Consider the following 50923-nt stretch of genomic DNA (forward strand, 5'->3'; position numbering starts at 1 on the left):
GACGGTGCGTAGCCAGAAAGACGAGCTTGCCCTCAAACAGCGGCAGCATCGTTTCCTTCAGCTCATATTCCGTCTCAATATCCAGATGCGCGGTCGGTTCATCCAGCAGCATGATCGGACGGCTGCTCAGCAGAGCCCGCGCCAGCGCGACCCGCTGCTCCTGACCGCCGCTTAAGGAGCGTCCTCCTCCGCCGATCATTTCATTCAATCCGTCAGGCAGCGAGTCGGCAAGCGGCGACAATCCGGCGGCAGCGACCGCCCCAGTGACGGCTTCCAGCGAAGCCTCCGGGTAGTAGAACCGGACATTATCCGCCAATGTTCCGCTGAAAATGTACGGACGCTGCGGAATATACGACGTCTGGCACCGCCACGCGTCGTCGGTCAGCGAGCTCACCTTGCAGCCGTTAACCGTTATACTGCCCCCTCCCGGATGCAAAAACCCGGCAAGCACATCGATCAGTGTCGACTTACCGGCGCCGCTCTCGCCGATGATGCCGATTGTGCCGGTGCCGGTGAACTGCAAACTAATCTCCTCCAGCGAGGAAGGGCCGTCTTCTTCATGCCGTATGCCGATACCTTGGAGAGACAGCGTACTGCTGCCGGTCCAGGCAAATACGGAATCCGGCAATGCCGAAAGGTCAGGACCGGAGGCTCCTGCTTTCCCGCCGCCAGACGGATTCGGACCCGGTTTACCCACCGCCGACGAGGCATACGCCGTACCCGCTTCCCCGGAGCGGTCTTCCGACCGCCCCTCATCTCCTGCCACAGATTCCGAAGAAGATGGCGCCGAATGCTCCAACGCCACCGCCTTGACCGTCTCCCGGTCGATGATGCTCTTCATCGCTTCGCCAGCCTCCTTGCCGTCGAGCGTGGCGTGGAAGTCGGCGCCGACGAGCCGAACCGGCAGGAAATACTCCGGTGCGAGAATCAGGATCATCAGCCCCGTTACAAGTGTCATTTCGCCGTTCACCAGCCGCAGACCGAGACTGACGGCCACGGAAGCAACGGACAGCATGGTGAAGAAATCAAGCGCGAACGAGGACAGAAACGCGACCCGCAGCGTCCGCATCGTTGCCGAGCGGTAGCGGTCGCTTACATCGGCGATGGCCTGGCTGTGGTCCTTGCTGCGGCCAAGAAACTTCAGCGTCTCAAGCCCCCGCAGCGAGTCCACAAAATGATTGGACAGCGTGCGATATGATTCCAGTTGCCGGTCCATTTGCTTCCGCGCCGTCATGCCGATCAGAATCATGAACACAATAAGGATCGGCATCGTCACGGTTAGAATGATGCCGCTCATGCGGTCCTGCATATACACATAAACAAGCAGCAGCGCAGGCGTTACCGCCATTCCGACCATCCGCGGAATGATCAGCTCCAAATAGGTGCGGAACTTGGTGACACCCTCCAGAACAAGCGTCACCAGGGTTCCCGTTCCCTGATCCCCAGCCATTCTCGGCCCCAGCCGGAACAGCCTGTCCATCATCTCACGCCGCATGGCGCTGCCCGTCTTCTCGGCGAACCGATACGAGATGCTGCTCATCAGCAGTCCGCAGGCATGCCGCACCAGAAACGCAAGAAGGAACAATAGCGCAGTGCCCCATTGTTCCTTCAGCGGATTGCCCGCGAACAGCGCGGAGATAATTTCTGCCAGCGACGTGGCCAGCAGCAGGATGGACAAGCTTTGCACCAGGGTAAGGAAGCCCACCGCCAGAAAGACCGGCCTCACTCCTTTATACCCAAGCAAATTTCTATCCATTAATATTCAAGAGTCTCCCTATCGCTAAGCCGTTTATGGAAGATAAAATAGCTCCAGATCTGATAGCCCAGCACGAACGGCAGCATGGTCAGCGCCACGATCGTCATCACTTTAAGCGAATAATGACCGGATGCGGCGTTCGTAATAGTTAAGTTGTAAGCTTCGCCAAGCGAGCTGACCATAACCCGGGGGAACAGGCCGACGAATACGGAGATTACCGAGAGGCCCAATACCGCGCCGGTCATGCCGAACGCCCAGCCGTCACGCTTCTTCTTACTGAAATAACCCGCCAGCAAGAAGGCGACCAGCCCCAGCACCACAATAGCCCACAGCAGCGCACCGCGCACGTCGAAGATATCCGTCTGGAAGTAAGTCATGATGACAAAAGCCAGCAGCACTACGCCCGTCGGCAGCAGCAGAGCACGCGCCCGTTTGCGCGCCCGTTCCTGAAGCTCGCCGAAGGTGCGAAGCGCCGTGAATAGGAGGCCGTGGATGTTGCACATCAGAACGACCGCAACACCGGCCAGCACGGTATAGACATTGACGATATCGCCGAAGAAAGCCGCATGCATCTGCATGTCGCCGTCAATCGGCAGGCCTTTGATAAAGCTCGCAAACACTATGGCGAGCAGGAAAGGCGGAAGGAAGCTGCCGATCAGGATGGATAGATCCCAAGTCGTTCTCCAGCCGGCGGACTCAGCTTTGCCTCTGTATTCAAAGGCCACCCCCCGAAGAATCAGACCGAACAGAGCGAATACAAACGGTACATAAAATCCGCTGAACAGCGTCGCGTACCATTCGGGGAAAGCGGCGAACATCGCACCCGCCCCGGTAATCAGCCATACTTCGTTCGCATCCCAGAAAGGGCCGATGGAGTTAATCATCACCCGGCGCTGCTTTTCATCCTTCGGGAGCATTTGAGACTGCATTCCCACACCGAAGTCGAAGCCTTCCAGGAAGAAGAATCCGACGAAGAGAACCGCAATCAGAACAAACCAAAGTTCATTAAGTGAGAGCATGGTGTCCCTCCTTTTTGTTATAAGGGTCCGTCGAATGCGAGTCTTCGTCGATGGCGTACGGGCCTTTTTTGATTACTTTGACGAACAGATAGATCAGCACAATCAACAGAACCCCATAGATAGCGTTAAAGGTAATGAGCGAGAACAAGACTTGTCCTGCCGTAATATTGGGCGAGACGCTCTGCTCGGTGGTCATCAGTCCGAAAACGGTCCAAGGCTGACGCCCGAATTCCGTCATGACCCAGCCCGCCGTATTGGCGATCGGAGGCAGCAGCAGTCCGGATAAGCAGATGCGCAGGAACCCGGTGTTCGGCTGATCCAGCTTCTTGCGCCACATCAGATATACAGCCCATAATGAAATGAAAATCATAGCTGTACCTGCCGCAATCATGATCCGGAAGCTCCAAAAGGTCGTACGTACAGGCGGTATGTAATTGCCCGGACCGTATTTTTGTTCATACTCGGCCTGCAGCTCTTTCATCCCCTTGACCTCACCGGAGAACTTGCTGTAGGAGAGGAAGCTAAGCGCATATGGAATCTTAAGTTCATGAGTGCTTACCATTTTCTCAGGATCTATATTGGCGATTACATTCCACGGCGCAGGGTCGCCGCTCTTGCCCCACAGGCCTTCGGAAGCGGCCATCTTCATTGGCTGGGTCTTAACCAGGTATTGCGCCTGCCAGTGGCCGGCGAAGGCAACGCCAATCGAACTGATAATGCCGACGATCGCCGCGATTTTGAAAGACTTTTGAAAGAACGAGACGTCCTGCTTTCTCAGCAGCTTAATTGCGCTGACACCGATAATCAGAAAGGCTCCGGTGGCAAAGGCGCCTAGTACGGTATGCGGAAATTCAACCAGAACTTGACCGTTGGTGATCAGCGACAGAAAATCGTTCATCTCCGCGCGGCCGTTATTGATGGTGTACCCTACAGGATGCTGCATAAAGGAATTCGCCGCCAGAATCCAGAAAGCCGACAACGTGGTGCCAATCGCAACAAACCAGATAGACAGCAAATGGATCTTCTTGGAGACCTTGTCCCAACCGAAAATCCAAATCCCGATAAACGTCGATTCCAGGAAAAACGCGAGTAAGGCTTCAACCGCAAGCGGAGCCCCGAATACGTCACCGACAAAGCGCGAGTAGTCCGACCAGTTCATTCCGAACTGGAATTCCTGCAAAATCCCGGTCACAACCCCGATTGCAAAGTTAACCAGGAAGAGCTTCCCCCAAAATTTAGCCATTCGCTTGTACTCTTCGTTGCCGCTGCGTACGTACATCGTCTCCATAATCGCGATGATGAACGACAATCCGATCGTCACCGGCACAAAGAAAAAGTGAAAAATCGTTGTCGACGCAAACTGCATGCGCGACAGCATAAGTGTGTCCATGTTTTCCCTTCCTTCCCCCCGTTTAGTTGTTTATATTTTGTCAAAATTTTAAGATGTGAATTGTGATTTATGTCACACTATAATCCGCTTTTCCAGCATAAAAATCAATAAATTTGTGACATTGATCACAAATTTTTCGACAAAAACAAAAAAAATAAGACGGTTTTCCGTCTTAAACCTTTTCGGCTTACAAATCTATACTATACTTTCACCTTTAACTTGCACCCTGAGAAATGGAAATGCCCTTTTTCAGCGATTTGGGATCGCCGTTGGAATTGTACAATTGTGGAAGCATTCTCATTCCCTGCTCCATTGGCGCGTGGCATAGAGGGCAGGTAGGCGCAACATCAAACGAAAAATTATCTCTCATCCAGCCGTTGCAATCATCGTTCGTGCAGGACCATACGGCCGTATTCTCTTCCGGTATTTCTTCCAGTGGTTTCTTCCGGTAGTTCAATGCCGTTCCCTCCATTTCTCTACGTGCAAAGGTTGGTATAAGGTTTAAAAAAAGACCGTCCCGACTCTTCTCAAGCGGGACGGTGTTTGGTTAATTTACAGTTTTACAACGTTCTCGGCTTGCGGTCCGCGGTTGCCTTGAACAACGTTGAATTCAACGCGTTGGCCTTCGTCCAACGTTTTGAAGCCGTCGCCGGTGATTGCGCTGAAGTGTACGAATACGTCGCTTCCGCCTTCAACTTCGATAAAGCCAAAGCCTTTCTCTGCGTTGAACCATTTAACTGTACCTGTTTGCATGGTGTATGCCTCCAAAAAATAAAATTAACATGTTTCCTTTTATCTTTGAACAAAGAAAAAATTCACACATTGAGAAAGGCTGTTCTTACCAACTTGACAACCCTTCTCAATGTGAAAATTCAAGTTTCAAATTAAATTATGACTAATATCATAGTAACACATCGCGGTAGCAAAGGCAAGCTAACGACCGGTAAATTCTCCATTTTTTGCCGTAAAAGGCTGGCGCTCCAATCGTGCACAGCCAGCCTTTTCTTCGGCGCTTTAGTATTATATCCTGCAAGTTCCGGAATTATTCCCCCGGTTTTTCTTCAAGCATAACCGTAATTTCTTTCTCTATCCCGTTCCGGTAAAAGGTGATGGCGAGCGGGTCGCCGATCCGGGTCTCATTGTACAAATACTTGCGCAGGCTCAGCGTGGAATCAATCGTTTGGCCATTGAATTTCGTAATGACATCATTCAGCTTGAGCCCGGCTTCCTTGGCCGGCCCGACGACATCAAGAACGACGACGCCTTCCTTGACGCTGCTCGGCAATTTGAGCGCCTTGCGTTGGTCTTCGGCAAGCGGAACATACGGGTTGTTCAGATCCATCGAGTATACCCCCAGGTAGGAGCGGGCGATTTTCCCTTTCAGGACCAGTTCCTCCGCAATCTTGATGACATGGTTAGCCGGAATGGCAAACCCGAGGCCTTCCACGCCGGTATCGGAAATCTTCATCGTATTGATGCCGATCACCCGGCCGTTCAGGTCGACGAGCGCTCCTCCGCTGTTGCCTTCGTTGATGGCTGCATCGGTCTGGATAACCTCCTGCTCCCAGTCATAAACGCCGTCCTGGTTAAGGGATACCGGAATCGTGCGGTTCGCATAGCTGACAATGCCCGAGGTAAGCGTATCGCCAAGGCCGAGCGGATTGCCGATCGCAATCACCGTCTCCCCAAGCTGAAGCTTCGAGGAATCTCCCAGTTTGGCGACAGTGTTGATCCCCCCGGCATCAATGGAGAGGACGGCAAGATCGCTGACTTTATCCGCGCCGACAAGCTCGGCCTTGCGGGTCTCTCCATCCACGGTGACAATCTCAAGCTTGCCCGCGCCGGAGATGACATGGTTATTGGTTATAATAAACGCCTTGTCGTCCGTTTTCTTATAAATTACGCCCGATCCGAGCGCCGACTCATCCAGCGTATCTTTCGTATTCTCTTCTTTATGATTGATTATGCTGACAACCGCCGGACGGACGGTAGCCGCTGCCTTGATAATCCGGTCGTAAGGATCCCCGCTGCTTGGCGTGACATTCTGAATGAAAGCGGGCTGGCCTCCTTTTTCATGGGACAACTGCCCCGTAACAAGACTGAACAGCAGAACCGCGACTACCGCGCTGAACAGGGAGCAGATCGCGGAGACTTGCATCGTTGACAGCCTCAGCCGTCTGCTGCGGGCCGACCAGCGGCGGGGCATAGACCGCTGCTTTGAGACTTTTCGTTCTCTCCGTCTGGATACTTTGGTGGAATAGAAATCATCATCAAACAGTCCCAACTTATCATCCTCTCCCCTCTTTAACTCGCGCCTGAAGCGTGGGGCAGCCTGCCCTGCAGCCGTCTCGTTTTCATTTTATAGACTGCGTCTTGCGCAAAAAGGTTTCAGCTATGCGCTCATTCAATATAAAAAGGCCATCTTGCTGCATTAAAGAAGCGCCCAATCTCTTAAGTGCGGAATACTTTAACGCCTGTCAGACTATAATACTAGTAATACTGACGATAGGCAGCGTGCAAACGGACTGCTTTGTCCCTCTATTGTATCATAGCGCCGAGAGGCAGCGCCGTGTTCGTCAAAATAAAAAAACGACAAATAGTGGCAGGAGGCAAAACTATGGATTCTTTTTCTTCAACCATGGATTTGGTGCAGTTCATCGGCAAGCTGGGCGATTTGAAGGACGATCACTATCATATGACGCTGGCTCTTAGCGCAGCCGTAGAACTACTGATTGAAAAAGGATTGATCACGCGCCAGGAGCTGGAGCGCAAAATGTCGGAGCTTGACCAACTTATGATTCGCTCACCGTATCCCATGGCGTAGGCTGGTCGTAATACGTGTCGCAGAGCCGAAACTCGCTGTCTTTGTAGAAGCAGCCTCTGTCTTCCATCGCCCCTCGCACCGACATTCTCGCAAGCTCGATCATATTATGATCGCGGCTTAAATGGGCCAGGTAGGTCCGCTTGGTGCGTCCTGTCAAAATCTCGCTCAGAGCCGCGCCCGCCGCGTCGTTGGACAAGTGGCCCATGTCGCCGAGTATCCGCCGTTTCGTATTCCACGGGTAGCGTCCCATCCGCAGCATCTCAATATCATGGTTGGCCTCCAGCACGAGTACGTCGGCGTCCGAGATCGCCGCTTTGACCTTATCGCTGACATAGCCGAGGTCCGTCGCCACGCTGAGCTTCTCTTTGCCTTCATAAAAGTTATAGCCGACCGGCTCGGCGGCGTCGTGGGAAATGGCAAACGATTCGACCCGCATGTCTCCAAAATCCTTAAATTGCCCGGTCTCCAAAACGAGACGGTTATGCTCTTCGATGTTCCCGATCCCTTTCTCAATTGCGCTCCATGTGCTGCTGTTGGCGTAGATCGGCAGGCCATACTTGCGCGCAACCGCGCCGAGGCCCTTGACATGATCGGAATGCTCATGCGTGACGAGTATCCCGTCAATTTCCTCTCCTCTTAACTCGCGCATGGTCAGCAGTTCCTCGATCCGCCGCGCGCTTAAGCCCGCATCGATCATCAGTGTCGTCCCGCCCCCCCGCACAATTGTGGCATTGCCGGTTGAACCGCTGGACAGCACCGTAAACGAAATCCCCATAGCTCTCCTGCTCCTTTTTTCGTAATCCATTCATTCACTCTGATGTCTTGGGACTGATAATATCGGCGCTGATGCCGTTGACGTAATAGGATTTGCCGTCCTCAAGCATGAAGCGCCACATTGGCGCCGCCACCTGGCTCTCGGAATTGAACAATTCCCCGTAATAGCCGAGTTCAATTTCCTTCACCGCCGCGCCCTTCGGGAAAAACTTCTCGATCAGACTGCCCAGCGCCTTCGAAGCCGGAAGCACCTTCTGAGCTTCGCCCTTTCCGCCTTCCCCGATATCGATTTGCGGCCGGCGGTAGGCGACGATTTTCTGATTGTCGTAGACCAGCTCCAGTCTTACGCTGAACAGCGGCCATTTGCCGTCGACCAGCGGATGCAGCACGAACCTGCCGACCTCGCTCTCCAAAGGATCAAACCGGTAGCTGCCGATATCGGGAATTTGAGGCTTCAACTGTCCGCTCAGTTCAGCGAAGGAGAAAATCAGCTTGCTATCTACCGGCCGGTCCAATTTGACCGTTCTTCCTTCACCGATCGAATAACGGTACGTTAAGTCGGGAAGCTGGGGCACAGCCGCCGGAATGGGGCACAGAATACGAATATCCTTCTGCTCCATAATCTGCTGGGTCGTATCGGAGAGAGAGGTAAAGTCAAGATTGGCGCTGACCTGCTCCCGCAGGTCGATCCACAGCTGGTAGCACAGCAGCAGATTCAGCAGCAGAAACGAATAGATCAGCACATTTTTCGCTCTTCCCCAGTCCATGCCTTTCCTCCCCTTCTCCTTGATAATTAATTCAGCGTAAGCGAGCTGCCGTCTCTGTAAACGGCCTTCCAGACGGGAACCAGCTCCAGCTTGTTTCCCTTGACCACCGGCATATAGACAGGGTACAAGTCGCGGAGCGGCGAAGATTTGCCAACCTCGGCCAGCCGCTTTCGCAGGGTATCCCCGCCGGACAGCTCCACAATCTTTTTCGAACCCATATCATCCTTGCTGTACATTAAGGACCGTTCATAGGCCGTTACCGTTCCCTGCTGCAGCTGCAAATGGATGAGTCCGTAATGCAGCTGCGGCTGATCCAGAACAGGGTAAGAGCCGTAGGGATAAGAACCGTAATACTGCTGGAAGGAAACGAGCCGGTCCTGATCGCTTTCTGCAGCCGCCTCCAGCCTGTAAGTTCCGTTCCATCCTCCATGCTGATTGACGAAGTCGACAGCCTCCAGCACATCCTTGGCATCGGTGCTCTCGCCTGCCGGAAGTGCCGTAGGGTCGCTGTAGCTCATCCAGTTCCGTTCCTGATCTACCTGCAGGCTGCGCTTGCTGTCCGTATAAATTTCGGAGCCGTCCTTTTCCCGGATATAACGGGTGCTGCCGGCATCGAAGAACAGACTGCTCTGCATCTGCTCTACCGTATACAGCCCGGAAGGCATCTCGGACGCCACCAGGGACAAGCTGCTCTCCGGAACGTAATACTCGCCGGTTAACGTTGAGTAAGGCGTCCACGACTTTCCGAAATCGACATGCTGCTGAACGTCCTGCACGGTAAGATCGGCTTTGGCCGCTTCATAGACGATATCTCCCCTTGTGCTGAAGAAAACGGCATGGGCTTTCGAATCATTCTTTGCGCTGTATATCCAGATCCGGTCGATGCTTTCCCCCGCGAACAGGGAATCCGGAGACAGCTGCATCACCCGCTGCAGCAGCGCTACGGGAATGCCCGAACCGAACGACAGCTCGATTCCGGGGTTCTCGCTGCGAATCTTGGTCCAGTCGAAATCCTGGACGGAACGGCGCTGAAAGCTCTCGAAGCTCCGCCCCTTCAGCCGGTTCAGAATCAGGTTATAGAAAGTCGAGCTTGGGTAAAACAGCGTGTGCTTGTTGTTTCCCAGATGAATAATCATTTTGTAAGGAAATAGCAAATTTTCGACTTTTTCTTCTGGCCCCATGTTGTCGGTCTTTACATATAGATTCTCGGAAAAGACCGCCGAATCGCTCCCCGGCAGACGGTAGATCAAATAGTAACTCTCCACCAGGCTACTCAGGACGAGCAGCGCCAGAATCCATGACTTGATTCTTTCCTTCACGCCTGGTCCCTCCTTTGCTTCTCCAGAGGCAGCGTAAAGGTGACCTTAGAGCCTTTGTTCAGTTCGGATTGCAGGGATATGGCGCCCCCGTGCGCTTTTACAATTTCCCGGGCAATGGAGAGTCCGAGGCCGGTTCCGCCCATATTCCGCGAACGCGCTTTATCCACCCGGTAAAAGCGCTCGAAAATGCGCTCAATATCCTTCTTGGGAATTCCGATTCCGGAGTCGCGGACGGAAATCTCCAGTATCCCTTCGGCATTGCATCCCGCCTCCAGTCCGATGCTCCCGCCCTCAGGCGTATATTTCAGGGCATTGGACACCAGATTGCCCAGCACCTGGTCGATCTGATCCCTGTCGAGCCAGGCCGTAGAGACGCCCCGGCGGATGACGGTGCTGATGGAAATCCGCTTCTGCCGGATTTGGAAGGAGAAGCGGTCGGCCACATCCTCCAGCATCTCGGAAATATCGGTCTCCTGATAGCGCAGCTGCGCTTCCCTGGAATCAAGGCGGGACAGATGCAGCAGATCGGTGACAAGACGGATCATCCGCTCCGTCTCGCTGCGGATTACGCCGACAAAACGTCCGGCCAGCTGCGGATCTTCCAGCGCGCCGTCATCGAGCGCTTCCGCATAGCTCTTAATGGTCGTGAGCGGCGTGCGCAGCTCATGCGATACGTTCGCCACAAATTCGCGGCGGGACGCTTCCAGGTTCTCCTGCTCGGTGACATCCTGCAGCACCGCGATCGTTCCGGCGATTCCGCCCTCGCGGCGGTGAATCGGCGTGAACGTCACCCGCACGATGTTGGGCTCCTCCCCTTCGAAAGATTTAAGCCTCAGCAGCGTGGACTGCGCGGTACCGCCGGACAAAGCGAGCGTCTGATCGCCTTCGAGGCCAAGCAGCCCGTCCAGCTCAAGGCCCCGGGGGAGCGGTTCATCCGCACCCAGCATCAAAGATGCCCGGCGGTTCATAAGAATGACGCGGCCGGTTTCATCCGTCGCCACCACTCCGTCGCTCATATTGGTCAGAATGGAGGCGAGCTTCTCCTTCTCTTCCTCGTTCTGGGCAAGCGCGTCCCTCAGCCTGCCGGTCATATAGTTGAACGCCTTGCTCAGCTGCCCAATTTCATCATTGCCGAATATCGGCATTTTCCGGTCGAAGCTTCCTTCGGCGACTTCCTTGGCATGCCGGGTCATCTCTTTGATCGGCTGTGTGATGGTATGGGCGAGGATAACGCCGAGTACGGCCGTCAATGTGAGCGCCAGCAGGAGGCCGGAGATAAACACGCTATTGATCCGGCTCATCGTCGCGTAAAGATCCTTCATGTCGGCGGCGATGTAAATGGCGCCAACCACCTTGCCGCCCGACCATACCGGCTTGGCCACGACCTTTTTCCGCACATTGTCATCGCCGATAATGTACTCCTCGTTGTCGCTGATGCCCTGCAGCGCGCGGCTGACCACCGTCTGCGTATTGCGCTGCCCGACATAGTCGCTCTGAGACGGCACCGAGGTCGTGATGATTTTGCCGCTCGCATCAAGCACTTGGATTTCCGCGCCGCTGATATACAGATTGTTGACCATGCCGCGCAGGCCGTCCACCGAAGACTGCTCATCCGCTCCGCCGGCTCCGCTGCTGAATTTGTCGGCCGTCAGAATCGACAGCATTTCCGCCCGGGCCTTCAAATCCTTCGTGAAGTTGTCGGTCAGCGAATTCTTCATCGAGCTTACAAAATACACGCCGATCAGCTGCATTGCAATCAGAATCAGCAGTACGTAAATAATAATCAGCTTCGCCTGAATTGTCCGGAAAAAGGACATGACCTTCATCACAATCCTCCGTTTTTGGGACTGTGCATCAAATATCCGAGCCCGCGCCGCGTAAAGATATACTCCGGCTTGCTCGGGTTCTCCTCGATCTTCTCTCTCAGCCGCCGGATCGTCACATCGACCGTCCGCACGTCTCCGAAATATTCAAATCCCCAGACCGCCTGGAGCAAATGCTCCCTTGTCATGACCTTACCGGCGTTGCGGACCATATAATAGAGCAGTTCGTATTCGCGGTGCGTCAGATCCAGAGGTTCCCCGCCCTTATAGACGGTGTACATGTCGGTATCTATAAACAGATCGAAATGGTGGACGCCCTGCTTGCCTTCGTCCGGCCCGCTCTGCGTCTCCGCGGGAGTCGGCTTATGCTGTCGGCGCATTTGCGCCTTTACCCGGGCAAGCAGCTCGCGCGTGCTGAATGGCTTGGTTACATAATCGTCCGCCCCAAGCTCAAGACCGAGCACCTTGTCGATTTCCCCGTCCTTGGCGGTCAGCATGATGATTGGAATATCCAGATGGGCGGACCGCACCTCACGGCAGACATCCATGCCGTCCTTGCCGGGCAGCATGAGATCCAGCAGCATGAGATCGGGCCGTTTGGACAAGGCCAGATCCACGGCGCTTATACCGTCAAAAGCGCAAATGACCTCATAACCTTCTTTTTCCAGATTAAACTTTAATATATCGGCAATAGGCTGCTCGTCGTCGACTACCAAAATCGTTCCCATTCCCATAATCCACCGTTTCACCCTTCTATCTTACTGATAAGTTTCCTATTCATTTTACCATACCTGCCCGCACGTCACATCCTACGAAGTACGGAGGCCGGCCTTTTAGGAGCGCAAACCGGCGCTTGCTCCTTATAATAACGAAGCCGTCCGGGAAACTCCCGGGCGGCCTGTATTTCAAGATAAACTATTGGAGATATTTCAACGGGTTCATGGCCGTGCCGCTCTTGCGGATTTCAAAATGCAAATGCGTACCCGTGGAGCGGCCGGTATTACCCATGATGCCGATCCTGGAGCCCTGCTCCAGCTTCTGGCCGACCGATACGGAAATTTTGCTCAAGTGGCCGTAATACGTTTCATATCCGTTGCCATGGTTGATAATGACGACATTGCCGTAGCCGTGTTGTACTCCGGCAAAGCTTACCGTCCCGGCATCGGCGGCCTTGATCGTCCGGTTGCCGGATACGAGATCCACCCCTTTATGGCTCCGGCCCCAGCGTTCGCCGAAGGTGCTGGAAATGACCGCGCCGATAACCGGCCAGGCGAATGACCCGGAGGCTTCGTGCGCTACCTTGGTGCCACGGTATACGACTTCAGGCAGCGAAGCCTTGAGAACCGTCTGGCCGAGCCATTCCTCTTTGACGACCTCGCCGTTCTCCTTCGTAAGCCGGTATTGCATTTCCTTGAGCCCGGTCTGGCCGGGACGAACCACCTTCGTCTTGCCTTTAGGCAGCAGCTCGCTCGTGCGCACAATCACTTCGGGTTCGGTCACGATCTGCTCCTCCGCCTTCTCTGTCGTTACAACAGTAATCGGCGGCTGTGGAACCGTCAGTTTAAGCTCATCCCCGATTTGCAGCGTCAGTTCTTTCACTTCCGGGTTGTTCCGGAAGATTTCCTTCTGCGCAATTTCATAACGGCCGGCAATGCTCGAAACCGTGTCTCCTTCTTGAACCGTATAAACCAGCGGCGCGTCCACGCCTACGGTAAGCGCCTTGACCGCCTCCTGCACGTCCATCACCTTGTTCGGGTCGGCCTTTACCGGCATGACGGATAACTGTTCGCGTATATCCGCAGACTCTACCTTATCTCCGGGAGAAGCCGAAGCCGATGACGCGGCCGTTTTTTTCAGCTGCGGCGCACCGGAGGCTTCCTTCTTCCCCGATATGTAGTAGGCTTTGACTCCCTGAAGCACGGCGCTGGCCGTTTCCTGGTCTTTAACGATACCGACGACTTTGCCGTCCACGACCAGTTGAACGCCAACCGCATAGGCTTTAAGCAAGCCGTCCAGTTTGTCTAACGTTCCCTCGTTGTCGATGACCGGCTTATAGTTGCGGGCTGCCTGCGTTGTGATGCCATCCGTCTGCAGGACCATAACCTCGTCCGGATATTTCTTCTGGTACTCTTCCTGCTTCTCCTCAAACAAAGCCTTGAGCCGATCCTTATCGGAAAGCGTCCCGATTTCCTTGCCGTGCAGCAGAACGCGGTAGTAGGCCTCCGTATTCGCTTCCACATAGTGCTTGTGCGCCCCAATGAACGAGACGGTCAGCAGCGCAATGCCAGCGGTTGCCGCAAGCCAGGTCAGGCGCAGACGCCGCCGTGAATCTTTCGTTACCGGAACGTTAACCATGCCCTCCCCGGCATCGTCTTTCCCTCCGGCCACGGTTTTGGGAGCTTCTCCTTTTTGCCCCTTCAGCCCGCGTATAAATTTCAAACCTTTCATGAAACTCTCCCTTCAGCCTGATCCCTTTACTGCCATGCAGCCGGAACTATGGTATGACCGCTTAATCTATATTTGCCGAAAATGTATCCTGAGTGGTAAAGAAAAATACGATTTCGATGATGTGGAAAAAGTTACAAAAAATTAACCAATTTCGGTCCTTGTTAACTTTACCATAGCCTGCGGAAAAATTTCAACTTCACCAAGTAGAAACCGTCTTCCCTGTTTTCATGCAAAAAGGCCGTCCACCAGCGCCCTTCAGGCGTTTCGGAACAGCGTTTTTCCTGAAATATGCAAAGGTTGCAATCTGCGTGACGGACAAGGAGTATACTTCTCTATTGTCCGCCCGTGCCGGAAGTCAGGATCTTCATCAGCTTATTATATTCCTCCTGGGTTACGTACTTGGAAATAATCGACTGGATCTCTGTCACCTCCTGTTCCGTTAGCCCGCCCTCCATGGCGGCGGAAATCTTCTGCATCTCATCCTGAGGAACCTTGTTCATTAGAATGTTAAAAATATTAACTTTTTCCTCAGACGGCAAATTGTCCTTCAAATCCTTCATCGCTTCCGGAGTCATGACCAATTGCTGGTCCTGCGTGCCGTTCTGCTCCTCCGCAGTCGCCTCGCCCATGACGGGAAGCGCGTTGTCCGGCGCCTTCTCTTCCACGGAGCTTCCGCCGCCGCTGTCCGCTGTCGCTGCCGGAACCGTCTCATTTGTGCCGCCCGTCCCGGAAGGCTTGTTCGCATCTGGATTTCCAGCCGCCGCCGTGCCGTCATCTTGTGCCACCGGTTCCTTAGAGGGCGCCCTGCCGCTTGTACCCATAAGGCTGCTCAGCATTCCGCCGAACCCCGGAGCCGGCATATCCACCTTGAGGCCGAGCCCGGACATTACCGACTGAACATACGCATTTACAATAACGCCCGTCGTCAGTATGGACAGACTGCTGGCCAGTACTACGATCAGACATACGCCCATCGCACGTTTAACCCATTTCATTCCCATCTCTCCCTTGCATGAGTGCATTCCGCCCTGCCGCTTGCATCCAAATCCAAACGTTTGTCTGCTATTTTTCCAGTATTGACCGTTATCCGCTTCGGGAAACGTTAGGTACGCTCATTCATGCGGAAGTTAAGGAGTTGCACTGAGGCAAATGGGCGATCATGTGCGAAATCGGCACACGCAAAAGAACCGCAGGAAGCCCTTGAAGGCTCTCTGCGGTTCTTAAATCAGCATTTCGCAAAATGTTCTAAATGCGTATAATCGCGGGGTCTTGCCGCTTATTATTCGTAAATCGGCAGGACTTGGTTCGTCTGGTCGCGGTTGCGTCCGACCGAGAAGATCGCAATCGGAATACCGGTCAGCTCGGACACGCGCTCAACATACTTGCGTGTGTTCTCCGGCAGGTCGTCCAGCGTCTTGGCCGAGGTGATATCCTCGCTCCAGCCTGGAAGCTCTTCATAGACCGCTTCGCATTCGGCCAGCATTTTCAGGCTCGCAGGATAATGGGTAATTACCTCTCCGCGGTATTTATAGCCGGTGCAAATCTTAACCGTCTTCAGGCCGCTAAGCACGTCTAGCGAGTTCAGGGACAGTCCGGTCAGGCCGCTGACACGGCGGGCATGGCGGACTACGACGCTGTCGAACCAGCCGACACGGCGCGGACGTCCGGTAACGGTGCCGTATTCATGGCCGGTCTCGCGGATTAAATCGCCGATTTCGTCGTTCAGTTCGGTCGGGAAAGGACCGTCGCCGACGCGTGTCGTATACGATTTCGCCACTCCGATGACCTGTTTGATCTTGGAAGGTCCTACGCCTGAGCCAATGCAGACGCCGCCTGCGGACGGGTTGGACGACGTTACGAACGGATACGTTCCTTGGTCGATGTCGAGCATCACGCCTTGGGCGCCTTCAAACAGCACCTTGCTATCGGCGTCGATGGCGTCGTTCAGTACGACTGACGTATCGGTTACATAGCTTCGCAGAACTTCTGCATACTCCAGATACTGCTGCAGTGTCTCTTCCACATCAAGCGGCTCACCGCCATATACCTGAGTGATGACCTGGTTCTTCTCATTCATCAGGTGCCGCAGCTTCAGTTCGAACTCCTCGGCATCCATCAAATCAGCAATCCGGATACCATTTCTGGCCGCTTTGTCCATATAAGCGGGACCGATGCCTTTGCGGGTCGTGCCGATTTTGTTCGGGCCCTTGCGGTCTTCCTCAAGTCCATCGAGCACCATATGATAGGGCATAATGACATGGGCGCGGTCGCTGATGACCAGGTTATCCGTGTCGAACCCGTTTTCGTGAATATAATTGATTTCTTCAATTAGGGCGGCTGGATTGATTACCATGCCGTTGCCGATGACACAGGTCTTGTCTTTATAGAAGACGCCCGACGGGATCAGGCTGAGCTTGAATTTCTTGCCGTCAATCAGAATCGTGTGGCCGGCATTGTTGCCCCCTTGATAGCGGGCGACCACATCCGCGCTCTCTGCCAGAAAGTCCGTGATTTTGCCTTTGCCTTCGTCTCCCCATTGTGTTCCCACAACGACTACCGTTGACATGTTCATTCCTCCGTAGGTGCTGCCATAAGCACCATTATTTTTCTTTTAGGGCTCTGTACTTTACCGCTATGTACGCAGCCCTGACGGACGCTTTAGACGGTTTAATCCGCTAAAGCACAATTATCAGTGTAACAGCGGTTTTTTTTAAAGTCAAACAAAAACGAACGATTGCACCAAGAAATGTACAATCGTTCGGAAATTGTCATGATTATCCTTAACCTGCAAATGGTTCGGAGTGAGCACGCTCGTAGTTGACGAACTTGTTGAAATTTTTCAAAAATACAAGCTCCACCGTGCCGACTGGACCGTTACGCTGTTTGGCGATAATAATCTCGATAATGTTCTTCTTCTCGGTTTCCTGATTATAGTAATCATCCCGGTACAAGAACGCGACGATATCGGCGTCCTGCTCGATCGAACCCGATTCCCGGAGGTCCGACATCATCGGCCGCTTGTCCTGACGCTGCTCGACGCCCCGGCTGAGCTGGGACAGAGCGATTACCGGCACGTCAAGCTCCCGCGCGATTTGCTTCAATGTCCGGGAAATATCCGAGACCTCCTGCTGACGGTTCTCACCGCCCTTGCCGCGGCCCTGGATGAGCTGGAGGTAGTCGATCACGATCATGCCCAGCCCTTTTTCTTTCTTCAGCCTCCGGCATTTGGCGCGAATATCAGCCACGGTTATGCCCGGCGTGTCGTCGATATAGATTTCCGATTCCGAAAGCGACGCAATCCCCATCGTCAGCTTAGACCAGTCATCATCGCTCTTGAAATCGCCGGTACGCATAATGTTCGCATCCAGATTCGCTTCGGCGCAGATCATCCGCTGCACAAGCTGGGCGGCCGACATTTCCAGACTGAAGATGGCTACCGTCTCCTTCGCGCGCACCGCCACGTTCTGGGCGATGTTCAGTGCAAAGGCCGTCTTGCCCACGGAAGGGCGGGCGGCCACAATAATAAGGTCATTGCGCTGAAAACCGTTCGTCATATGATCGAGATCGGCAAAGCCGGAAGGAATACCGGACGTGCCCCCCTTGTTTTGGTGGAGCATCTCCACCCGGTCGAACACTTCCATCAGCACGTCGCGGATGGCGATGAACCCGCTGCCGCTTCTCCGGTTGGAGATTTCGAGAATGCGGCGTTCGGCGTCGCTCAGCATATCCGCAACATCCTCGCCGCCGGTGTAGCCTTCGCTTACGATTTGCGTCGCGGTCCGAATAAGCCTGCGCAGCATGGCCTTCTCTTCGATAATCTGCGCATAATAATCGACATTGGCCGCCGTAGGCACCGCATGCGCAAGCTTGGCCAAATAGCTGACCCCGCCGATGTCTTCAAGCTCTCCCTTGTCCTGAAGCTTGGCCGTCAGGGTAACCAAATCAATCGGCTGGTTCTCTTCTCCGAGCTGTATCATCGCCTCAAAGATCATTTGATGCGGCTTGTCGTAAAAGTCTTCGGTATTCACCCGCTCCATGGCCGAAATCAGCGCTTCGTCCTGCAGCAGGATTGCGCCGATTACCGCCTGTTCCGCTTCCAGATTCTGCGGGGGAACCCGATCGAAAAAGAGATCTCCGCCCATACTACTCCTCCGTTACCTGAACCTTCAGCACGGCCTTGACTTCCGTATGCAATTTAACCTGAACCTGCAGCGTGCCCAGATGGCGGATCGGCTCATCCATCTCGATTTTACGCTTGTCGATGGTTATGCCGCTTTGCTTTAACAGTGCTTCGGCGATCTGCTTGCTCGTAATCGCGCCGAACAACCGGCCGCCCTCTCCCGCTTTCGCTTTCATCGTAAGCGTAAGCTCGCTCAACTTCTCTCCAAGCTGCTGCGCTTCTTCTTTCTCCTGCTCCTTGCGGCGCTGCTCGGCAGCAGCCTGATTCTCAATTGTTTTCATATTTCCTTCGGTAGCTGGACGGGCCATGCCCCGCGGCAGCAGGAAGTTGGTAGCGTAGCCTTCCGACACCTCTTTGATTTGACCCTTCTTGCCTTGACCTTTAACGTCTTTAATGAATATGACCTTCATTCGAACAGACCCTCTTTCGCTTCAATTTCCGCCAGCACCTCGAGCAGTCTGGCCTCTGCTTCCTTGCTTGTTCCTTCCAGCTGTACGGCCGCGTTGGTCAAATGTCCTCCGCCGCCCAGCTTCTCCATAACGACCTGCACGTTCATCCTTCCGAGCGAGCGGGCACTGACGCCGATCAGTCCGTCCGGGCGCTCGCTGATCACAAAGGAGGCGAGCACATTCGTCATTCCCAGCAGCGTGTCCGCCGTCTGGGCGATCAGGAGCTGCGGAATTTTCATGCCCGGCGCCGTCACCACCAGGGCGATATGGTCATACACCATCCGGGCATGCTTGATAATTTCCGCTTTCGAGATGTACTCCTGCAAATCTTCTTTCAGCATCCGCTGAATCAGAATCGTATCGGCGCCGAGCCGCCGCAAGAAGCCCGCCGCCTCAAATGTACGCGATCCCGTATGGAGGGCAAAATGCTTCGTGTCCACCGTAATGCCCGCAAGCAGCATCGTCGCCTCCAGCGTGCTGAGCTTGACCTTCTCATGAATATACTGCAGCAGCTCCGTCACCAGCTCACAGGTGGAGGACGCATACGGCTCCAGATAGACGAGCACCGCTTCGTTGATAAATTCCTCGCCCCGCCGGTGATGGTCTACGACGACAATCCGGCTGGCATATTGAACAAGCCGCGGCTCCATCGTCATCGAAGCCTTGTGCGTGTCGACTACGATCAGCAGCGTATGCTCGGTCATCACCTGAAGCGCCTGTTCGGTCGTGATGAAAGAGCTGTACAGCTCTTCATCTCTACGAAGCTGCTCAAGCATGCGCGTAATGGACGGATTTGGCCCTTCGAGCACGATATCGGCTTCCACGTTATACATCTGCGCTGCACGGAGCAGTCCGATGGAGGCTCCCACGGCGTCGATATCGGGATTGCGGTGTCCCATAATGATGACCCGGTCGCTCTCCTGAATCAGATCGCGGAGGGCATGCGCGATCACGCGCGCACGCACGCGGGTGCGCTTCTCCGCCGCGTTGCTCTTTCCGCCGTAGAACGAAAGCCGCTGGCCCGCCTTGACCGCAGCCTGATCGCCGCCTCTTCCGAGCGCCATATCAAGACTCGACTGGGCCAGCGCCCCGAGCTCGCTCGCCGACTCCGCCCCGAAAGCCAGACCGATGCTCAGCGTCATCGGCACCTTCAAATCCGCCGTCATCTCCCGCACTTCGTCCAAAATGACGAAGCGGCTCTCTTCCAGCGCCTGCAGGCTGCGGTAATTCAGCAGCATCATATAGCGCTCCGAAGAAAGGCGGCGCAGATAAACCTCAAACTGCTTGCCCCATTCGGTAATTTCGCTCGTTACCTTGGCAATCAGCGACGTCCGCTGCTGATCGTCCATTCCCTGCGCAGCTTCATCAAGGTTATCCATCAGCAGAATGCCTAGTGCCAGCTTTTCTTCCTCGTACCGCTGCCGCAGATCGATCAGCTCGGTTATTTCATATAAGTACAGCAGCCGCTCGCTGGGAATAACAACTGCCTGGTAGTAGCGCTCGTCAACGCTGATTTCCATGCGAACTTCCTTCTGAATTCCTTCCTTGCCCGCTTCCCGTTTGACCGGAGGCCCACCGGCAGCGGTCGGCACGAGGTCCGGCAACAGTTCCGGCAGCGGCGCGCCCAACAGCGATTTACGCGAAAAAATCTCCCCCGCATAGCGGTTATTCCACTCCACCGAACGATCCTCGCCGTAAAGAATAATGCCCAGCGGCAGCGTTCCGATGGCCTCCCCCTCTACCCGCTTAATGCGGAATGAGAGACCATTGATGTATTCCACAAGATTCCGCCGAAACGAAAGTTCGGCTTTCAGCATGGTGAAGCACAGCGTCCCGGCCAGAAACAGGCTGACAACACCCAGCACCCAGTTATATATACTGACGACAATAATTAGGACCAGCAGCAGCAAGAACGCCCAGACGGTGTGATAGCCGTGCCAGCGTCTTTGCAAAAATTTTGGCATGAGCTCTCACCCTATCGTTTCGATTTGGTGACCATTTCGCGCAGCGGCGCCACCAGGTCGATAATCCCGATAATCCACAGCGGCGGCAGCATAATGGCCAATACCGCAAGTATAACCGGAATGATCCTGTTCCAATTCCGCTCATGAGCGATAAAGAAGAAGAACCCGATCGTCTGGATTATAAAGCATATCCGCAGCAGCGGCACTAAATTGGCCGTAATCATTAATAGGAGGCTGTTATCCGACTTGAAAAAGAACAGCTGAATCAAGGCGGCGATCAAATAGTACCAAATAAACGATTTCGGCATTCTCCAATCTCGGGCAGGTTTAAGCTTCGGCACGGCGTATCCCATGCTGTTCAGAATCGGCCGGACGATGGAGTGTGTAATCACTGTAATCAGGAAAGAAGACACAATCAGCGCCATAGGAATCACCTGAATGAATGCGCGGCTGTTGTTGCCGACATCCTCAGAGCTTCCCCCCAGCAGATTCCCCATACCGAATTCCTGCATCGGGGACAGGGCCATCGTACGCATCTCGTTCAATACATCATATACATAATTGTACAGATCGAACTGGAAGAGCGTTTTGCCCAAAAGGAGAAGCAGCAGAAACTCCCCGAGAAGAGTAATGGTGCCGGCAACAATCACCGAAGAAGCGGGAGCCTTTTTCTTGTACCATCGTCCCATTACCAGCGCGGGAACAAGCAAGTAGGCGGCTATCAATATATATAGCGGACTAATCAGCCCCAGTATCAGCCATACAGGCACAATCGATAGTATAAACTGCCTTGTATTCAGCGTGGTGAACAGCAGGACGGCCGGAATAATCATAAACAGTGTCGTGATAATTAGAAAAGGAGTTGACAGGGATAGCAGCAGGAGAAGATAAACAACACTCCAGGCCGCGGATGTCCAGCGATATTTCAACAATGTTCACCTCTTACGCATATGTTCTTCTAATGCAGATATATCCTGATACCAATCTTCCAGCTGATGGCCTTCCTGACGGTGCTTTCTCAGCTTCTCCAGCAGCGCCTCATCCAGATCGCGGTATGATATGCCAAGCCTGCGCCCCAGAATATAAGAACTCATAATCAAGCTGGCCAGGCTGTCGCTAACCCTCCCGGTACTCCCTTCCCACAGCGCTTTAAACAATCGGGAAACCTGATCGATGACTTCGGTCTTCAGCCACTCGATGACCTTGGCACGCTTGGCTACATCTAAATCCTTCGGCATGTTGGACACGTCTATCTACCTCCGGGAAAAAGCTTTATTCTCCATTATAGCATAAATGACTTTCCGCAACACGGCACCCTCCAGCCCGGACCCGATCACAGGAAGAAGGGCATCTAAGAAGAAACGGCTGCGCCAATCTTATCGAGGGCTTTTACAGGTGCGTTAAACTCTTATCCCTTAAAAAAAGCCCGCATCCCCTTTGTCGGAAATACAGGCTGCATCCCTGCCGAACTCCTTACCGGAAATTGTTCCCGCTTACAAGGATTCCAGCGATTTCCGGGATACGAACTTTTCACAGTACTCGATAATTTGGCTGCGGCGGACGATGCCGATGAACCGGTTCATATCGTCCACAACCGGCACAAAATTTTGTACTTTGACCAGATTAATCAAATCTTCCATATCTGCATCGATGGATACCGGCTTATTGTTCATTCGCAGCGGAACATCCTTCAGCAAAAATTTCGAAGCATTTTCGAATGTGACCTTTCCCTCCGATTCTTTCATGTACCAGAGCAGGTCCCCTTCCGTCACGGTACCGGCGTATTCGCCGTGCTTGTTCAGGATCGGAACGGCCGTGTACCGGTGGTACTCCATTCGCTCAAGCGTCTGACGCAAGGTCGAATCCAGCGTGACGCAAGTCACCTCCTGCTTCGGAAGCAGGAAAAACGCAATATTCATCTTCTAGGTCCTCCTCAAAAGTCCCCAAGGAATAACGGCTCTCCCCCTGTTTTCTACCCAACGGGGTCCGCTTTATTTAGTACGTACAGATCTTAACCGCAGTTCCAACAATAGTATACCATAGGAACAACAAGCAGCAGCCGGTAACTTTTGACCAGGGCTGCTGCATGCGGTGGTTTCCTATATCATTCGTTTTACGAGATGCTTTATTGGGCGGAGGACGTCGCCTTGGCTTCCAGCGCGTCGCCCGCTTTTCCCGGCTCGATCAACTGATCTACCGGCGTTCCGGCATTCATCCAGTTGTCAATCATCGCCTTCGCTTCCTTCAGATCCTCTTCATTCACAACATCATAATAGACGCCGTCAATACGGGCACCCTCGCCCATAACGGTGAAGCTCGAAATATCCGCTTCCTTGCCTCCCATGAACTTCTTGGCCAGACCGGTAACCATGGAAGGCGGCATATCGGTCTTGAAATTCTCGCCCATTATGTTGAGCAGTTCCGTCACGTTGCCGATTTGGTTGAGCGACAGCATTTTGTTCGCGAGCACATCCAGAAAGACCTGCTGGCGCTTGGTACGGTTAAAGTCGCTGTCTTCGCGGTAGCGCACATAGTTCAGGGATTCTTCGCCGTTATAAAGAGACTTCCCGCCCACAATCGTAAATTTCTCATGGTCTTTGCCCTTGTTCTCGATCGTCTTTTTAATCGGAAGAGGCAGTCCGCCCAAGGCGTCGACGGTATCCTTCAGCCCCTGAAAGTTAATGGTCGCATAGTATTGAATTTGATGCCCCAGCAGCGCCTCAAGCGTGTCCTTGGCCATTTGCTGGCCGCCGAAAGCGTAAGCATGGGTAATCTTGTCCTTCTTATTGCCGTCATGGCCGATAATCTCCGTATACGTATCGCGGGGAATGGAAATGAGCAGCAACTTGTAATCCTCAGGACGGACAACCGCATAGATCATCGTGTCGGAACGGGCCGTTTCCGTCTTGCGTTGGTCGGTGCCCAGAAGCATGACGGAGAAAGGATCGCTCTTATAAGCTATGGGCTCAGGCTTGACGGTGTTGTCTTCACTCGTAAGCGGCTGGTAGGACTTCTGCTGAAGCGTACTCTCAACCTTGTCCGACAAGAACAGATCAAAAGCCAGAACCGTCAGCGGCTTGCGAAGCAAAACCCCTCCGGCAACAATGACCAGAAGTATGATTAGAGCAATATATCTTTTTTTCCACTTTTTTTTCATATCGAATTCCTTCTTTTATTATAGAGTAGGCGATAGTCGCTGTTCTTTCTATTTGGAATGACCGGAGCGGTCATGAATTGGTTCTGCAGGCAGACAGGATCTTCGCCGGCGCTAATGCTGACGTTCCTCCTTTCGGGCAGATTCTATTGAAATAAACAATATTACTATTGTAATCACTATGAAGTGAAAAAGAAACAACAAAAATCGACACTTTTGGTTAAAAAAGCATTCCACCGCTCTCCTAAAGCGGCAGAATGCTTCCTTAACCGAAGGCGCCGTCGAGACGTCCCAGCAAGTATCCGAAACGCCGGGCCGGCGACAGGTCCATAAAATAGTCGAACAGCTCAGCCGTCTCCTTAAACCGCTCCTCCCAGGTGCCCGCGCCCATTACGACTGCAATGACACGGCGTCATTTCAATTTTCACAAAAAATTCCCGAAAAATTATAAATGTCTCTCTTGGACTCGAGATGCTTCTTTGATCCCCTCGCCGATAAAGTTGATCGAAAGAATAACCCCGGTAATCAGCAGACCGGCAGGAAGCCATATCCACCACCGCTCCCTGATGACTTCCGGAGAGAGCGCATCAGTCATCATATTCCCCCAGCTTGGCTGCCCGGCCGGGACACCAAAGCCCAGAAAGCTCAGACTCGCTTCAACACCGATCATGGCTGCGGCCGTCCACATCAGATTGACGATAAACAGACCGAGCAGACCCGGCAGCAGATGGTGCGACAATATCCGCAGCGTCCCGGCTCCCAGTGAGCGCGCGGCCAGCATATATTCATTTTCTTTCTCGGCCAGCGTCTTGGCCCTTATGATCCGCGCGAATCCGCCCCAGCCCAGCAGCCCCACCGTCCAAATTAGCGAGGAAACACCGCCGTCCGGATCGATGCTCTTCACGACAATGACGAAGATCAAAAAAGGAAAAGACAGCACGACATCGGCAGCCCGCATCAGCAGCGAATCCGCCGCCCCGCCGAAATAGCCGGCCAGGACCCCCACTGCGGTTCCTATACCAGCTATAATTGCGGACACACAAAGACTAATCCATAGCGTCGTCCGGCCGCCGTATAACAGACGGGAAACAACATCCCGGCCTCCCTTGTCGGTGCCCAGCCAGTGCCCGGCGCTTGGAGCCTTATTCAGACTCCGCAGGCTGATCTTCATCGGGTCGTAGTCTGTAAGCCAAGGAGCAAGCAGGCACAGCGTTATTACAGCAGTTAGAAACAGCATCGAAACGACGGCGGGACGATTTGCGGCAAATTTGCGGACAGCGGCGCCGATCCGAGAAGCAGGCGCATTCTTGTGCTTCATTTTCTTCCTCCGTTGTAACCCGCGCGTATGCGGGGATCGAGCAGGCCATACAGCAAGTCCGCCACAATATTCCCAGTAACTATCATGAAACCCGTCATTAGCGTCACCGCCATCATCACCGCATAGTCCCGGCCTGACACCGCTGCCACAAACAGCGTTCCGATACCCGGATAGGAGAACAGATTTTCGATGACTACCGAGCCGCCGAGGAGGCCTCCTATATCCATTCCCAGAAAGGTAACGAGTGGAAGGAGCGAATTGCGCAGAATATGCCGGTTATAAACCGAGGACCTGGATATTCCTTTGGCCACGGCCGTCCGCACATAATTTTTGCCGCTGTTCTCGACGATTTCCCCCCTCAAAAATTGCGTATAGGCCGCGGTATTGAACAGGCCCAGCACGGCAGCGGGAAGCAGGGCATGAACCACCCGGTCTCCCAGCGATGACCATAATCCCCGCGAAGCAGCAGCCGTAACCGTGCCGCCTAGTGGCACCCAGTGCAGGACAACCGCAAATATATAAATAGCGAAGATTGCCGCAATAAAGGTCGGAACTGCATAGGTGACATAACTGGCCGTCAGGATAAAACGGTCGACCGGTCTCCCCGGATTGCGGCCGGCGATCATTCCCAAAGTTAGAGAGCTTCCATACGTAATGAGAAGCGACAGGACAGTCAGCAGCAGGGTTGCGGGCAGACGCTGGCCGATGAGTTCGCCGACAGGCATTTTATATAGGAAGGATTGCCCGAAATTTCCGGAAGCGGCATCCTTAACCCAACGAAAATACTGGAGAGGCAAAGGATCGTCATATCCAAGCTTCTCCCTCATTTCCGCAACATAACGGGGGTCTTTGTTGCCCGGATTTAGTCCTCCTCCAAGACCGTCGCCCGGCATCTGCTTGGCCAGTGCGAACACGACGACCGAAACCAGAAGCAGCAGCGGCATCGCGCCTGCCAGTCTGCGAAGCGCAAATTTTAGCAGCATGCCAACTCGGCCTCCCTACTCGCTGTCTTTTACCCACCACTTGTAAGGCTCAATAATATTGCTCAGCGTATTGATCTTTACTCCCTGAAGACGCTTGTTTACCCCCGTAATCGTCTCGCGTTCCGCAACGAAAATCATCGGCACTTCTTCATTTATTAATTTCTGCCAGTCATAATACACCTGCTTGCGGTATTCCCGGTCATACGCTTTCAGACTTATCCCTTCCCGGATGAGCCGTTCGTTCTCTTCAGAGGACCACCGGGGATAGTTCCACTGATCATTCTCTCTCCAGAGTCCGGAAGGGTCCGGATCATTGGACAATCCCCAGACACCGTTAAACAGCTCCACCGACGGATCATCCTCCTCCACCGCCGTATAGAAGGTATTCATTTCCTTCAGCGCTCCGCCGTTCAGCCTGACATCCAGGCCCACATCCCGCCAATTTTGCAAAATAGCCTCGGTGCGCGGTTCGTCATTGGTGCCGCCGACCATGCCGTCGAAATGAATCACGAACTTCGTTCCCTTGGGATCTTCGCGCATGCCGTCGCCATCCGTATCCTTATAACCAGCTTCATCGAGCAGCTTCTTGGCCTTCTCCTGATCATACGGGTATCGATTGATTTGGTCCTCCGGGACCTTGGCCCAGCTTTTACTGGAAATCGGCGTCTCCACCAGCTTCCCGAGTCCGTAAGAGAAGGCGTCTATGATCCCTTTGCGGTCCAGAGCGTAGTACATCGCCTGCCGTAATCTTTTGTCCGAAAACTTGGGGTTGTCCATTACAATTTGCCCGGCCTTGCCGTCCCAATGTCCGAACTTGAAGCCGATATACTCATAAGACAAATCAGGCGTTTGCATCAGCGTAATGTTATTCAGCTTTTTCAGGCTTTCGTACGCATCCCGCGGCGCCTGCTCGATATCGATTCCTCCCTGCTCGAACAGGCTTGTAATCAGCTTGTCGTCGAATACTTTGTACAGCACGCCGTCAAGAAGGGGTTTGCCCTTGTAATAATCATCAAACCGCGTCAGTTCAACAAATTCGCCTGGCTGAATATGCTTCACTTTAAACGGACCGATGCCGATCGGAGCTTTTCGCACCTGGTCGCTGTTCGGCATATCCTTTACCGCCACTCCGGCAAAATAACTCTTATTCATCGGATACGCCCACAGATTATCAATCGTATTCACACGGGCGGCCGTGACCGTAACCTTCATTGTATAGGGATCAATAACCTGGATGCCCGAGATTTGCTTCGCCTTTCCAGTATGATAGGCCTCGGCCCCCTGAATCATTTCCACACTGTAAAAGCGCGGGCCGGTATAGTCCGGGTCGGCAATGACCTCAAGCGCAAATTTCCAATCCTCTACGGTCAGCTCAGCACCGTTCTGCCAGTGTATGCCTTGTTTTATTTTAAAAGTGAACGTTTTATGATCGGCCGACTCCTGCCAGGTTGCGATACCGGGGGCGGTGGTCAAGTCGTCAGTGACCGTAAACAGCGGCTCGGTTGTAAACTCCAGAACATGGAAATCATCTTCACCTTCATAAAAAGCCGGTTCAAACAATCCCTTGAACGGAGAAGGAAAGCCGTACGTTACCGTCCCTCCCGCTTTCGGCTCCCCTCCGGCAGCCGTTACATGAGAGGAAGGCTCTCTCCCGCCGCGATTGTCCGAAGTATCGGCTCCGCTGCAGCCCGACAGCAGCAGTACAACGAGGAGCAGCGGTGCAAATGCTCGGATTACCTTACTGTTGTTCATTGGTTCCTTCCCTTCTCTTAGTTAAAAAAACTGTGAACGCTTTCCCATCCAGTGGTCAATAAATAAACCATCGGTCAATTCCGGTCAACTTTGCAGACCGGTTTATATAAATTTTGGATTCAACAAAATTTCAAACATCATACAATGCAATATAACTTGCGTCAATATGTTTTATTACTATTAATCGTCCCCTTCCTTTTCTTTAATAATCATCAAGCCTTCCACATGCTTACGCCCCATCAACTTGCGTTTCTTCCGGTTTTCCTTCGTATCGAGCACAATATCCAAATCATAATCTTCCGGGTACAGCTCTTCTTTGGATAGATAAGGTTTCAGGCGTTTATGGTTGAATCGCATTTTATGCTTCTGCACCATGACGCCGACCATGCCTTTGGAATCCCGTTTCTCGTATACGATTCCCGTTCTCCCCAGCGAAGAGATATAGACCGCGTCCCCGACTTCAAAAGAATGCGGCTGTTCCTGACGAACCTTTGGCTCATTCTCCGCATGGCTTTTGCCGTTCCCGGCCGCGTCATTTTCTTCCATTCTTCCTTCTCTATCATACCACAGCATCATCTCTTGTTCGCCAAGCTGTTTTCGGGGCTGAATGCCGGCAATTTGACGCGATCGTTCGATGACTCCGGCGTCAAGACCGAGCTTTTCCGCAATTTGCAGCGCATAGCTGTGGCCCGCTTCCCCTATCGTCAGCTTGTATAGCGGACGGAGCGTAACCGGATCAAACTCCATTCGCGCATTTTGGAACTGGGGCGCTGCCGAAGCAAATGTTTTTAACTCATTAAAATGCGTTGTGACGATAACATTGGCTCCTCTGCGGCTTAACTCCTCCAAAATGGCGATCGACAGAGCGATTCCCTCACCCGGGTCCGTGCCTGCCGCCAGCTCGTCGATCAGCAGAAGAACATTCCGGCCTGCGGCGCGCAGCATTTCATCCACACCCTTCATCTGCGCGGAAAAAGTGCTGAGCGACTGCGTCAAGCTTTGCCCGTCTCCGATCACGCTCATGACCTCGGAAAACACCGGAAGCTGGCTCTCTTTATCGGCCGGAATCAGGAGCCCTGATTGAGCCATCTGCACGAGCAGCCCTACCGTTTTCAGCAAAACCGTCTTCCCTCCCGTATTCGGACCGGTTATTACAAGCGACTTATAACCCTGCCCAAATTCCACATCGATCGGAACCATGCCGTCAAGCAGCGGATGCTTGCCTCCGATAAGCCGCATATATCCCCGGTCATTGAAGGATACCGCTCCCGCTCCTGTCGCAGCGGCATATTTGGCCTTTGCAAATATGAAATCATACACACCCGTAATTTCGATATTCAGCCGCAGGGCATCCTGCTCCCTTTCGATCAGTCCGGTCAGCATACTTAGAATGATGCCCTCCTCCCGCGCCTCCTCGCTGGTCAGCATCTCCAGTTCTCCTTGCAATGCGGCTACTTCCTCCGGTTCCACATACACCGTCTGTCCGCTTGTGGACTGATCGAGCACCGAACCCTTCACCTGCTTATGGTATTCGCGCTTGACCGGAATCACATAGCGGCCTCCCCGCATGCTGTACAGATTCTCCTGCAAAATGGACTGGTGACGCGACATGACGCTCTCAATTTTCTTGAGCAGCCGCTCTTTCGTTACTCTCAGCCGTTTGCGAACCTTCTCCAATCCCTTACTCGCCCCGTCGTCAATGACGCCGAACCGGATGCAACGTTCGATCTCAGCTTTTACAGTCTTCAGCTCCATCAGCGACGATGCATACGCTCCGATCCGGAGGGACGCATCCTTGGAAGCCATATACTTGCGCAGTTGACCGCAGCTGTTCAAGAATACGCCCACCGCCGTAAAATCCTGCTCATTGAACAGATATCCCGTTCCCAGCAGCGACATGACCCATTCGATCCCCTCCAATGAGGGTATTGGCACACTCGATCCTCTCATTAATAATTCCTTGGCCTCCGCCGTCTCTTCCACCGCTCTGTGTATTGCCGTAAGTTCAGACATCGGCTCAAGCTCCGCAATTAGCGACCTTCCGACATAGGAGACGGCATAACGTCCCACTTCTTCCTTGATCAGATTGTATTCGAGCGTTTGCCGGCTTTGTAGATGCATGTTTTTTCCTCCTCATGGGTTGTCGATTCAACATTCTTTATTTCATCCGTAACGTAAGAAGAAACGGCTTCGCCGTCCTCTGGAAGAGGAAGGCATCCGTTTCTCGTAAAAATATCAGGTTAAGGATAAGCGCGAAGCTTATACTTTCTGATATTTCAAAAAAGGGCAAAGAATGCCACAGCGGCATTCCTTGCCCTAATCTTTACACTGATCCCTATCCCGGTCCGGGCTTTAATAGCCCTTTCTTAAGATAAACAAAAAAACCGCGCTGCAAGAGCACGGTTTGTTCGCATTGACGGGATAACAGCCGTAAAGAGGCCATTTGACGCGTCGCGTGTTCTTAACTAAATCATTCACCATAGGCACAGCCTCGCCGTGTCAAAAAAGACGCGTTATCATGCGCTTCCGGGCACACTTGAATAAGCATACTCTTCAGCGAGCAAAATAACAGCCTGCCTGCAGGTGATATGAAATTGCTTAGTTAAGAACGCTCACCGACATCAAAATTTCCCCTTCGTTATAGGATGGTTTAAATTTACTATATCTGATTAGCTGCGTCAATCCGCTAATTGCTGCAATAAGACCTGTAACTCATTCGCTTCTGAGAATGGTATCGCAACAAAAAAGACAGCCGGTAATCCGGCTGTCTTTAGGCCTGTCTTATTCAGTAGTGTAAGGCAGAAGCGCAACTTGACGCGAACGTTTGATTGCGATCGTCAGGGCGCGTTGGTATTTTGCGCTCGTGCCGGTTACACGGCGAGGCAAAATTTTACCGCGCTCACTGATGAATTTCTTCAGCAGTTCCGTATCTTTATAGTCAATGTGAGTAATTTTGTTCACAGTGAAGAAGCATACTTTACGACGTTTATTGCGGCCGCCACGGCGTGGAGGTCTCTTGTCGTTGTCTCCGCCTTCTCTTTGTTTAAAAGCCATTGTCTTTTCAGTCCTTCCGTATTAAAATGGCAAATCATCGTCCGATATATCAATCGGCTTACCGTCGCCCGAAAAGGGATCCTGATTATTGTTGTTGCGCGAGAAACCGCTATTTCCGCTGTTTCCGCGTCCGCCGCCGCCGTATGAAGGTGGCTCGGGCATATCCCCCCCGCCGGATGCGTTTCCGCCCTCACGGCTCTGGGAAGATTCCAGGAAACGGACATTATCGGCAATAACTTCGGTTACGTATACACGCTTGCCTTCATTATTCTCGTAATTCCGAACTTGGATACGACCCTCTACCGCCGTCAGCCGACCTTTGCGCAAGTAATTGGCACAGGTCTCCGCCAGCTGTCTCCAGGTTACGACCGGAATGAAATCCGCTTCACGTTCGCCGCCTTGGCTTGTAAAAGGTCTGTCTACGGCAAGCGTAAACTGGGTTACGGCAACGCCGGCAGGCGTATAACGCAGCTCAGGATCGCGGGTCAATCGGCCGATCAGTATGACACGGTTCAACATTTTTGGTCCCCTCCTTGGAGCGATTTCCTTACAAAGCGAACTACGTGCTCTTAGGCAACGTCGTTCGTGATGAGATAACGAATAACTTCGTCGGAAATTTTCATGAGACGTTCCAATTCGGAAACTACTGCAGGTTCTGCATTGAAGTTAACCAGAACATAAACGCCATCACGGAATTTCTTGATCTCATACGCAAGACGTTTCTTACCCTGCACATCGTGCTTCGTAATTTCCCCGCCGTTGGAGATGATGCCTTGGAATTTTTCGACTGCTGCTTGAACGGCTTCTTGTTCAATGTCAGGACGAATAATGTACATCACTTCGTATTTGCGCATAACTTTCACCTCCTTATGGTCTAAGGCCCCTGATCGGGTCAGGAGCAAGGATCGAGCACAAACTCGAACTATAATAATATACCAAATTTGAAAAGCAGTTGCAAGCACTATTCCTTTATATCCTGTCTGATTATGGACTTCCCTTCCGTACATGAAGCCGTGTAGCAGTGCGCACAATAGGACGGTAATCGATTTTTAGAGACGGAAAGGAGGGGACAGAATGGGTGAGCAAACTGAATTTGAAGAAGGCCAAAAGGCCCCGAACCCCGGAATTTATACGGAGGTAGGCGAGGCGCGGAGCTTCCATACGGAAATCCAGAACCCGAAGTCGATTAAAATGGAGAAAGGTGACACTTTCCCGGAGACGACCAACAAGAACCGTAAGTGGAAAAAGGTCGAGAAAGCGCGCGTGCATTAATTTTTTAACAGCTATGTATAAAACGAGATTTCCTGACCCATACTATAATCAGGCAGCACAAGAGAGAGGTGTGGTTCCGTTGGACACTGAAGTCGAACACAATCACAGGAATTCTGTTGCAGCAACTATTGTTGGCAAAGGATCACGCTGACGGCCAAGTCGTAAATGACAACAGCCTTAAGTTTTCCTGACTCGCTTTAGCAGCTTTTTACAGAAAGATTCCAAAATCATTCAAGTGCTGCCTCTGGAAGGGCCCGAAAGGGTCCTTCTTTGCTGTGTAACGAGCGGAATGTCAGGGGCAAAAGCATGCCCTTCCCGTCTCTCCTGTGAATACGACAGAGCTGTTATAGCATGCAAAAAAACCTCCATCCCATGGACGAAGGTTTGCTGTTAGCTGTTATTGAGATGGTAGTGGCGGAGAAGGTGGGATTCGAACCCACGCACGCTTTGACACGCCTAGCTGATTTCGAGTCAGCCCCCTTGGGCCTCTTGGGTACCTCTCCACTGCATCATAAATACACTTCCATTATCTTATCATAAATGAACTCCTTTAGGCAAGTTGATGTTTAGAAAAAGCGCCCTCGTCGGCCATCGGAGGCTGTGTATTTCCCCCGGCCGTCAGGCAATATCCTCCCGCTCCACCTTGCGGATGGATTGATAGGCGATGGCCATTCCGAGCAGGCCGAGGGATGCCGAAACCAACACAAAATTCCCCAATCGGATTCCGCCGAAGTCGGACGAAATTAACGCGGCGACCAGCACCCCGCTGACTATGGTCGCCGGCACCGATTTTTTGCGCATTCCTATATATAGAGAGATCAGGCTTATACCCGCAGCGTATACGGCGCCGGCAACGGTCTTGATCAACACCGAAATCAGCAGGTCGGCAGTGATCTCGCCGGGAATTGCATTTGTGAAGCTGTTAATGCCGACCATGACGGCCCCCAGTACTGCAACCGACACCATAATATTAATCAAGGCAAACAAAAACACGATGATTATCTTCGCATACATCAGCTTTATACGCGAAATAGGGTACGTAAACAGCAGTGTAATTGTCTTATTCTTATATTCGTCAATTACCAATCTGCTGATCAGGACGGAAGCATAGACAATAAATGAAGCCCTTATAAAAATATTTAACGCATCAAAAACTTCGGGATAGGTTACAAATTCAACCTGGTCAAAGAAAACGATCAGAATCATGAAGGCGAGAATGGACAAGTTAGTGATCAGTATTCCTTTCCGCATCCCTGCCAGATTAAGCTTACGGATCTCCAGAGAAATCAGCTTATGCAATGCCCTCACCCCCAATCAAACTCATGAAATGATCTTCCAGCGTAGATTTGCTTTTACTAATACTCTCTACTTCAACATCCTCCATCACAAGCGCCTTATTCAGCTCATGCTGCGAAACCCCTTCATCATAAATCCGGATTGTACTGAAGTCCATCATCTTAAAATTGGACAGGTGCAATCTCTCCTCCAGCACATAAACCGCTTTGCTGACTGAGCTTGTCACAAGCTCGATGTATTCCGGGTTCCGGCTGCGGATGGACTCCATCGCTACCTCTTCAAGCAGTACACCTTCGCGAATGACGCCGATCGTATCGGCGATCTGTTCGATTTCACCAAGGATATGGCTGGAAATGAGCAGCGTCATTCCGTATTCCCGGCTAAGCATCTGGAACAATTCACGCAGCTCCTTAATGCCGACGGGGTCCAAACCGTTAATCGGCTCATCCAGGATAAGCAGTTCGGGTTTGGTCATCACTGCCCTGGCAATGCCCAGACGCTGCTTCATACCGAGAGAGAACTCCTTCACCGGCTTCCTATCGACTCCCGAGAGCTTCACCAGTTCCATCACATCGGCAATCGCCTGCTGATTGTAATAACCCATATATTCACCGTGCAGCAGCAGATTTTCCCGGGCGGTCAGCCTGTCATAAAAAACCGGATATTCAATAATGCTGCCCATTCGTTTTAGCATCTCATAAGATCGGCTGGTCATATTTTCACCGAAAAATTCGATTTCGCCTTCCGTCGGCTTTACCAGATTCGTAATCATTTTCATCACGGTTGTTTTGCCTGCACCGTTCGGTCCCAGGAACCCGTAGATTTCACCCTGCCTAATGGTCATGTTTACGCTGCTTACGCTCTTTTTTCCTCTGTAAACTTTGGTTAAATTCCGTGTCCGGAGAATGATCGCCATTCCCGCTGCCCCCTTTGGATTTATCTTCTGTTCCTGGTTTCTATTGTACCGGTCGGAATATTCTTTTTTATTAACGTATTCTTACAAAAATCTTAATAAGGAGGTAAGCAGGCCAAGCGAAGGATAATCCCGGACTCCGTTCCCCGGTTTAAAAGTTTATCCTGGGGAAGGCTGCCGTAAAAGCTGTTCTGACAAAAGGCTTGCTCACCAGCGAAATCGTTCCGTTCATCTGCTCCGTTAATCTTTTCGTGATCGTCAGTCCGAGGCCGCTTCCCTGGTAAACACGGTTCCGAGAATCCTCAAGCGTGTACAGACGCTCGAACACTTTGTCCTGATGGTCTGCGGAAATCCCCTTTCCCCGATCCCAGATTTCAATGTATACGGTGTTCTTATCATTATAAAGCCTTAACCCCAGCACCCCTCCGGAGGCCCCGTACATGATCGCATTCGACAGCAGGTTGGACAGAATCCGGTCCAGGGCTTCATCATTTCCCCTCATATAGCAGGGCTCATCGGGAATTTCGATTACTACTTCGGTTCCCTTGGCACTCAAGGTATCGTAAAAGGCCAGAATATTTCTGCGGCACACTTCGCCGGCCTCCACCCGTGACAACGGAAGCTCCCGATCGCCCGACTCCAACTTGGCTAAGTCGAAAAAAGTGTTCATCAGCGTGATCACCTCTCCGGCCTTCCGGTGTATCATCCCCAGCAGCCGCTCCCGCTCTTCAGCCTCCATATCCCCGTCCTGCAGCAGCGTTTCGATATACCCGAGGACAACAGTCAACGGAGTCTTCAGATCATGCGAAATATTCGCCAGCATCTGGCGCATGGATTTCTCCAGTTTATTTCTCCTTGCAATGCCCTCATGGTTGATCTCCAGCAGCCGGTTCATATCGGTCAGCAGCAACCGCAGTTCGGGCGAGCTGCTGAATAGCAGAAGCCGTTCCCGGGAATTCCGTGAAATGATGTCGTTAAGCTTCTCATGTATGTATTTTAGCTGGCGCGAATGATGGCGGGATCTCCGGTACTGTATGGCAATGACAAGCATAAGCAGACAGATCGCACCTCCAAGCACGGCGGTCATTGTATGGCTTCTCCAAGCTTATACCCGATGCCCCACAGCGTTTTAATATATTCGGGATGGGAGGGATCGTCTTCAATCTTTTCCCGCAGCCTTCTCATATGTACGTTAATTACATTTTCATCGCCGAAATATTCATCCTCCCATACTATCCCATAAATCTGCGCTTTGGTGAACACCCGGCCCGGATGGGTCATAAACAGCTTCAGGATATGAAATTCCTTGGCCGTCAGCTTCACCTCTTCCCCATTCTTAATCGCCGAGAAGTTATCAAAATCCACGGTCAACCCGCCCAGGGAAATGCTCCGCTTCGGATTAACTCTCTCCCCGGACGTGCCGCGGCTCGTAGCATACTCCGCCCGGCGGATGGCCGCCTTCACCCGCGCCGCAAGCTCAATCATGGAAAACGGCTTACTGATATAATCATCCGCCCCGAAGCCCAGTCCCAGAGCCTTGTCGACGTCCGTATCCTTAGCTGACACAATCAACACGGGTACCAGGCTGGATTTGCGAATGCTCTGAAGAATATCCATACCGCTCCGCTCCGGAAGCATCTGGTCAAGCAGAACAAGGTCAAAGGGGCCTTTATGGTGAAAAGCCTGCTCCGCCGCCTCTCCGTCAAAGACGCTCTCCACCCGGTAGCCCTCTTTCATTAAATACGAGCGGACCATCTCACTGATGGCTTCATCGTCTTCGACCAGCAATATGCGATGCTGCAACACAATTCCCTCCCGCAATAAATTCCCGTCTAATCAACGGTTTTCAGGCATGTTCTTTTCCTATTCCAAACTACCAAAATTATTCAGATAAGGGAACTCCAAAACTCACAAAATTTCAATAACAAAAAAACCTCCCGCCTATCAAGGCAGAAGGTTCGTTTCATTGATCTGTAGTTTTGTGCTTTGGTGGCGGAGAAGGTGGGATTCGAACCCACGCACGCTTTGACACGCCTAGCTGATTTCGAGTCAGCCCCCTTGGGCCTCTTGGGTACCTCTCCGCAGCAAGATTTATTGTAGCATGCCACCAGAATAATGGCAAGTTTAATTATTTTCCACTGGGTTTTCCGCGGAACGTATAACCTTTTTTAAATTTTTCTCAAATTTGGCCCGGGGAATCAGTACACTATGCTGGCAGCCTGTACATTTAATCCGGATATCCATCCCCATACGGATGACTTCCATTTCATTCGTTCCGCACGGATGAGGCTTTTTCATCTGCACGATATCGCCCAGCTGAAAGCTTTTACGTTCCATCTGGTTCTTCCCCCTCTTCTTTGACCTTTCCCGCCGCCTGCTCCAGCAGGCTCGTTCTCGCCGTCCGCCGCGCGTTTTGCTGCTCCGACTTCAAAGATGCTTCCCCGCCGGCTAACGCCTCTGCCTTCGCCTGAGCCTCCGCTTCTGCCTGCGCCTTGGCTTCCGCTTCCGCTTTTGCTTTTTCAGCCTGTTCGGCATCCTTCAATTCTTGCTGCTCCAGCGCTTTTTTAATATCGCTCTGAATTTGACGTTGTGCGGCTTCCCTTTTATTTGGCAGCGTATTGGCGGTCACCCGAACCACATACTCGGAAGTGCTCATCGATTGAATGCCCAGAACGTTCGGAAACGCCACGACATTGTTATTGCGTTCTTCAATGCCCTGAAGCGCCTGGCGGATGAGGCCCAGCGTTTCTTCAAGGCTCCGTTCAATTTTCACTGGAACATCGACAATCGCCAAGGCGTTAGCCATCGAGTAATTTGTCACATTCGCTATAGTCCCGTTTGGAATGATATACATTTCGCCGCTGCTGCCAAGGATCTTGGTCGTGCGCAGCCCGATCATTTCCACGGTGCCTTTGAATCCGCCGGTCGCTATCACATCGCCTACCGCAAATTGATCCTCCAAAATAATGAAGAAGCCGGTGATCACATCTTTGACCAAACTTTGCGCTCCAAAACCGATGGCCAAACCGAGCACACTCGCGCTTGCCAGCAGCGGACCCAACTCAAAATGGAACTCCGATAATATGATCAGAATCATGATAAAATTGCAAACGATTGTTACTGTATTCTTCAGCAATTCACCGACCGTTGAGAAACGCCGCGTGTTCGCGAGCAGCCCCTTGCTGGTCCTGCGCTCCAAAGATCGGTCGATGATCCCGTATACCACCCGTATGATAATACGAGTCAAAATAAATATAAAAATAATGCGCAGCCCCGAAAACAAAACATTGGCCCACATATCGGCATCCGTTACCCAGTTCCATACTTTATCTTTAAACTTAACCGCCTGATCCACCGCTTGACCCATAGTCTCTATCGGGGTGTCGGCATTCAGCAACCATCCTAATCGATGAATCATACTCTCCTCCCCCTCACTCTGTAATCAATTGATAACCGCCGGTTTGCTCATTCTTGCCGTAAATCCCGCGAATTTCGATCTTTTGCTCGTCAACGATCTTCTCTACCTCAATCAGCGCACTTCGAAAAAACTGTATCGACATTGCGCAGCCTGCTGTAATTTCTTTTGGCGTCGGGCATATATCAATTTCGATTTCGGCGTATTCCAGCAGCATCTCGGCGCGCAGCGCCTGCTGTGTAGAGTCAAACGCGATCAGCAGCTCCTCATTCATAGGTCACTCTCCTCTTAGGCTTCAGGTCTCATCTCTTCTTCCTGAAGTATAAAACCGTCTCTCTATCCATATACTAGTTAACATCAAATAGAAACGTCGGGGAAAGGAAGATTATATGTATTATTCCTCTAATCCAGTGCCATTGCAAGAGATGTCTTGTTTAAAAATATCACATGCCGACCCTGAAATCTATTCTGCGATCATCCATCGTCTGTTATTCCACTTTTCCCGCGTACGTCCCGGCTCTCAGATTGTAGTTGTCTGCATTGGCACCGACCGTTCGACCGGCGATGCTTTAGGACCGCTTGTAGGCACAGCCCTGTCCCGCTTTCACAGTCCGCTGTTTTCCTTATATGGAACACTCGACAATCCGGTACATGCGGTCAATCTGGAGGAGACCTTGAACCTCATCGAGGAGCGGCATCATGAGCCCTATGTAATCGGCATAGACGCCTGTCTCGGACACTCCGCAAGCGTGGGCTCCATTCAGGTAGTTGAAGGCCCACTGCGCCCCGGAGCGGGCGTAAACAAACAATTGCCGCCGGTAGGCGATATCCATTTGACGGGCATCGTTAACGTCGGCGGCTTTATGGAATATTTTGTTTTGCAAAACACACGGCTCAGCCTGGTCATGCGGTTATCCGAGATTATAGCTTCGAGTCTCTTCTCCGCTCTGAAGCAGTGGCATACTCATTCTAAGTCCGCTGCAGCGCGAGAGTAGTTACTTCCTTTTCTTCGGGCGACAGCGGATACTGCGATTCGCCTTTCTGAAGCGATTTGGCATAAATATAGGAATTATCCCGGCTGTGCAAGCTGGTGAGAACCATGCCGTTTCCGCGTTCATCCAGAATGGCCATCGAGAAACTGAGATCATTTCCCCGCTCACCAAAAGCATTATATCGTTTCAGGGCCACATGGCCTTGCAATCCTTGAACTTTGAGCTGCAGCGCTTCTAGTCCGACCTTTTGTGCCTGCTGGACTTCTACCAGCATTTCGTTCTGATTTTTCAAATCGATCAGCAGGCTTTCTAAATCTTCGATCCCTGTTCCCGACATCATCGCATCATATTTACACCGCACAGACCGCAATTTGCTGCCTTGAACGAGAACAACAATGAGTATGAACAGCAATAGAATAGCTAAACCCGGAATCAACCATTGCAGTTGATCGCTTATAAATCGGTTCATTTCTGACATCGATAAGACCGTCCTTTTTCTTTATCTGCTTCAACGCTTGCTGTAGAGTTCCCTCATTGCATGCAGCATCATACCGACATCCTGTTCTGTCGTATCCGCGCCTACACTCGCTCGCACTGCGCCGCTCTCTATCGTGCCTACCGATTTATGTGCCAGCGGTGTGCAATGCATCCCGGCCCTTACGGCAATACCGTACTCCCGGTCCAGGCGGTGGGCAATTTGTGCCGATTCTTCACCTTCAATGACAAACGACAGAAGTCCCGTACGCGGAGCGCCTATGACTGGGCCAAGAAATCTTATTCCAGGAATGCTTTCCATTCCCTCCATTAAGGTTTGAATCAGATTCCATTCATGCGTGCGTATATGATCCGTACCCAGCGCCTTCACTTTTTGAACACCGGCAAGCAGTCCCGCTATCCCTACTGTATTTTGCGTTCCCGCTTCATATTTGTCAGGCCTTACATTTGGCTGTTCGCTATACTCTGATTGGCTTCCTGTGCCTCCCAGCATAAGCGGCTCCAAATCCAGCTCCGGCGAGATATACAATCCACCAGTCCCCTGCGGCCCAAGAAGACCTTTATGTCCGGGAAAGGCAAGAAGATCGATATTCATCTTCTCTACGTCGATGTCCAATGAACCCGCACTTTGAGCGGCATCCACCAGGAATACGGCCCCGTGTTTTTTTGCAATATCTCCTATATCGCCAATGGGCAGAATGCTCCCCAGCAGATTGGAACTGTGGCTGCAAATGACCATCCTGGTATTGCCCTTGAATGTCTCTTCCAATTCCCGCAGATCAAGCTGCCCTTGCAGGTCTACTTTTAAATAATCAACTTCAATTCCTTTCGTCCTCCGCAGATACTCCAATGGACGTCGAACCGAATTATGTTCCGTCATTGTGGAGATGACATGATCTCCCTTGCGAAGGGTCCCTTGAATGGCCATATTAAGCGACATTGTCGTGTTATAAGTAAACGCGATATCCTGAGCATTGGCGACTGCGAATAGTTCAGCCAGCGCCGCCCGCGCACGGATCAGCAGCCTTCCCGTACCGATAGCCATCGAGTGATTTCCTCTTCCGGCATTGGCTCCTGCATGCTGCAGAGCATCCATCATCGCCTGCACAACTTCAGGCGGTTTCGGCCATGAGGTCGCGGCATGATCCAAATAGACAAGCTCTTTCAACTTTACGCCCCCTTTTCACTTAGCATCCGCTTTTTCGTGCAAAAAACATATCCATTGTTATCCTTTTCGGATAGACCAGGATATGTTTTCCAAGTGTTTAAATTAATTTCCGAGCAGTTCCAAGAGACGTTCCAAATCCTGAGCACTGTAATAATTTAACTCGATTTTACCTTTATCTTTCCCCTGTTTAATCTTCACTGTTGTTTTGAACCGTTCCCGCAAAATTTCTTCCACATTATCAATGTAAGGATCGCGTTTAACGGTTTTAGCCTTTACTCCTCCAGCCGGTTTGCGATCTAAATTTTTCACCGCTTCTTCCAGCTCTCTTACACTCCACTGTTGATCTACGCATTGCTGGGCAAGCTGCTTTATCAGTTCCGGTTCTTTCAAACCAACAATTGCACGCGCATGTCCCATTGAAATTGTTCCACGTGAAACAAAATCCTTCACTTCTTCTGGAAGCGTCAGCAGCCGCAAAAAGTTCGCAATATGGGAACGTGATTTTCCTACCTTCAAAGATAGTTCTTCTTGTGTGAGTGAGAACTGATCCATCAGGCCTTGATAAGCTACGGCCACTTCCATGGCATTCAAATTTTCACGCTGGAGATTTTCAATCAGAGCAATTTCCATAACCTGCTGGTCGCTGAAGCCGCGAACCACTGCCGGTATCGTCGCTTTGCCGCAGTACTGTGAGGCGCGGAATCTGCGTTCACCGGCAATAATTTCATACCCTTTAACGACACTGCGCACAATTATCGGCTGAATAACGCCATGCTGACGGATGGATTCGGCCAACTCCTGAATGCTCTCTTCATTAAAATCTTTACGAGGCTGGTAAGGATTGGCACGCAGCTGAGAAAGAGGGATTTCTACTACTTTATCGTCTTCGTTAATGGACAAGGAAGGGATTAAGGCATCCAATCCTTTTCCCAAACGCTTACTCATAAGATACCACTTCCTTTGCCAACTCGGTATACACTTCGGCCCCTTTGGAACGCGGATCGTAAGTAATAATAGATTGTCCGTGAGACGGGGCTTCACTCAGTCTGATGTTGCGCGGGATAATCGTCCGATAAACCTTTTCTTGGAAATATTTTTTAACTTCTTCAATGACCTGAATGCCGAGGTTGGTCCTCGCATCCAGCATTGTCAGAAGGACACCTTCAATTCTCAAATGAGGGTTCAAGTTTTTCTGAACTAATCTTACAGTATTCAAGAGCTGACTCAAACCTTCTAGCGCGTAATACTCGCATTGAATCGGAATAATGACCGAATCCGCAGCTGTCAGTGAGTTAATTGTCAGAATGCCCAAGGATGGCGGACAGTCGATAATGATATAATCATATTGCTGCTTAACCAGCCCGAGTGCTTTCTTAAGTCTCAGTTCTCTTGAAATGGTCGATACCAATTCAATTTCCGCCCCTGCCAACTGAATAGTAGCCGGTATGATATTAAGTCCATCGATCTTCGTCTCCAGGATAGCTTCATGCGGGGCGATTTCATCAATTAAAATGTTATAAATACAGTTCTCCACATCAGCCTTGTTTATGCCTACACCGCTTGTGGTATTCCCCTGCGGATCAATGTCAACAAGCAGTACCCTTTTGCCCAAAGTAGCCAAACCGGCACCCAGGTTTACAGAAGTCGTTGTTTTACCGACACCGCCTTTTTGATTTGCTATGGCAATAATTTTGGACACTTATTTCACCTCGAATAGTTGGGAAGAATCTTGTAGTCGTCCTAAGTTGATGAACTGGATGCTGCTCTACTCGGACTTATCACACCTCACGGGATAAGCCGCAGAAAAGGCGGCCAATCACCTCAGGGCCGCCTTCAGCTTTGCAACACTTTATTTTTTTGGAATTTGAATCACGATCTCATAATGATCGCCGCGATCATTCTCGGACGTTTTAATTTCCATTCCCGATCCGGTAACCATATCAATCGATTGGCGTATCGTATTCAGAGCCAGCCGTACATCCTTCGTATAAGAAATTCGTTTTGATTTTTTGATCTTGGATGATTCCTTATAAAAGGCGATGCGCGCTTCGGTTTGCTTCACGTTCAACCCTTTGGAAATAATCTCTCCAAGGACTTTAAGCTGCATTTCTTCGCTATCCAGCGACAATAGCGATCGCGCATGTCTTTCCGTGATTTTCCTTTCCATCAAAGCCGCTTTGACCTCTTCCGGCAGTTGAAGCAGCCGAATTTTGTTGGCAATGGTGGATTGGCTTTTACCGAGCCGCTGAGCGAGACTTTCCTGAGTCAACTGATGCAAATCGATCAGCTTCTGATAAGCGATCGCTTCTTCGATGGAAGTCAGACCTTCCCGCTGTAAATTTTCGATGAGAGCAATTGAGGCAGCTTGCGAATTGTTGAAATCTCGTACGATAGCAGGAATGGTCTCCATTCCCAGTTTCTTAACCGCCCGCCAACGCCGTTCTCCCGCAATGATCTCATATTGAGAATCTTGCATGCGGACGACAATCGGTTGAATAACACCATGTGTCTTAATCGTCTGGCATAACTCATCAATCTTCTCATCATCAAAAATAGTTCGGGGCTGATAAGGACTGCTGATTACTTCATTGACCGGGATTTGTTTAATCTCTTCTCCGCTGCTTCGTTCGGTAAATCCAAACAGTCTGGTGAATTGTTCTTTCATTCCGTTCATTACCACCTAATTTCGTTATAGTACGATCCTAGACCAATTCCCGGAAAAACAATCGTACAAGCCATTAATAATGTATGCGGTACAGGCACAACCCAGCTCTATGTCGTGCGAAACGATCCTCTTTTCATCCCGTTTATTCAGGATTATCAAGAAGCCAGTTCGGTCCTGCGTCATATGCTGCAAGAATGAAAAAACATATCAACGTGCCTATACGGCGCTTTGGGCACCGCATTGTTACTATATTATTCTATCACTTTTCCGTCCATAATCCTATTCTTCGTATAGACCTATTTTTCCGTTTTTCAAACGAACGATCCCAATAACAATATGTAAAACGGTGTTTGATCCACATCATCATAGCCAAAAGGAATCCTATCTAATTCACTAATCGATCCTGAATAATGAAAGCTATAGTAATAAACCGCCTCCCTATAGGAAGACGGCTTGAAATGGCCTATCAACGGATTTCCAAATGTTTCACGTGAAACAATCAGACAAGCGGAGTTTTGGCGGGTATGCCTGCTTTACGCGGATATTTAGCCGGAGTAGAGCCGGTTTTGCGGATCAGAATTATGTGCCTTGCGGAATCCTCAATTGGCAAACTGAACGACTCTACCTTTTCCAATTGACCCCGCAGTTCTTTGAGACTGAACTTGGACTCGCTCAGTTCCTCTGCAGGATCACTGCCCTTCATCGCCGCAAATAAGCCCTCTTTGCGGACAAAAGGTAAGCAGAACTCATTGAGCAGAGCCATTCTCGCAACCGCCCGCGCCGTCACCAGATCATAGCTGTCCCGGTTCGAAGGCTGACGTGCGATGTCCTCAGCCCGGCCATGGATTAGCTCTACCCCTTCCAGCTTAAGCTCATCACAGACATGCTGGAGAAAGGAAATTCGTTTGCTCAGTGAATCGACAATTGTCAGCTTCAAATGAGGAAACGCAATTTTAAGCGGGATGCCCGGAAATCCAGCGCCGGATCCAATATCTGCCATCCGTTCAACTGCAGGCAGATCCACAAAAAAAGCAAGAGATAGGGAATCATAAAAATGCTTCGTATAAACCTGCTCACGCTCGGTAATGCCTGTAAGGTTCATTTTCTCATTCCAGCTTACAAGCTCCCGGTAATAGCTTTCAAACTGGTCCAGCTGCGAGGAGAGCACAATTCCGCGCTCTTCCAGCCGCCGGACAAACTGATCTTGAATCGGGTCCATAGGTTTCTCTTATCCTTTCGCCGCGGTCACCCGGTTATAGTGCTCCAAATGGACCAGCAGGATGGAAATATCGGCCGGTGTCACACCGGAGATCCGTGAAGCCTGGCCAATGGAAATCGGCCGGATCTTCGCCAGCTTTTGCCGGGCTTCGATAGCCAATCCATGAATATCGCTGTAATCGATATCTTCTGGAAGTTTTTTCTGTTCCATCTTTTGCAGACGCTCCACATGCTGAAGCTGCTTTTCAATATAACCCGCATATTTGATTTGAATCTCGACCTGCTCCTTCATCTCCTCATCGAGCGGAACCGGTGGCGGGGAAATTTGTTCAACAAAGGTATAGTCCATTTCCGGACGGCGCATCAGGATAAGCAGGTTGCTGCCGTCGACAATAGATGCCGATCCCTTTTCTTCCAATATGGAATTTACTTCGGATGGTTTCACCTTCGTATTCTGCAATCTTTGAATTTCCTGTTCCACCTTCTGTTTCTTGTCGACAAAGGCAGCATAACGTTCTTCGGATATCAGGCCGATTTCATAACCGATCGGTGTCAAGCGAAGGTCGGCATTGTCGTGGCGAAGCAGCAGGCGATACTCTGCCCGGGAAGTAAGCAGACGGTAGGGCTCGTTCGTTCCCTTGGTTACAAGGTCGTCAATCAGTACGCCAATATATCCCTGAGAGCGATCCAAAATGACCGGATCTTTGCCCTGCGCCTTGCGGCCCGCATTAATGCCCGCCATAACCCCTTGTCCTGCCGCTTCCTCATAGCCGGAAGTGCCGTTAATCTGCCCTGCTGTGAACAGTCCAGGCAGACGCTTCGTTTCCAAGCTTGGCCACAGCTGCGTAGGCACCATGGCATCATACTCAATAGCATATCCGTTGCGCATCATTTCAACCTTTTCCAGTCCGGGAATTGAGCGCAAAATTGAAAGCTGGACATCCTCGGGCAGGCTGGTGGACAAGCCCTGAACATAGTATTCCGCCGTGTTTTTTCCTTCCGGTTCAAGAAAAATCTGGTGCTTCGGCTTGTCGCTGAAGCGGACCACCTTGTCCTCGATGGATGGGCAATAGCGCGGCCCCGTTCCTTCAATAATGCCGGTAAACATCGGCGCGCGATGCAGATTGCTATTGATAATCGAATGGGTCTCCTCAGACGTATACGTCAGCCAGCAAGGAAGCTGCTCGTTATCGGAAGACTTCGTCTCATAGGAGAAGAACTTCGGATGCTCGTCTCCCGGCTGAATTTCCGTCTTGGAGAAGTCAATCGTATCTTTGTGTACACGCGGCGGAGTTCCGGTTTTGAAGCGCACCAATTCAAAGCCCAGCTCGCGCAAGTTCTCCGAGAGCTTAACCGAAGGCTGTTGATTGTTCGGTCCGCTTTCGTAAGTCGTCTCACCCATAATCACCTTGCCTCGCAGATAAGTGCCCGTAGTCAAAATGACGGTCTTACTGCGGTAAATCGTTCCGGTCTTGGTGACTACACCGGCACAAACGCCATTTTCTACAACCAGGCGTTCCACCATTCCCTGACGCAGCGTCAGATTCGGTGTCTTCTCCATCGTTTCCTTCATGGTATGCTGGTACAAAAATTTGTCGGCCTGGGCGCGCAGTGCGTGAACTGCCGGTCCCTTACCAGTATTCAGCATGCGGAGCTGAATGAAAGTCTTGTCGATATTCCGGCCCATTTCACCGCCCAAAGCATCGATTTCACGAACGACATGCCCCTTGGCAGGACCGCCAATCGACGGGTTGCAGGGCATAAAAGCAATCATATCCAAATTGATCGTCACCATTAAGGTGCTGCAGCCCATTCGGGCCGCGGCGAGGGCGGCTTCACTGCCGGCATGACCCGCGCCGATAACGATCACGTCATAGCTGCCTCCTTCATAACTCATTGCATTTCCTCCTTTTATATGAAACGCGGCGCTCTAAGGCCGTCTGTCTTATTTTCCTAAACAAAATTGGGAGAAGATTTGGTCAAGCAGCGAATCGGCCGCCGTATCCCCGACAATTTCGCCAAGCTGCTCCCAGGCAAGCCGAACGTCGATTTGAATCATATCGATCGGAACCAGCTGTTCCGCCGCTTCAAAGGCATCCTGAAGCGACTTGTGCGCTTTCTTTAACAGGGCAATATGACGGACGTTGCTGACATAAGTCAAATCGCCAGACTCCAGCTTGCCTCCGAAAAAGAGCTCGGAAATGGCTTCTTCCAGCCGGTCGAGACCTTCCTCTTCCAACACGGACATCGGAACGATAGCGGATTCGTCGAAATAATGAAACAGAACACCTTTGTCCAATTTCGACGGTAAGTCCATTTTATTCATGATACATAAAACTTGTCTACCGTGGATTTGTTCCATTAAAGTTAATTCATCCTCATGCAGAGGCTCGCTGTTGTTCAGTACAAGTAGAATGAGGTCGGCCTCAGTGACGGCGGCTTTGGAGCGTTCCACTCCAATCTTCTCGACCACATCCATCGTTTCACGGATACCGGCCGTATCCAGAAGCTTAAGCGGGATATTGTTTATCGTGACGAATTCTTCAATGACATCCCGGGTCGTTCCGGGAATATCGGTTACAATCGCCTTATTCTCGCGTGCGAGCGCGTTAAGCAGCGATGATTTCCCTACGTTGGGGCGGCCGATAATGGCGGTTGTAATCCCCTCACGCAGTATCTTACCCTGGGTCGCCGTCTTGAGCAGCCGATCGATTCCTTCCATCACTTCACTGCTCTTGTCTTTGACATATTCGGCCGTCAGCAGCTCCACGTCATGCTCCGGATAATCAATATTGACCTCAATATGCGCGAGGAGCTCCAGCAAGCTTTGTCTAAGATTCCCAATCCGCTGCGACAATGACCCGTTAACCTGCTTCAGAGCGACGGAAAAAGCACGGTCGGACTTCGATCGAATAAGGTCGATTACCGCCTCCGCCTGCGACAAATCGATTCGCCCCCCAAGAAAAGCACGCTTGGTAAACTCCCCGGGTTCCGCAAGACGGATCTGCTGCTGGAGCAGAATGTCCATTACTCTTCGCACTGAAATGACGCCGCCGTGCGTACTGATCTCCACCACATCCTCGGTGGTAAAGGAACGCGGAGCCCTCATAACGGTGACGAGCACTTCTTCCATGATCTCGCCACTTCCAGGATTTACGATATGACCATAATGAACGGTATGACTCTCTGCTTCCGTCAGCGCAATCCGGCTGCGGAACAAAGGTGCCACCTGAGAGATGCTTTCCGGTCCGCTTACCCGGATAATTGCGATTCCTCCCTCGCCTACCGCCGTCGAAACGGCGGCAATTGTATCGCTGAGCATGCTTACCTTCACCTTTCTAATGATGTAATCAATCCATATACTTGGGTTAAAAAAACAATGACCCCTTACTGTGGTCAAGGAGTCATTGCGGCTATATTCACTGCTTCAATGTTATAACGACACGGCGGTTTGGCTCTTCGCCCTTGCTGAAGGTGTTCACCTGACGGTGATCCTGAAGTCTGGAATGGATAATCTTCCGTTCTTGCGGAGACATTGGCTCCAGCACTACTTCTTTGCGGGTACGAACGACTCTTCCCGCCAGACGGTCCGCTAAATCCTCAAGCGTCTTCTTGCGCCGTTCACGGAAATTCTCCGCATCCAGCACAAGACGGATAAAACTGTCGGAATAACGGTTGGCAACGATATTAACCAAATATTGCAACGCATCGAGAGTTTGTCCTCTTCTGCCAATCAGCAGCCCCAGATCCGGACCGGAGATTTGCAGCGTAGCGGCATCCTTGCCGTGAACGACTTCAACTTCCACTTGAAGTCCCATGCTCCCGGCTACATCCACAATAAAACCAACGGCCTCTTGATAAGCTTCCTCTACCGGATTTCCGGAATCCTGGCGGGGCGCGTCCCCGATCGCCTCTTGTCTCGTCTCTGGTTCATTCTGCTGAGGCAGTGACGGAGCACTCGCCGCTGGCACCGGTGCCGGTTCAGTCAGCAAGGTGAGCTCCACCTTCGCATCCTTCACACCGATTAACCCCAGGAATCCTTTTGATGGCTGCTCAAGCACGGTGACCGTGACTTTGTCCTTATCGGCTGCCAACTGGGCAAGTCCGCGCTTCACAGCTTCTTCAATGGTTTTCCCTGTCGCGACGACTTTGTTCATTTCGACTTTTTGGCCTCCTTCAACTTCGATGCCTTACCGTTGCTGCCGGAATCAGCGCCGGCGACCGCCGCTTGCGGAGGAGTATTCTTTCCCCGGTACAAGAAGTAATTCTGACCGATTGTATACAGATTACTGAATACCCAGTAAAGCGGCAGTGCGGACGGGAAGTTGTAAGACATAATGAAGATCAAGACCGGATAAACCATCAGCATGAACTGCATCGGGCCTTGCTGCTGCATTGGATTCATCGACGACATCATCTTTGTTTGCAGGAATGTCGTTATCGCGGCGAGTGCCGGCAGGATGAACAAATGGTCAGGCTTCCCAAGCTGCAACCAAAGGAAGGAATGCTCCCGCAGATGGGGGTTGTAATAAATCGAGTTGTAAAGAGCAATAAAGATCGGCATTTGTACAACGAGCGGCAGACAGCCGGCCATTGGATTGACTTTGTTCTCCTGGAACAGCCGCATCGTTTCCTGCTGAACCTTTTCGGGATTGTCTTTATATTTTTTCTGGATTTTTTGAAGCTCAGGCTGAATGGCCTGCATAGCCCGGGAGCTCTTCACCTGCTTCATTGTCAGCGGGAGAATAAGCGTGCGGACAATAATCACCATTACAAGGACGGCCAGGGCATATTCTCCGTTAAACCATTTGGCAAACGTTTCAAGCGCCAAGGCAAAGTAATAAACGACATTGCTCTGCCAGAAGCCTCCATTCTTCAAATCCTCCGTCGTATGCGTAACCGTTGCCGATTGACTGCAGCCCGACAGAACGGCCACCATCATGACCATTGCTGCGATGAGGAGAAACCATTTTCCTCGTCTAGTCTTCAATAGAGACACTTCATAACCCCTCTCTTAAACATTCCATTGCACCGTAAATCATACCATATTTATGAAGACAAATAAACAAGCCCCGCTGTCCCGTTTATTTGCGCGAAGCCTTGAGCAGCTTGGCTTTTCGCAGTACATGAAGCACACTTTTTTCAAGCTCCGCATAACTCATGTCCAGCGCCCCTTTTCGGACGATGAATACCAAGTCCAATCCGCCGACGATCTCGGCCTCATGATGCCGTACGATCTCCTTCACGAGTCTTCGCATCCGGTTGCGGACGACGGCGTTGCCAATCTTCTTGCTGACCGATACGCCGGCCCGGAACCGCTCGACCTGCTTTCGGCTGAACCAGTACACCACAAACTGATGGTTCGCAAACGACTTCCCATGCCTGTATACGCGGCTGAAGTCGGCGCGGTTTCGTAAACGCAAGCTTTTATGCACGAAAATCTCCTTGTTCAAAGTCCATAAAAAGGATCTTCGAAATTTTTCTTCTTATTATTATAGTCACCGGAGGAACTCACTAAACGAGTTAACGGGCAGGCGGACTGCTCTTCCCCCAAAAAAAACGGCCATTCCCCTATTATGCAAGAAGAAACGGCTAATCCGTCCTTTCAGGGACGTTACCCGTTTCTCGTAGACATATAAGACAAAGAACAAGCGCGAAGCTTATTCCTTCTTATATGTAAAAAAAGACCACCGCAGTGGTCTTATTGGCCTGACTTACGCACTCAGAACTTTTCTGCCTTTCAGGCGGCGGGCAGCCAGCACTTTGCGGCCGTTTTTCGTGCTCATTCTTGCGCGAAACCCGTGCACCTTCTTGCGCTTGCTTACATTCGGTTTGAACGTCGGTCTCATGTATTGCACCTCCCTTGCAGGAACTTAAATGACTGTCAAAAAACGGCTTGGCCGTCCTTGTTAGGACAGTATCCACAAGATCATCATTTTCATCTATCTGAGAAATTTCCTCGCAGAAAACACCTTTATATATTAAAGCATAAAGTGGTCGTAAAAGTCAACTGAAAACCCACTCCCTCTTTTCCCTCTCTGAATTGACGTTTTATCCACAGCTCCCTGGCCCAAATTAATAATCCACAGCCCTTTAAAGTTATCCACCTGTTCCCAAAGAACCGTGGAAAATCCTCCGCTCCTTGGACAATCTGTGTATAAAAAAATAAACTTCTGCCGGAAATTGTCGAACGGTAAACAAATTATCAACAATATGTAGTATTGTGGCTATTAATTATACACAAGTGGTTGAATTTGTGGATAAAATCCGTGGGTTCATTGAAAATCAAGGGGAGTTTTGCTATGATGGTATTACTTTTGATTGTGTATAGATTTGATTGTCCTCCATATTATCAACAAGTTGTGGATAAAGTTGTGAACAATTCAAGTTTATCCATATTTTTTTGTCTTTTCTTCCTGCGTACTGGGGATAATATTCCCCATCACCTTATTTTCTTCGACATTTCCACTTCATGGCTCAAGCCACATTTGGAAGATTTAAAGGAGTGACAGTGT

General features: G+C 51.4%; 51 protein-coding genes and 2 tRNA genes (1 of these 53 only partly in view). 3 read left to right on the forward strand and 50 right to left on the reverse strand.

Annotated elements, in window-relative coordinates:
• From cydD to PUR_RS25635, 6 genes are all read right to left on the reverse strand, one after another.
• Positions 1–1756, reverse strand: partial view of a thiol reductant ABC exporter subunit CydD gene (gene cydD, locus PUR_RS25610; protein WP_179037647.1) — the 5' portion only. 140 nt of this gene lie to the left of the window's left edge; the window shows 1756 of its 1896 coding nt (coding positions 1–1756); its start codon is at positions 1754–1756; its stop codon lies beyond the left edge, outside the window.
• Positions 1756–2775: a cytochrome d ubiquinol oxidase subunit II gene (cydB, locus tag PUR_RS25615; protein ID WP_179037648.1), complete on the reverse strand. Its 1020-nt coding sequence runs from the start codon at positions 2773–2775 to the stop codon at positions 1756–1758. The genes cydD and cydB overlap by 1 nt, the downstream gene beginning before the upstream one ends.
• Positions 2762–4165, reverse strand: coding sequence for a cytochrome ubiquinol oxidase subunit I (locus PUR_RS25620; RefSeq protein ID WP_179037649.1), 1404 nt, complete (start codon positions 4163–4165; stop codon positions 2762–2764). Before PUR_RS25620 ends, cydB begins: the two co-directional genes overlap by 14 nt.
• Positions 4166–4379: 214 nt before the next feature.
• A complete protein-coding gene (locus tag PUR_RS25625) occupies positions 4380–4622 on the reverse strand; it encodes a cold-shock protein (RefSeq protein WP_179037650.1) in 243 nt (80 codons plus the stop codon).
• A gap of 95 nt (positions 4623–4717) precedes the next feature.
• Positions 4718–4918 carry a cold-shock protein gene (locus tag PUR_RS25630; RefSeq protein WP_019914582.1) on the reverse strand — a complete coding sequence of 67 codons (201 nt, stop codon included), beginning with the start codon at positions 4916–4918 and terminating at the stop codon, positions 4718–4720.
• 289 nt (positions 4919–5207) lie between these two features.
• Positions 5208–6449 (reverse strand): S1C family serine protease, encoded by a 1242-nt coding sequence (locus PUR_RS25635; protein WP_179037651.1) that lies wholly within the window; start codon positions 6447–6449, stop codon positions 5208–5210.
• 333 nt (positions 6450–6782) lie between these two features.
• Between PUR_RS25635 and PUR_RS25640 the strand changes: the two genes are divergently transcribed.
• Positions 6783–6989: a hypothetical protein gene (locus PUR_RS25640; RefSeq protein ID WP_179037652.1), complete on the forward strand. Its 207-nt coding sequence runs from the start codon at positions 6783–6785 to the stop codon at positions 6987–6989.
• On the opposite strand, the gene PUR_RS25645 is transcribed toward PUR_RS25640, so the two are convergent.
• From PUR_RS25645 to rpsF, 23 genes are all read right to left on the reverse strand, one after another.
• Positions 6958–7764 carry an MBL fold metallo-hydrolase gene (locus tag PUR_RS25645; protein WP_179037653.1) on the reverse strand — a complete coding sequence of 269 codons (807 nt, stop codon included), beginning with the start codon at positions 7762–7764 and terminating at the stop codon, positions 6958–6960. The genes PUR_RS25640 and PUR_RS25645 overlap by 32 nt on opposite strands.
• 34 nt (positions 7765–7798) lie before the next feature.
• Entirely contained in the window at positions 7799–8530 is a 732-nt protein-coding gene (yycI, locus tag PUR_RS25650; RefSeq protein ID WP_179037654.1) for a two-component system regulatory protein YycI, read from the reverse strand.
• 26 nt (positions 8531–8556) lie between these two features.
• Positions 8557–9849, reverse strand: a complete 1293-nt coding sequence (locus PUR_RS25655) for a YycH family regulatory protein (RefSeq protein ID WP_179037655.1) — start codon at positions 9847–9849, stop codon at positions 8557–8559.
• Positions 9846–11675 carry a cell wall metabolism sensor histidine kinase WalK gene (gene walK, locus PUR_RS25660; RefSeq protein WP_179037656.1) on the reverse strand — a complete coding sequence of 610 codons (1830 nt, stop codon included), beginning with the start codon at positions 11673–11675 and terminating at the stop codon, positions 9846–9848. Before walK ends, PUR_RS25655 begins: the two co-directional genes overlap by 4 nt.
• Positions 11675–12406 carry a response regulator YycF gene (gene yycF / locus PUR_RS25665; protein ID WP_269474737.1) on the reverse strand — a complete coding sequence of 244 codons (732 nt, stop codon included), beginning with the start codon at positions 12404–12406 and terminating at the stop codon, positions 11675–11677. Before yycF ends, walK begins: the two co-directional genes overlap by 1 nt.
• A gap of 181 nt (positions 12407–12587) precedes the next feature.
• Complete coding sequence (locus PUR_RS26350) at positions 12588–14120, reverse strand: M23 family metallopeptidase (protein ID WP_179037657.1); 1533 nt, start codon at positions 14118–14120, stop codon at positions 12588–12590.
• Positions 14121–14452: 332 nt separating this feature from the next.
• Positions 14453–15115: a hypothetical protein gene (locus PUR_RS25675; RefSeq protein WP_179037658.1), complete on the reverse strand. Its 663-nt coding sequence runs from the start codon at positions 15113–15115 to the stop codon at positions 14453–14455.
• Between the two features lie 284 nt (positions 15116–15399).
• A complete protein-coding gene (locus PUR_RS25680; protein WP_179037659.1) occupies positions 15400–16686 on the reverse strand; it encodes an adenylosuccinate synthase in 1287 nt (428 codons plus the stop codon).
• 214 nt (positions 16687–16900) lie between these two features.
• Positions 16901–18262, reverse strand: coding sequence for a replicative DNA helicase (dnaB, locus tag PUR_RS25685; protein ID WP_124697482.1), 1362 nt, complete (start codon positions 18260–18262; stop codon positions 16901–16903).
• Between the two features lies 1 nt (position 18263).
• On the reverse strand, positions 18264–18710 hold the full coding sequence (rplI, locus tag PUR_RS25690) for a 50S ribosomal protein L9 (protein ID WP_179037660.1): 447 nt from the start codon (positions 18708–18710) through the stop codon (positions 18264–18266).
• Positions 18707–20713 (reverse strand): DHH family phosphoesterase, encoded by a 2007-nt coding sequence (locus PUR_RS25695; RefSeq protein ID WP_179037661.1) that lies wholly within the window; start codon positions 20711–20713, stop codon positions 18707–18709. Before PUR_RS25695 ends, rplI begins: the two co-directional genes overlap by 4 nt.
• A gap of 11 nt (positions 20714–20724) precedes the next feature.
• Positions 20725–21645 carry a DUF2232 domain-containing protein gene (locus tag PUR_RS25700; RefSeq protein WP_232101654.1) on the reverse strand — a complete coding sequence of 307 codons (921 nt, stop codon included), beginning with the start codon at positions 21643–21645 and terminating at the stop codon, positions 20725–20727.
• Positions 21646–21648: 3 nt separating this feature from the next.
• Positions 21649–21951 (reverse strand): MazG-like family protein, encoded by a 303-nt coding sequence (locus PUR_RS25705; RefSeq protein WP_179038079.1) that lies wholly within the window; start codon positions 21949–21951, stop codon positions 21649–21651.
• Between the two features lie 255 nt (positions 21952–22206).
• Positions 22207–22632 (reverse strand): CBS domain-containing protein, encoded by a 426-nt coding sequence (locus PUR_RS25710; RefSeq protein ID WP_179037663.1) that lies wholly within the window; start codon positions 22630–22632, stop codon positions 22207–22209.
• A 206-nt stretch (positions 22633–22838) separates the two neighbouring features.
• Positions 22839–23870, reverse strand: a complete 1032-nt coding sequence (locus tag PUR_RS25715; RefSeq protein WP_179037664.1) for an LCP family protein — start codon at positions 23868–23870, stop codon at positions 22839–22841.
• Between the two features lie 262 nt (positions 23871–24132).
• Positions 24133–24258, reverse strand: coding sequence for a hypothetical protein (locus PUR_RS26355; protein WP_269474688.1), 126 nt, complete (start codon positions 24256–24258; stop codon positions 24133–24135).
• Positions 24259–24312: 54 nt separating this feature from the next.
• The gene (locus PUR_RS25720; RefSeq protein ID WP_179037665.1) at positions 24313–25185 is read right to left on the reverse strand and encodes an ABC transporter permease; all 873 of its coding nucleotides are present in this window, start codon (positions 25183–25185) and stop codon (positions 24313–24315) included.
• The gene (locus tag PUR_RS25725) at positions 25182–26168 is read right to left on the reverse strand and encodes an ABC transporter permease (RefSeq protein ID WP_332107925.1); all 987 of its coding nucleotides are present in this window, start codon (positions 26166–26168) and stop codon (positions 25182–25184) included. Before PUR_RS25725 ends, PUR_RS25720 begins: the two co-directional genes overlap by 4 nt.
• Positions 26169–26183: 15 nt before the next feature.
• Positions 26184–27920: an oligopeptide ABC transporter substrate-binding protein gene (opp4A, locus tag PUR_RS25730; protein ID WP_179037666.1), complete on the reverse strand. Its 1737-nt coding sequence runs from the start codon at positions 27918–27920 to the stop codon at positions 26184–26186.
• 180 nt (positions 27921–28100) lie between these two features.
• Entirely contained in the window at positions 28101–30041 is a 1941-nt protein-coding gene (locus PUR_RS25735) for an endonuclease MutS2 (RefSeq protein WP_179037667.1), read from the reverse strand.
• A 660-nt stretch (positions 30042–30701) separates the two neighbouring features.
• Complete coding sequence (gene rpsR / locus PUR_RS25740; RefSeq protein WP_124697492.1) at positions 30702–30974, reverse strand: 30S ribosomal protein S18; 273 nt, start codon at positions 30972–30974, stop codon at positions 30702–30704.
• 21 nt (positions 30975–30995) lie between these two features.
• On the reverse strand, positions 30996–31493 hold the full coding sequence (gene ssb, locus PUR_RS25745; RefSeq protein ID WP_179037668.1) for a single-stranded DNA-binding protein: 498 nt from the start codon (positions 31491–31493) through the stop codon (positions 30996–30998).
• Between the two features lie 50 nt (positions 31494–31543).
• Positions 31544–31828: a 30S ribosomal protein S6 gene (gene rpsF / locus PUR_RS25750; RefSeq protein ID WP_036598021.1), complete on the reverse strand. Its 285-nt coding sequence runs from the start codon at positions 31826–31828 to the stop codon at positions 31544–31546.
• A gap of 220 nt (positions 31829–32048) precedes the next feature.
• Here rpsF and PUR_RS25755 point away from each other — a divergent pair, with 220 nt between their 5' ends.
• The gene (locus PUR_RS25755; RefSeq protein WP_124697494.1) at positions 32049–32246 is read left to right on the forward strand and encodes a YjzC family protein; all 198 of its coding nucleotides are present in this window, start codon (positions 32049–32051) and stop codon (positions 32244–32246) included.
• Positions 32247–32658: 412 nt separating this feature from the next.
• On the opposite strand, the gene PUR_RS25760 is transcribed toward PUR_RS25755, so the two are convergent.
• The 9 genes from PUR_RS25760 to PUR_RS25800 all read right to left on the reverse strand — a co-directional run bounded on the left by PUR_RS25760 (position 32659) and on the right by PUR_RS25800 (position 38144).
• Positions 32659–32749 (reverse strand) — tRNA-Ser (locus tag PUR_RS25760).
• Between the two features lie 115 nt (positions 32750–32864).
• Entirely contained in the window at positions 32865–33545 is a 681-nt protein-coding gene (locus tag PUR_RS25765; protein WP_179037669.1) for an ABC transporter permease, read from the reverse strand.
• Positions 33538–34458, reverse strand: a complete 921-nt coding sequence (locus PUR_RS25770; RefSeq protein WP_179037670.1) for an ABC transporter ATP-binding protein — start codon at positions 34456–34458, stop codon at positions 33538–33540. The genes PUR_RS25765 and PUR_RS25770 overlap by 8 nt, the downstream gene beginning before the upstream one ends.
• Positions 34459–34606: 148 nt before the next feature.
• Complete coding sequence (locus tag PUR_RS25775) at positions 34607–35542, reverse strand: sensor histidine kinase (RefSeq protein WP_179037671.1); 936 nt, start codon at positions 35540–35542, stop codon at positions 34607–34609.
• Positions 35539–36258, reverse strand: coding sequence for a response regulator transcription factor (locus PUR_RS25780; RefSeq protein WP_269474689.1), 720 nt, complete (start codon positions 36256–36258; stop codon positions 35539–35541). The genes PUR_RS25775 and PUR_RS25780 overlap by 4 nt, the downstream gene beginning before the upstream one ends.
• 187 nt (positions 36259–36445) lie before the next feature.
• Positions 36446–36536: transfer RNA gene (locus PUR_RS25785), tRNA-Ser, on the reverse strand.
• A gap of 43 nt (positions 36537–36579) precedes the next feature.
• Positions 36580–36792, reverse strand: coding sequence for a DUF951 domain-containing protein (locus tag PUR_RS25790; protein ID WP_124697496.1), 213 nt, complete (start codon positions 36790–36792; stop codon positions 36580–36582).
• A complete protein-coding gene (locus tag PUR_RS25795) occupies positions 36782–37873 on the reverse strand; it encodes a mechanosensitive ion channel family protein (RefSeq protein WP_332107926.1) in 1092 nt (363 codons plus the stop codon). Before PUR_RS25795 ends, PUR_RS25790 begins: the two co-directional genes overlap by 11 nt.
• A 13-nt stretch (positions 37874–37886) precedes the next feature.
• Positions 37887–38144, reverse strand: a complete 258-nt coding sequence (locus PUR_RS25800; RefSeq protein WP_179037672.1) for a putative Se/S carrier protein — start codon at positions 38142–38144, stop codon at positions 37887–37889.
• A gap of 115 nt (positions 38145–38259) precedes the next feature.
• Between PUR_RS25800 and yyaC the strand changes: the two genes are divergently transcribed.
• A complete protein-coding gene (gene yyaC, locus PUR_RS25805; RefSeq protein ID WP_179037673.1) occupies positions 38260–38865 on the forward strand; it encodes a spore protease YyaC in 606 nt (201 codons plus the stop codon).
• Here yyaC and PUR_RS25810 read toward each other — a convergent pair.
• The 12 genes from PUR_RS25810 to rpmH all read right to left on the reverse strand — a co-directional run bounded on the left by PUR_RS25810 (position 38840) and on the right by rpmH (position 50257).
• Entirely contained in the window at positions 38840–39340 is a 501-nt protein-coding gene (locus tag PUR_RS25810) for a DUF4446 family protein (protein ID WP_179037674.1), read from the reverse strand. The two genes, yyaC and PUR_RS25810, sit on opposite strands and share 26 nt — an antisense overlap.
• Before the next feature lie 30 nt (positions 39341–39370).
• Positions 39371–40525, reverse strand: coding sequence for an aminotransferase class V-fold PLP-dependent enzyme (locus tag PUR_RS25815; protein ID WP_179037675.1), 1155 nt, complete (start codon positions 40523–40525; stop codon positions 39371–39373).
• Between the two features lie 102 nt (positions 40526–40627).
• Positions 40628–41470: a ParB/RepB/Spo0J family partition protein gene (locus PUR_RS25820; RefSeq protein ID WP_179037676.1), complete on the reverse strand. Its 843-nt coding sequence runs from the start codon at positions 41468–41470 to the stop codon at positions 40628–40630.
• Positions 41463–42224: a ParA family protein gene (locus PUR_RS25825; protein ID WP_124697502.1), complete on the reverse strand. Its 762-nt coding sequence runs from the start codon at positions 42222–42224 to the stop codon at positions 41463–41465. The genes PUR_RS25820 and PUR_RS25825 overlap by 8 nt, the downstream gene beginning before the upstream one ends.
• A gap of 150 nt (positions 42225–42374) precedes the next feature.
• Positions 42375–43190: a nucleoid occlusion protein gene (noc, locus tag PUR_RS25830; RefSeq protein WP_179037677.1), complete on the reverse strand. Its 816-nt coding sequence runs from the start codon at positions 43188–43190 to the stop codon at positions 42375–42377.
• A gap of 499 nt (positions 43191–43689) precedes the next feature.
• Positions 43690–44409 (reverse strand): 16S rRNA (guanine(527)-N(7))-methyltransferase RsmG, encoded by a 720-nt coding sequence (rsmG, locus tag PUR_RS25835; RefSeq protein WP_179037678.1) that lies wholly within the window; start codon positions 44407–44409, stop codon positions 43690–43692.
• Between the two features lie 9 nt (positions 44410–44418).
• Positions 44419–46305, reverse strand: a complete 1887-nt coding sequence (mnmG, locus tag PUR_RS25840) for a tRNA uridine-5-carboxymethylaminomethyl(34) synthesis enzyme MnmG (protein WP_179037679.1) — start codon at positions 46303–46305, stop codon at positions 44419–44421.
• A 48-nt stretch (positions 46306–46353) separates the two neighbouring features.
• Positions 46354–47730 (reverse strand): tRNA uridine-5-carboxymethylaminomethyl(34) synthesis GTPase MnmE, encoded by a 1377-nt coding sequence (gene mnmE, locus PUR_RS25845; RefSeq protein WP_179037680.1) that lies wholly within the window; start codon positions 47728–47730, stop codon positions 46354–46356.
• Between the two features lie 97 nt (positions 47731–47827).
• Positions 47828–48565, reverse strand: a complete 738-nt coding sequence (jag, locus tag PUR_RS25850; protein WP_179037681.1) for an RNA-binding cell elongation regulator Jag/EloR — start codon at positions 48563–48565, stop codon at positions 47828–47830.
• Entirely contained in the window at positions 48562–49407 is an 846-nt protein-coding gene (locus PUR_RS25855) for a YidC/Oxa1 family membrane protein insertase (RefSeq protein ID WP_124697508.1), read from the reverse strand. Before PUR_RS25855 ends, jag begins: the two co-directional genes overlap by 4 nt.
• Positions 49408–49492: 85 nt before the next feature.
• Entirely contained in the window at positions 49493–49843 is a 351-nt protein-coding gene (rnpA, locus tag PUR_RS25860; protein ID WP_124697509.1) for a ribonuclease P protein component, read from the reverse strand.
• 279 nt (positions 49844–50122) lie between these two features.
• Complete coding sequence (gene rpmH, locus PUR_RS25865) at positions 50123–50257, reverse strand: 50S ribosomal protein L34 (protein ID WP_025337168.1); 135 nt, start codon at positions 50255–50257, stop codon at positions 50123–50125.
• Positions 50258–50923: the final 666 nt, after the last annotated feature.

The sequence above is a fragment of the Paenibacillus sp. URB8-2 genome (assembly GCF_013393385.1).
Taxonomy (GTDB): domain Bacteria; phylum Bacillota; class Bacilli; order Paenibacillales; family Paenibacillaceae; genus Paenibacillus_AQ.

Coding starts and splice junctions, on each gene's coding strand:
- PUR_RS25630 (WP_019914582.1), bottom strand. CDS start 4,918: ATGCAAACAGGTACAGTTAAATGGTTCAACGCAGAGAAAGGCTTTGGC.
- PUR_RS26350 (WP_179037657.1), bottom strand. CDS start 14,120: ATGAAAGGTTTGAAATTTATACGCGGGCTGAAGGGGCAAAAAGGAGAA.
- PUR_RS25715 (WP_179037664.1), bottom strand. CDS start 23,870: ATGAAAAAAAAGTGGAAAAAAAGATATATTGCTCTAATCATACTTCTG.
- PUR_RS25680 (WP_179037659.1), bottom strand. CDS start 16,686: ATGTCAACGGTAGTCGTTGTGGGAACACAATGGGGAGACGAAGGCAAA.
- rsmG (WP_179037678.1), bottom strand. CDS start 44,409: ATGGACCCGATTCAAGATCAGTTTGTCCGGCGGCTGGAAGAGCGCGGA.
- opp4A (WP_179037666.1), bottom strand. CDS start 27,920: ATGAACAACAGTAAGGTAATCCGAGCATTTGCACCGCTGCTCCTCGTT.
- yycF (WP_269474737.1), bottom strand. CDS start 12,406: ATGGGAATGGGAACGATTTTGGTAGTCGACGACGAGCAGCCTATTGCC.
- PUR_RS25775 (WP_179037671.1), bottom strand. CDS start 35,542: ATGACCGCCGTGCTTGGAGGTGCGATCTGTCTGCTTATGCTTGTCATT.
- rpmH (WP_025337168.1), bottom strand. CDS start 50,257: ATGAGACCGACGTTCAAACCGAATGTAAGCAAGCGCAAGAAGGTGCAC.
- PUR_RS25735 (WP_179037667.1), bottom strand. CDS start 30,041: ATGCATCTACAAAGCCGGCAAACGCTCGAATACAATCTGATCAAGGAA.
- dnaB (WP_124697482.1), bottom strand. CDS start 18,262: ATGGGCGGAGATCTCTTTTTCGATCGGGTTCCCCCGCAGAATCTGGAA.
- PUR_RS25705 (WP_179038079.1), bottom strand. CDS start 21,951: ATGCCGAAGGATTTAGATGTAGCCAAGCGTGCCAAGGTCATCGAGTGG.
- PUR_RS25770 (WP_179037670.1), bottom strand. CDS start 34,458: ATGGCGATCATTCTCCGGACACGGAATTTAACCAAAGTTTACAGAGGA.
- PUR_RS25645 (WP_179037653.1), bottom strand. CDS start 7,764: ATGGGGATTTCGTTTACGGTGCTGTCCAGCGGTTCAACCGGCAATGCC.
- ssb (WP_179037668.1), bottom strand. CDS start 31,493: ATGTTGAACCGTGTCATACTGATCGGCCGATTGACCCGCGATCCTGAG.
- PUR_RS25710 (WP_179037663.1), bottom strand. CDS start 22,632: ATGAATATTGCGTTTTTCCTGCTTCCGAAGCAGGAGGTGACTTGCGTC.
- PUR_RS25755 (WP_124697494.1), top strand. CDS start 32,049: ATGGGTGAGCAAACTGAATTTGAAGAAGGCCAAAAGGCCCCGAACCCC.
- PUR_RS25820 (WP_179037676.1), bottom strand. CDS start 41,470: ATGAGTAAGCGTTTGGGAAAAGGATTGGATGCCTTAATCCCTTCCTTG.
- rpsF (WP_036598021.1), bottom strand. CDS start 31,828: ATGCGCAAATACGAAGTGATGTACATTATTCGTCCTGACATTGAACAA.
- yyaC (WP_179037673.1), top strand. CDS start 38,260: ATGTATTATTCCTCTAATCCAGTGCCATTGCAAGAGATGTCTTGTTTA.
- walK (WP_179037656.1), bottom strand. CDS start 11,675: ATGAAGGTCATGTCCTTTTTCCGGACAATTCAGGCGAAGCTGATTATT.
- noc (WP_179037677.1), bottom strand. CDS start 43,190: ATGAAAGAACAATTCACCAGACTGTTTGGATTTACCGAACGAAGCAGC.
- rpsR (WP_124697492.1), bottom strand. CDS start 30,974: ATGGCTTTTAAACAAAGAGAAGGCGGAGACAACGACAAGAGACCTCCA.
- PUR_RS25800 (WP_179037672.1), bottom strand. CDS start 38,144: ATGAATGAGGAGCTGCTGATCGCGTTTGACTCTACACAGCAGGCGCTG.
- rplI (WP_179037660.1), bottom strand. CDS start 18,710: ATGAAGGTCATATTCATTAAAGACGTTAAAGGTCAAGGCAAGAAGGGT.
- PUR_RS25695 (WP_179037661.1), bottom strand. CDS start 20,713: ATGCCAAAATTTTTGCAAAGACGCTGGCACGGCTATCACACCGTCTGG.
- PUR_RS26355 (WP_269474688.1), bottom strand. CDS start 24,258: ATGGGCGCGGGCACCTGGGAGGAGCGGTTTAAGGAGACGGCTGAGCTG.
- jag (WP_179037681.1), bottom strand. CDS start 48,565: ATGAACAAAGTCGTCGCGACAGGGAAAACCATTGAAGAAGCTGTGAAG.
- PUR_RS25810 (WP_179037674.1), bottom strand. CDS start 39,340: ATGTCAGAAATGAACCGATTTATAAGCGATCAACTGCAATGGTTGATT.
- PUR_RS25795 (WP_332107926.1), bottom strand. CDS start 37,873: ATGATTCATCGATTAGGATGGTTGCTGAATGCCGACACCCCGATAGAG.
- mnmG (WP_179037679.1), bottom strand. CDS start 46,305: ATGAGTTATGAAGGAGGCAGCTATGACGTGATCGTTATCGGCGCGGGT.
- PUR_RS25790 (WP_124697496.1), bottom strand. CDS start 36,792: ATGGAACGTAAAAGCTTTCAGCTGGGCGATATCGTGCAGATGAAAAAG.
- PUR_RS25640 (WP_179037652.1), top strand. CDS start 6,783: ATGGATTCTTTTTCTTCAACCATGGATTTGGTGCAGTTCATCGGCAAG.
- PUR_RS25620 (WP_179037649.1), bottom strand. CDS start 4,165: ATGGACACACTTATGCTGTCGCGCATGCAGTTTGCGTCGACAACGATT.
- cydB (WP_179037648.1), bottom strand. CDS start 2,775: ATGCTCTCACTTAATGAACTTTGGTTTGTTCTGATTGCGGTTCTCTTC.
- PUR_RS25725 (WP_332107925.1), bottom strand. CDS start 26,168: ATGCTGCTAAAATTTGCGCTTCGCAGACTGGCAGGCGCGATGCCGCTG.
- yycI (WP_179037654.1), bottom strand. CDS start 8,530: ATGGACTGGGGAAGAGCGAAAAATGTGCTGATCTATTCGTTTCTGCTG.
- PUR_RS25675 (WP_179037658.1), bottom strand. CDS start 15,115: ATGAAATGGGTTAAACGTGCGATGGGCGTATGTCTGATCGTAGTACTG.
- mnmE (WP_179037680.1), bottom strand. CDS start 47,730: ATGCTCAGCGATACAATTGCCGCCGTTTCGACGGCGGTAGGCGAGGGA.
- PUR_RS25720 (WP_179037665.1), bottom strand. CDS start 25,185: ATGAAGCACAAGAATGCGCCTGCTTCTCGGATCGGCGCCGCTGTCCGC.